Annotated in this window: 59 protein-coding genes and 1 pseudogene (2 of these 60 cut by a window edge); 30 read left to right on the forward strand and 30 right to left on the reverse strand. The window is 72.4% G+C overall.

The features are described 5' to 3' along the window. From ABZ385_RS03725 to ABZ385_RS03735, 3 genes are all read left to right on the forward strand, one after another. On the forward strand, positions 1–1,130 hold the 3' portion of the coding sequence (locus ABZ385_RS03725) for a helix-turn-helix transcriptional regulator (RefSeq protein WP_358909532.1). The gene continues 67 nt to the left of window position 1, outside the view; the window shows 1,130 of its 1,197 coding nt (coding positions 68–1,197); the start codon falls outside the window, past its left edge; the stop codon is at positions 1,128–1,130. Between the two features lie 191 nt (positions 1,131–1,321). Continuing rightward, complete coding sequence (locus ABZ385_RS03730) at positions 1,322–1,612, forward strand: hypothetical protein (protein ID WP_358582770.1); 291 nt, start codon at positions 1,322–1,324, stop codon at positions 1,610–1,612. Between the two features lie 416 nt (positions 1,613–2,028). Then, complete coding sequence (locus ABZ385_RS03735) at positions 2,029–4,044, forward strand: serine/threonine-protein kinase (RefSeq protein ID WP_358909534.1); 2,016 nt, start codon at positions 2,029–2,031, stop codon at positions 4,042–4,044. A gap of 50 nt (positions 4,045–4,094) precedes the next feature. Here ABZ385_RS03735 and ABZ385_RS03740 read toward each other — a convergent pair whose 3' ends face one another. The 4 genes from ABZ385_RS03740 to ABZ385_RS03755 all read right to left on the reverse strand — a co-directional run bounded on the left by ABZ385_RS03740 (position 4,095) and on the right by ABZ385_RS03755 (position 6,259). Next, positions 4,095–4,487 (reverse strand): hypothetical protein, encoded by a 393-nt coding sequence (locus ABZ385_RS03740; RefSeq protein ID WP_358697805.1) that lies wholly within the window; start codon positions 4,485–4,487, stop codon positions 4,095–4,097. Further along, positions 4,484–4,747, reverse strand: coding sequence for a hypothetical protein (locus ABZ385_RS03745; protein ID WP_358697803.1), 264 nt, complete (start codon positions 4,745–4,747; stop codon positions 4,484–4,486). The genes ABZ385_RS03740 and ABZ385_RS03745 overlap by 4 nt, the downstream gene beginning before the upstream one ends. A 119-nt stretch (positions 4,748–4,866) precedes the next feature. Next, entirely contained in the window at positions 4,867–5,697 is an 831-nt protein-coding gene (locus ABZ385_RS03750) for a hypothetical protein (RefSeq protein WP_358909536.1), read from the reverse strand. Positions 5,698–5,860: 163 nt separating this feature from the next. Further along, entirely contained in the window at positions 5,861–6,259 is a 399-nt protein-coding gene (locus tag ABZ385_RS03755; protein ID WP_358587626.1) for a hypothetical protein, read from the reverse strand. 145 nt (positions 6,260–6,404) lie between these two features. Here ABZ385_RS03755 and ABZ385_RS03760 point away from each other — a divergent pair, with 145 nt between their 5' ends. The 3 genes from ABZ385_RS03760 to ABZ385_RS03770 all read left to right on the forward strand — a co-directional run bounded on the left by ABZ385_RS03760 (position 6,405) and on the right by ABZ385_RS03770 (position 8,143). After that, on the forward strand, positions 6,405–7,244 hold the full coding sequence (locus tag ABZ385_RS03760; RefSeq protein WP_358909538.1) for a helix-turn-helix transcriptional regulator: 840 nt from the start codon (positions 6,405–6,407) through the stop codon (positions 7,242–7,244). Then, positions 7,241–7,549 (forward strand): DUF397 domain-containing protein, encoded by a 309-nt coding sequence (locus ABZ385_RS03765; protein WP_358909539.1) that lies wholly within the window; start codon positions 7,241–7,243, stop codon positions 7,547–7,549. The genes ABZ385_RS03760 and ABZ385_RS03765 overlap by 4 nt, the downstream gene beginning before the upstream one ends. Before the next feature lie 75 nt (positions 7,550–7,624). Continuing rightward, the gene (locus tag ABZ385_RS03770; RefSeq protein ID WP_358909541.1) at positions 7,625–8,143 is read left to right on the forward strand and encodes a hypothetical protein; all 519 of its coding nucleotides are present in this window, start codon (positions 7,625–7,627) and stop codon (positions 8,141–8,143) included. Between the two features lie 19 nt (positions 8,144–8,162). Here the strand turns inward: ABZ385_RS03770 and ABZ385_RS03775 are convergent, their stop codons facing one another. Continuing rightward, positions 8,163–8,774, reverse strand: coding sequence for a Uma2 family endonuclease (locus ABZ385_RS03775; protein WP_358909542.1), 612 nt, complete (start codon positions 8,772–8,774; stop codon positions 8,163–8,165). 159 nt (positions 8,775–8,933) lie between these two features. Next, entirely contained in the window at positions 8,934–10,217 is a 1,284-nt protein-coding gene (locus ABZ385_RS03780) for an adenylosuccinate synthase (protein ID WP_358587636.1), read from the reverse strand. A gap of 196 nt (positions 10,218–10,413) precedes the next feature. Here ABZ385_RS03780 and ABZ385_RS03785 point away from each other — a divergent pair, with 196 nt between their 5' ends. Continuing rightward, positions 10,414–11,304 (forward strand): diacylglycerol kinase family protein, encoded by an 891-nt coding sequence (locus tag ABZ385_RS03785; RefSeq protein ID WP_358697796.1) that lies wholly within the window; start codon positions 10,414–10,416, stop codon positions 11,302–11,304. Between the two features lie 257 nt (positions 11,305–11,561). Here the strand turns inward: ABZ385_RS03785 and ABZ385_RS03790 are convergent, their stop codons facing one another. After that, entirely contained in the window at positions 11,562–11,816 is a 255-nt protein-coding gene (locus ABZ385_RS03790) for a hypothetical protein (protein ID WP_358587641.1), read from the reverse strand. A 24-nt stretch (positions 11,817–11,840) separates the two neighbouring features. Continuing rightward, complete coding sequence (locus ABZ385_RS03795) at positions 11,841–12,197, reverse strand: helix-turn-helix domain-containing protein (protein WP_358587674.1); 357 nt, start codon at positions 12,195–12,197, stop codon at positions 11,841–11,843. 464 nt (positions 12,198–12,661) lie between these two features. Between ABZ385_RS03795 and ABZ385_RS03800 the strand changes: the two genes are divergently transcribed. The 7 genes and pseudogenes from ABZ385_RS03800 to ABZ385_RS03830 form a co-directional block, all read left to right on the forward strand. Then, positions 12,662–12,868, forward strand: a complete 207-nt coding sequence (locus tag ABZ385_RS03800) for a hypothetical protein (RefSeq protein ID WP_358909544.1) — start codon at positions 12,662–12,664, stop codon at positions 12,866–12,868. Continuing rightward, positions 12,868–13,392 (forward strand): hypothetical protein, encoded by a 525-nt coding sequence (locus tag ABZ385_RS03805; RefSeq protein ID WP_358909546.1) that lies wholly within the window; start codon positions 12,868–12,870, stop codon positions 13,390–13,392. Before ABZ385_RS03800 ends, ABZ385_RS03805 begins: the two co-directional genes overlap by 1 nt. Further along, positions 13,389–13,589 carry a helix-turn-helix domain-containing protein gene (locus ABZ385_RS03810; protein ID WP_358587646.1) on the forward strand — a complete coding sequence of 67 codons (201 nt, stop codon included), beginning with the start codon at positions 13,389–13,391 and terminating at the stop codon, positions 13,587–13,589. Before ABZ385_RS03805 ends, ABZ385_RS03810 begins: the two co-directional genes overlap by 4 nt. A gap of 255 nt (positions 13,590–13,844) precedes the next feature. Continuing rightward, on the forward strand, positions 13,845–14,264 hold the full coding sequence (locus ABZ385_RS03815) for a hypothetical protein (protein WP_358587647.1): 420 nt from the start codon (positions 13,845–13,847) through the stop codon (positions 14,262–14,264). A 127-nt stretch (positions 14,265–14,391) separates the two neighbouring features. Continuing rightward, entirely contained in the window at positions 14,392–14,991 is a 600-nt protein-coding gene (locus ABZ385_RS03820) for a phage tail protein (RefSeq protein ID WP_358587649.1), read from the forward strand. A 149-nt stretch (positions 14,992–15,140) separates the two neighbouring features. Next, the gene (locus ABZ385_RS03825) at positions 15,141–15,431 is read left to right on the forward strand and encodes a hypothetical protein (RefSeq protein WP_358587651.1); all 291 of its coding nucleotides are present in this window, start codon (positions 15,141–15,143) and stop codon (positions 15,429–15,431) included. 47 nt (positions 15,432–15,478) lie between these two features. Further along, positions 15,479–15,745, forward strand: a pseudogene (locus ABZ385_RS03830) (hypothetical protein); the annotation flags it as partial. 224 nt (positions 15,746–15,969) lie between these two features. On the opposite strand, the gene ABZ385_RS03835 reads toward ABZ385_RS03830, so the two are convergent. Then, entirely contained in the window at positions 15,970–16,548 is a 579-nt protein-coding gene (locus tag ABZ385_RS03835) for a hypothetical protein (protein ID WP_358587653.1), read from the reverse strand. 28 nt (positions 16,549–16,576) lie between these two features. Between ABZ385_RS03835 and ABZ385_RS03840 the strand changes: the two genes are divergently transcribed. The 9 genes from ABZ385_RS03840 (at position 16,577) to ABZ385_RS03880 (ending at position 23,943) form a co-directional block, all read left to right on the forward strand. Then, positions 16,577–17,131, forward strand: a complete 555-nt coding sequence (locus ABZ385_RS03840) for a hypothetical protein (protein ID WP_358587654.1) — start codon at positions 16,577–16,579, stop codon at positions 17,129–17,131. Positions 17,132–17,155: 24 nt separating this feature from the next. Continuing rightward, positions 17,156–18,268 (forward strand): hypothetical protein, encoded by a 1,113-nt coding sequence (locus ABZ385_RS03845; protein ID WP_358909547.1) that lies wholly within the window; start codon positions 17,156–17,158, stop codon positions 18,266–18,268. A gap of 118 nt (positions 18,269–18,386) precedes the next feature. Beyond that, positions 18,387–19,229, forward strand: a complete 843-nt coding sequence (locus ABZ385_RS03850) for a hypothetical protein (RefSeq protein WP_358909549.1) — start codon at positions 18,387–18,389, stop codon at positions 19,227–19,229. Next, on the forward strand, positions 19,216–21,597 hold the full coding sequence (locus tag ABZ385_RS03855; RefSeq protein WP_358909551.1) for a hypothetical protein: 2,382 nt from the start codon (positions 19,216–19,218) through the stop codon (positions 21,595–21,597). Before ABZ385_RS03850 ends, ABZ385_RS03855 begins: the two co-directional genes overlap by 14 nt. A gap of 56 nt (positions 21,598–21,653) precedes the next feature. After that, complete coding sequence (locus ABZ385_RS03860; protein ID WP_358909553.1) at positions 21,654–21,800, forward strand: hypothetical protein; 147 nt, start codon at positions 21,654–21,656, stop codon at positions 21,798–21,800. A gap of 72 nt (positions 21,801–21,872) precedes the next feature. Continuing rightward, a complete protein-coding gene (locus ABZ385_RS03865; RefSeq protein ID WP_358587664.1) occupies positions 21,873–22,508 on the forward strand; it encodes a hypothetical protein in 636 nt (211 codons plus the stop codon). A gap of 19 nt (positions 22,509–22,527) precedes the next feature. After that, entirely contained in the window at positions 22,528–23,388 is an 861-nt protein-coding gene (locus ABZ385_RS03870) for a peptidoglycan-binding protein (RefSeq protein WP_358909555.1), read from the forward strand. A gap of 77 nt (positions 23,389–23,465) precedes the next feature. Further along, the gene (locus tag ABZ385_RS03875) at positions 23,466–23,702 is read left to right on the forward strand and encodes a hypothetical protein (RefSeq protein ID WP_358587670.1); all 237 of its coding nucleotides are present in this window, start codon (positions 23,466–23,468) and stop codon (positions 23,700–23,702) included. Continuing rightward, positions 23,692–23,943, forward strand: coding sequence for a hypothetical protein (locus ABZ385_RS03880; RefSeq protein ID WP_358587672.1), 252 nt, complete (start codon positions 23,692–23,694; stop codon positions 23,941–23,943). Before ABZ385_RS03875 ends, ABZ385_RS03880 begins: the two co-directional genes overlap by 11 nt. Positions 23,944–24,022: 79 nt before the next feature. Here ABZ385_RS03880 and ABZ385_RS03885 read toward each other — a convergent pair whose 3' ends face one another. The 11 genes from ABZ385_RS03885 to ABZ385_RS03935 all read right to left on the reverse strand — a co-directional run bounded on the left by ABZ385_RS03885 (position 24,023) and on the right by ABZ385_RS03935 (position 35,744). Beyond that, the gene (locus ABZ385_RS03885) at positions 24,023–25,237 is read right to left on the reverse strand and encodes a cytochrome P450 (RefSeq protein WP_358909556.1); all 1,215 of its coding nucleotides are present in this window, start codon (positions 25,235–25,237) and stop codon (positions 24,023–24,025) included. Positions 25,238–25,451: 214 nt separating this feature from the next. Continuing rightward, positions 25,452–26,120 carry a response regulator transcription factor gene (locus ABZ385_RS03890; protein ID WP_358583651.1) on the reverse strand — a complete coding sequence of 223 codons (669 nt, stop codon included), beginning with the start codon at positions 26,118–26,120 and terminating at the stop codon, positions 25,452–25,454. Continuing rightward, the gene (locus ABZ385_RS03895; RefSeq protein ID WP_358909558.1) at positions 26,117–27,472 is read right to left on the reverse strand and encodes a histidine kinase; all 1,356 of its coding nucleotides are present in this window, start codon (positions 27,470–27,472) and stop codon (positions 26,117–26,119) included. Before ABZ385_RS03895 ends, ABZ385_RS03890 begins: the two co-directional genes overlap by 4 nt. A 122-nt stretch (positions 27,473–27,594) precedes the next feature. Continuing rightward, positions 27,595–28,269, reverse strand: coding sequence for a response regulator transcription factor (locus tag ABZ385_RS03900; RefSeq protein WP_358583647.1), 675 nt, complete (start codon positions 28,267–28,269; stop codon positions 27,595–27,597). Continuing rightward, positions 28,266–29,657 carry a sensor histidine kinase gene (locus tag ABZ385_RS03905; RefSeq protein WP_358909560.1) on the reverse strand — a complete coding sequence of 464 codons (1,392 nt, stop codon included), beginning with the start codon at positions 29,655–29,657 and terminating at the stop codon, positions 28,266–28,268. Before ABZ385_RS03905 ends, ABZ385_RS03900 begins: the two co-directional genes overlap by 4 nt. Next, positions 29,650–30,828, reverse strand: a complete 1,179-nt coding sequence (locus ABZ385_RS03910; protein ID WP_358909562.1) for an acyltransferase — start codon at positions 30,826–30,828, stop codon at positions 29,650–29,652. Before ABZ385_RS03910 ends, ABZ385_RS03905 begins: the two co-directional genes overlap by 8 nt. Further along, positions 30,821–31,774: an alpha/beta hydrolase gene (locus tag ABZ385_RS03915; RefSeq protein ID WP_358909564.1), complete on the reverse strand. Its 954-nt coding sequence runs from the start codon at positions 31,772–31,774 to the stop codon at positions 30,821–30,823. The genes ABZ385_RS03910 and ABZ385_RS03915 overlap by 8 nt, the downstream gene beginning before the upstream one ends. 158 nt (positions 31,775–31,932) lie before the next feature. Beyond that, positions 31,933–32,811: an alpha/beta hydrolase gene (locus tag ABZ385_RS03920; RefSeq protein ID WP_358909566.1), complete on the reverse strand. Its 879-nt coding sequence runs from the start codon at positions 32,809–32,811 to the stop codon at positions 31,933–31,935. A 109-nt stretch (positions 32,812–32,920) separates the two neighbouring features. Further along, entirely contained in the window at positions 32,921–34,153 is a 1,233-nt protein-coding gene (gene kynU, locus ABZ385_RS03925) for a kynureninase (protein ID WP_358909567.1), read from the reverse strand. Then, positions 34,146–34,991, reverse strand: a complete 846-nt coding sequence (locus tag ABZ385_RS03930) for a tryptophan 2,3-dioxygenase family protein (protein ID WP_358583635.1) — start codon at positions 34,989–34,991, stop codon at positions 34,146–34,148. The genes kynU and ABZ385_RS03930 overlap by 8 nt, the downstream gene beginning before the upstream one ends. A gap of 129 nt (positions 34,992–35,120) precedes the next feature. Continuing rightward, positions 35,121–35,744, reverse strand: coding sequence for a CGNR zinc finger domain-containing protein (locus tag ABZ385_RS03935; protein WP_358909568.1), 624 nt, complete (start codon positions 35,742–35,744; stop codon positions 35,121–35,123). 101 nt (positions 35,745–35,845) lie between these two features. Between ABZ385_RS03935 and ABZ385_RS03940 the strand changes: the two genes are divergently transcribed. Next, on the forward strand, positions 35,846–37,027 hold the full coding sequence (locus ABZ385_RS03940) for an NADH:flavin oxidoreductase (protein WP_358909570.1): 1,182 nt from the start codon (positions 35,846–35,848) through the stop codon (positions 37,025–37,027). 127 nt (positions 37,028–37,154) lie between these two features. Here ABZ385_RS03940 and ABZ385_RS03945 read toward each other — a convergent pair whose 3' ends face one another. The 7 genes from ABZ385_RS03945 to ABZ385_RS03975 all read right to left on the reverse strand — a co-directional run bounded on the left by ABZ385_RS03945 (position 37,155) and on the right by ABZ385_RS03975 (position 43,238). Beyond that, positions 37,155–37,568: a DUF3151 domain-containing protein gene (locus ABZ385_RS03945; RefSeq protein WP_358583629.1), complete on the reverse strand. Its 414-nt coding sequence runs from the start codon at positions 37,566–37,568 to the stop codon at positions 37,155–37,157. A gap of 80 nt (positions 37,569–37,648) precedes the next feature. Beyond that, positions 37,649–38,671, reverse strand: a complete 1,023-nt coding sequence (gene fbaA, locus ABZ385_RS03950) for a class II fructose-bisphosphate aldolase (RefSeq protein ID WP_358700716.1) — start codon at positions 38,669–38,671, stop codon at positions 37,649–37,651. Between the two features lie 99 nt (positions 38,672–38,770). Further along, positions 38,771–39,325: an orotate phosphoribosyltransferase gene (gene pyrE, locus ABZ385_RS03955; RefSeq protein ID WP_358583625.1), complete on the reverse strand. Its 555-nt coding sequence runs from the start codon at positions 39,323–39,325 to the stop codon at positions 38,771–38,773. Positions 39,326–39,335: 10 nt separating this feature from the next. Next, the gene (locus ABZ385_RS03960) at positions 39,336–40,130 is read right to left on the reverse strand and encodes an aldose 1-epimerase (RefSeq protein WP_358583623.1); all 795 of its coding nucleotides are present in this window, start codon (positions 40,128–40,130) and stop codon (positions 39,336–39,338) included. 25 nt (positions 40,131–40,155) lie between these two features. Continuing rightward, entirely contained in the window at positions 40,156–41,001 is an 846-nt protein-coding gene (locus tag ABZ385_RS03965; RefSeq protein ID WP_358583621.1) for an SRPBCC domain-containing protein, read from the reverse strand. A gap of 60 nt (positions 41,002–41,061) precedes the next feature. Next, a complete protein-coding gene (locus tag ABZ385_RS03970) occupies positions 41,062–42,630 on the reverse strand; it encodes a polyamine aminopropyltransferase (RefSeq protein WP_358909572.1) in 1,569 nt (522 codons plus the stop codon). A gap of 83 nt (positions 42,631–42,713) precedes the next feature. Further along, entirely contained in the window at positions 42,714–43,238 is a 525-nt protein-coding gene (locus tag ABZ385_RS03975) for a DUF2617 family protein (protein WP_358583617.1), read from the reverse strand. Between the two features lie 823 nt (positions 43,239–44,061). Here ABZ385_RS03975 and ABZ385_RS03980 point away from each other — a divergent pair. The 3 genes from ABZ385_RS03980 (at position 44,062) to ABZ385_RS03990 (ending at position 47,730) form a co-directional block, all read left to right on the forward strand. Beyond that, positions 44,062–45,261 (forward strand): pyridoxal phosphate-dependent aminotransferase, encoded by a 1,200-nt coding sequence (locus ABZ385_RS03980; protein ID WP_358583613.1) that lies wholly within the window; start codon positions 44,062–44,064, stop codon positions 45,259–45,261. Between the two features lie 152 nt (positions 45,262–45,413). Then, positions 45,414–46,622: a cytochrome P450 gene (locus tag ABZ385_RS03985; RefSeq protein ID WP_358583611.1), complete on the forward strand. Its 1,209-nt coding sequence runs from the start codon at positions 45,414–45,416 to the stop codon at positions 46,620–46,622. 10 nt (positions 46,623–46,632) lie between these two features. Then, a complete protein-coding gene (locus ABZ385_RS03990) occupies positions 46,633–47,730 on the forward strand; it encodes a type III polyketide synthase (protein WP_358909574.1) in 1,098 nt (365 codons plus the stop codon). Positions 47,731–47,817: 87 nt separating this feature from the next. Here the strand turns inward: ABZ385_RS03990 and ABZ385_RS03995 are convergent, their stop codons facing one another. Continuing rightward, the gene (locus ABZ385_RS03995; protein ID WP_358583607.1) at positions 47,818–48,363 is read right to left on the reverse strand and encodes a YbjN domain-containing protein; all 546 of its coding nucleotides are present in this window, start codon (positions 48,361–48,363) and stop codon (positions 47,818–47,820) included. A 148-nt stretch (positions 48,364–48,511) separates the two neighbouring features. Continuing rightward, a complete protein-coding gene (gene clpB, locus ABZ385_RS04000; protein ID WP_358583605.1) occupies positions 48,512–51,124 on the reverse strand; it encodes an ATP-dependent chaperone ClpB in 2,613 nt (870 codons plus the stop codon). 156 nt (positions 51,125–51,280) lie between these two features. On the opposite strand from clpB, the gene ABZ385_RS04005 reads away from it, so the two are divergent. Then, positions 51,281–51,715, forward strand: a complete 435-nt coding sequence (locus ABZ385_RS04005) for a TIGR03618 family F420-dependent PPOX class oxidoreductase (protein ID WP_358583603.1) — start codon at positions 51,281–51,283, stop codon at positions 51,713–51,715. Positions 51,716–51,863: 148 nt separating this feature from the next. On the opposite strand, the gene ABZ385_RS04010 is transcribed toward ABZ385_RS04005, so the two are convergent. After that, positions 51,864–52,223 (reverse strand): hypothetical protein, encoded by a 360-nt coding sequence (locus ABZ385_RS04010; protein ID WP_358583601.1) that lies wholly within the window; start codon positions 52,221–52,223, stop codon positions 51,864–51,866. A 360-nt stretch (positions 52,224–52,583) separates the two neighbouring features. Between ABZ385_RS04010 and ABZ385_RS04015 the strand changes: the two genes are divergently transcribed. After that, a complete protein-coding gene (locus ABZ385_RS04015) occupies positions 52,584–53,588 on the forward strand; it encodes a helix-turn-helix transcriptional regulator (RefSeq protein WP_358583599.1) in 1,005 nt (334 codons plus the stop codon). Positions 53,589–53,697: 109 nt separating this feature from the next. Continuing rightward, positions 53,698–54,112 carry the 5' portion of a helix-turn-helix transcriptional regulator gene (locus ABZ385_RS04020; RefSeq protein WP_358583597.1) on the forward strand. 368 nt of this gene lie beyond the right edge of the window, so 415 of the gene's 783 nt are visible here — the first part of the coding sequence; it begins with the start codon at positions 53,698–53,700; the stop codon falls past the right edge of the window.

Raw genomic sequence — 54,112 nt, forward strand, 5'->3', positions numbered from 1 at the left:
CGGAGGTCTCGGTCGACGTCGTGCGCAAGCTGGAGCAAGGGCGCCGGAAGACCGCCCGGCTCACCACCATCAACGCGCTGGCCCGAGCGCTCGACACCGAGCCCAGCCACCTGGTCGGTCAGCCCGCCACGTTCGAGACTCACGGGATGTCGGAAGAGGACTCACCCTCGGTCCTTGCTCTTCGGCAGGCGATCTCCCCGGTGGCCGACCTGCTCGGCGGGGAGAGCGACCCCGAGGACCCTCCCAGCATTCGAGAACTCCAGGAGTCGCTCCGGTCCACGGAGGCCATCCGGCGCGAGGGACGCATGGCCGAGATCGGCGTGTTGCTGCCCCCGCTCATCCGGGACGCCCGTGCCGTCGTGCATTCCTCCACGGGCAGCGACAAGGCGGCGGCCAACTCCGTGCTCGCCCTCGCCTATCAGGTGGCTTCGGTCACACTCACCGGCCTCGGCAAGGAAGATGCCGCGTTCACCGCGATGGAACGGTCGCTGCTCGCCGTCCGGAGCTGTGACGACCCGGGCCTGGAGACCATGGCGGCTTCCACCCTCTCCTACGTCCTCACCAAGCAGGGCCGTCTCGCCGACGCCGAACGCGTCGCGCTGACCCGGGCCGCAGCCATCGAGCCCGGATTCCGCAGCACGCAGGAGGACTTGGCGCTCTGGGGCATCCTGCTCCTGCGGGCGGCCACCGCCGCCGTACGCCAGAAGAAGCACGAGCAGGTGCTGAGCCTGCTGCGGATGGCGAAGGGTGCCGCCGAGACGATGGACGGCGATCTCCTGCTGTACGCGACCCCCTTCGGCCCGACCAACGCGGGCGTGGCTCGGGTGAACTTCCTTGTCGAGATGGAGCGTGCCGACGAGGCCGTCCAAGCCGCGCGCCGGGTACCCGACCTCAATTCCCTGCCCCCGACATGGCGGGCTCGCTTCCACGTCGATCGCGCTCTGGCCTTCAACGAGATGGACAAGGACCGCCAAGCCGTCGGCGCCCTGCTCGCCGCCGAGGAGAACGCCCCCGAGTGGATGCGCTACCACTCGACCTCGCGCCGCCTGGTCGAGGAACTCCGCGGGCGTGCCGCACGCCGCGACGCACCAGTGCACGGGCTCGCGGACCGGCTGGGCATGCTGAGGTAGGGCGCTGCGTCCCACCTGATCCCTGACCTGGGACGGCCCGTCACTGGGCTGGGGCCGCGCGGCTCCCTAGCGTGATCCACAAGATGCGGCGTCGGCTCACCCCCGCCAGGCGGAAGTCGGCGTCGCAGCCGTGCGGATGACGGGAGACGCCGATGGTTCAGATGCGCGAGACGAGGCATATCCCCGTTGGGTTGCCCGATCGGGCCGAGCTCGCCGAGGATCAGGTGTGCGGCCGGCGCTGCGTGTGGTGCGCGGCAGGCCTCAACACCGCCGTCGCCCTCGACCTCGGGGAACGGCGCGAGGTGAGCGCATACGGCAACGTCACCAGCTGGTTCCCCCGCAGCTGCCGTCCGTGTGCCCGCGCCCACGTCTACCGGACGCTCCTCGACCACACGCAGAGCTGTGAGCAGTGCGCCGACGACCTCACCCGCTGCCCCGGCGGCAAAGCACTGCGCGCGGCCATGAGGACGCTGCGCTCCTGAGCGAGGGCGTCCGGTTCGGCTGGCGGGACGGCCGTCTGGTGGCACGTCAGGTGGCCGCAGCCGTCCGCCTTCGTGCGGCGCACGGACCGGTAGGCCCCCGGTCATGGCCGGCGCGCCACGAGGGTTCAGGAAGCGTCACCGGTCCGTGATCGGTGGTGGGTGGGGGGACGGTACGGTCTGGCGTAGGTGCGGCTTTCGGTGAGGTGGGGGTCGGATTCAGGGCCCGTCCGGTGAGGGGAGTGACCACGGCGCGGGCGCCGGTCGTCTCACGGATGTGTCACAGATTCCGTCGACGGCTGCGGAGAAAGCGCCCATGATGTGGGCTCTACGTAGGTGGGACCTCGTCTGATGGACCGTATGGACGGCCCGTAGAGTTCTCACCCTGTTGCACACCAATGGGGGAGGTCGGTGCGGCGATGGAAAAGCTCGGTCCCGGAGATCCGCAGCGGATCGGCGCGTATCGGCTGCTGGCGCGGCTCGGCGCGGGCGGCATGGGGCAGGTGTACCTCGCGCGTTCGGGGCGGGGCCGCACGGTCGCGGTGAAGCTGGTGCGCCAAGAGCTCGCCGAGCAGGAGGAGTTCAGGAACCGCTTCCGGCAGGAGGTGCGGGCCGCGCGGCGCGTCGGCGGCGCGTGGACGGCGCCCGTCCTGGACGCGGACACCGAGGCCGCCATCCCGTGGGTCGCCACCGGGTACGTGGCCGGGCCCTCGCTGCAGACCGTCGTCTCGCGCGACCACGGCCCGCTGCCCGAACGGTCCGTCAATATCCTGGCGGCCGGGCTCGCGGGCGCCCTGAAGGACATCCACGCGGCGGGCATCGTCCACCGCGACCTCAAGCCGTCGAACGTGCTGGTCACCATCGACGGCCCGCGCGTCATCGACTTCGGCATCGCCCGCGCCCTGGAGACCGTCACCGACGGTGGCCTCACCCGCACCGGCGCGCTGGTCGGCTCGCCCGGTTTCATGGCGCCCGAGCAGGTGCGCGGGGACCGGATCACGCCGGCCTGCGACGTGTTCTGCCTCGGCTCCGTCCTCGCGTACGCCGCCTCGGGCGCGCTGCCCTTCGGCACGGCCAACAGCGGTGTCCACGCGCTGATGTTCCGCATCGCGCAGGAGGAGCCGGACCTCTCCGGGCTCCCGGAGAACCTGGCCGAGCTGATCGCGCTCTGCCTGCGCAAGGACCCGGCTTCCCGGCCCACTCTCGACGACGTCCTGGAGCGCACGGGCGCGCAGGACACCCTCGGCGCGGAGGGCCGCACGCGCGATCCCTGGCTGCCGGGCGCCCTCGTCGCCCAACTCGGGCGGCACGCAGTGCAGTTGCTGGACGCGGAGGACCCGGACGAGCCCCGGGTGGCGACCGTCGTGGCCGCGGAGGGGTCCCCACACGCCGCAGCGGACGGTACGGGCGGTGCGGACGGGTCCAGAGATAGAGCCGCCGGTTCGTCGGACAGTGCGGGATCGTCGGACGGGCCCCCGGCCGGCTCCCCCGAGGCGAGGGCCGACGGTGCGGGCGCGGCCGTGTCCGCGGCTGCCGCGGCGGCAGCCGCGGCGGCAGCGGCCTCCGGTGGGGCGGCGGCCGGTGGCGGGGCCACTCCCCCGCCCCCCGGAGCGCCCGGCGCCGCGCCGCTCGACCATCTGCCCACCATGGTCGGGGGCCAGGCCCCGCCGCACACGCCCACTCCGCCGCCCATGCCGCCGGCGGGCGCCCCGGCGTACGGCTATCCCCAGCAGGCACACCAGCACCCGCAGCCCGGCGCCTACGGCTACCCGCAGCAGCCCCCGGCCGGCTTCGGCCCGACGCCGCCCTACGGTCCGGGCATGTACACCCCGCTGCCCGTGCCGCAGAACGAACCGGCGCGCCGCAGCGGCCGTTCGAGCGCCGCGCTGATCGTCGTCGCGTTGATAGTGGCCATCGGGGCGGGCGGCACCGTCTACGCCGTCATGAACAACAAGGACGACGACACCAAGCGGGGCGACGACGCCAAGAACTCGGCGAGCAGCGGACCCCGGACCCCGGGACCCAGTTCCCCGGAGCCGGACCCGTCCACGTCGCCCACCCCCTCCCCCACCGAGGAGGAGGGCACCGTCCCGGACAAGTACGTCGGCACGTGGTCGGGCGGCCTGGACAACAAGTCCGGCCACCACACGCGCAGTCTCACCATCCAGCAGGGCGATACCGGGGACACGGCCCTGTCGCTGGTGGCCGAGGGGCCGACGGACGGCGGCGGCACCTACCGCTGCGTCTTCGAGGGCAAGCTGGAGTCCGCGTCCGGCGACCGCCTGCACATCGGGCCCACCGAGATCACGGAGGGGCAGCCGATGTCGGCGTGCACGCCCGGCAAGGCGAGCGTCGTGACGATCCTCGGCAACGGGAAGCTGCGGCGCGCCAACACGGACGGTACGGGGGAGCTGACGTACGACCGGTCCGGCTGAGCGCCCGCCGCGCCGGGGGCGAGACCCCGAGACCTCGCCCCCGTCGCCCTTTACGGCAGCCGGATCGTCCGTACCAGCGGCATGTCCGCGTACAGGCTCGGCTCGGTCGTCACCACGGGCCGGCCGTCCGGCCAGTCAGGCGTCGGCCGGGACAAGTGGACCGCCTGCCCCAGTCGCCACTCGACCCCGTCACGCAGGAGCGCGCCCAGGGCCGAGGCCCCGGCGAAGTCCAACTCGACGATTTCGGCGGCGGGCAACGCGCCCACGTGATCGGCTAGGCCCTTGCGCATCCCGTCGGCCGCCGCGAGGCACAGTGCCGGTACGTAGACGTGCCGGGTCGGCCCGTGTTCGGTGTTGGAGATGAACTGCGAGGCGAGCCGGTTGCCCGACCCCAGGGCGAGCAGGGCGGTCTGGTCGTAGATCACCGCCGTCGACCCGCTCACAGGCTGTCCACGGGCCGACCGGCCTCCAGGTCCTGCCAGACCTTCTCGGCCCTGTCGTGGTCCTCGTCCGTCAGCGTCACGCCGAAGTGCGTCTCGCAGTACGCCTTGGCCTCCTCGTACCGCTTCTGAAGCTCCTCCTTGGTGGGAGTGGCTCCCGCCAGCTCGGCGATCAGGTCGCGCATGGTCATGCCGCGCTCGCGGGCGAGCACCATGAGCCGGTCGCGGACAGCGGGGTCAACCTTGACGGTGGTGTCAGCCATGACGACAGTATACTGACGGTATACCGTCTCGGGCCGCTCCAGTAACGTGGTCATTTCGTTTCCTTTCGGATGGGGGACCCGGCCGCACGGTCGTGGGCCGGGAGTCTTATGGCCGCCGGTCAGGCCAGGAGCGGGGCCGACGCGCCCCGCAGCGCCGCTCTCGCCGCCGCCCCGCCGCGCAGCGCCGCCGCCACGAATCCCGGCTGGCCGGGCGCGCGCCGCTCCTCGCCCGCGTGGGGCGTACGCGGCGGAGGCGGCGGCGCGGGCAACTTGCGGCGCAGGCGGTCCTTGACCAGCGCGGCCGCCGAGTACACCCGGGACGGCAGCCCCTGCGTCAGCGCGGCCCGCACCACCGCGTCGCTCGCGCCGACCGCCCACCACTCCTCCACGAGCGGCGCGAGGCGGACCGCGTCGGCGGCGCCGAGCGCGAGCCGGGGGTCCCGCCTGCCGAGCGAGGCCAGTAGCTGGGCCGCGACGCCCAGCGGTTCGGCGGCGTTCGCGGGTTCGGCGCCGCGCTGCGCCGGCGGCTCCGGGGAGGGAGGTTTTTCTTCCCTGGTCTTTTCTCCCGAAGGGAGAGCGCCCGCCGCCCCGGACGCCGACTCGCCGGGAGCCAGGTTTTGAACTTTTTCCGCGTCACCCTCTGGGGGCTCCTCGTCGTACGGGGCGTCGAACACCTCGTAGACGGTGAAGAGTTGGCCCGTCTCGCGGTCCTTGTGGACGGCCCGCCGCAGATAGCGGGATTCCTCCAGCTCACGCAGGGCGGCGGCGACCCGCATCCGCCCTTCCTTGCGCTGTCCGGCGAGCGAACGGACCGTGGCACGGGCGTCGTTCGGGAGGCTGAGGAGGTACATCAGTACGCCTGCCGCGCACCAGGAGATGGACCTGTCGCGGAGAAGAGAGTTGGCGAAGCTGGAGAACGCGCGCGTGGGCGTCGTACGATGGATGCGCATTTGGAGGTCTTCGCTCCGGGTGTCGAGCCCCCAGGTGTTCCCGCACCGTGGGGGCAACTTCATGCGCCGCCGACCGGCCGCGCCATTGGCGGCGACTCTATGCCCACGCAAAGTGCCGGGCGCAAGTCTGAACTGGCCTTTGTGCAGGTCGCGTTCGTTATCTTCACTCGTGCGAGTTAAGCGCGGTGTGCAGCAGCAGGGTGTGTACGCGGCGGTCCGCGCCGCTGGGGCGGTAGCGCCAACTCAGGGGCCAGGTATGGCCGTCCAGCGCCGGTACCGGTACGTACGACACGTGTCCCGGCGCGGCGGTCAGGCGCGTGACGCCGTCCGGCCACGGCCGGTGCGACGTGCTGCCGACCGGGACGAGGAAGTACACCCCGCGACGCCCGTTCGCCTCCTCCACGATCGGCCCCGGGTCGCCGCCCGTCAGCCGCGCCAGCTCGTCGGCAAGGGCGCGGCCCCGGTCGCCGTCGACTCGTACGGCGTCGAACTGGACGCCCGCCTTGCGGAGTTGGAGGCCGGTCGCCGGAATCCAGTCGGCCTGCGCGTTGTGCGTGTTCATGGGTTCAGCCAAGCGGCGCGAGGATAGCTTTTCCATGACTCTGAGTCGACTGCCGCGCACGGTCGGAAACGGGCCGAGCGGGGTTGAGACCGGTTGAGATCGGTTGAGATCCGGTGAGTTCGGAATACTTTCGGAGGTGACCTCGATGGCGCGGTCCGCGAACAAGGACGAGGCGGGCGGCGTGACCCACCTCGTCGCCGCCCTGGCCAGGGCCCTGCGGGAGCAGCAGCGGCTCTCCCAGACCGAGGTGGGCGCGATGACCGGTTACACCGGATCGGCGATCAGCGCGATGGAGACGTGCGCGCAGCCGCCGAGTGACCAGATGCTGGTCAAATTGGGGGAGACGATCGGCGCGGGGCTCGGTGTCTTCGAGAAGGCGCGTGAGTACGTCCTGATGGACAAGTACCCCGCCCGGTTCCGGGGCTTCTCCGCGATGGAGGCGGCGGCGCTCACGCTCTTCTCGTACGAGACCCTCGTCGTCGACGGTCTCTTCCAGACGGAGGAGTACGCGCGGGCCCTGATCGCCGGCAGCTACCCGCCCGTTTCCGAGCAGAAGTGTGAGGAACTGGTCGAGGCGCGCCTGGCGCGCAGGGTGCTGCTCGACCGGCAGCCGGTCCCGATGATCGAGTTGATCCTGGAAGAGTCGGTGCTGCGCCGGCCGTTCGGGAGCTGGGAAATCCAGCGCGGGCAGCTCCGGTCGCTGGCAGAGGACGCCCAGCGGCCCAACGTCACCATCCAGGTGCTGCCCTTGGCACGCGGACTGCGTGGGACGTACGCGGGTGATCGTGGGCCCATGAAACTCATCGAGACCAAGGACCACGAGCACGTGGCGTTCATGGAGATCGAGGACCAGAGCATCCTGGTCAGCGATCCGGCGGAAGTCTCCCAACTGACTCACCGCTATGCGAAGATCCGCGCACAGGCCCTGAGTCCCGACGACTCGCTGAGCCTCATCGAGCAGTTGGCAGGAGAGAAACAGCGATGAGCAGCACCCTGCGATGGTTCAAGTCGAGCTACAGCGACGGCGGTGGCGGCAACTGCCTGGAAGTCGCCTACGACTGGTTCAAGTCGAGCTACAGCGATGACGGTGGCGGCAACTGCCTGGAAGTCGCGTACGAGTGGCACAAGTCGACTTACAGCGACAGCGGCGGGGGCAACTGCGTCGAGGTCGCCCCCTGCCCCCGCGCCCCCGGCGCGACCACGCATGTCCGGGATTCCAAGAATCCCGGGGGGCCCTCCCTCGCCGTCTCGGCGGGGGCCTGGGCCGCGTTCGTCTCCTGGGCCGAGTAGCGCTCCCCCGCGCGGGGGAGGAGGACCGGCCACGGAGGTGATCCGCCGCGCCGCGCTCGCCGCGAGGCTGGAGGCATGACCACCGCAGCCGCACATCAGCGCCCCGCCCGCACCGTCGCCGCCCCGGCGTCCGCCTGGACCGTCCGGGCCGCCCGCTCCCTCTCCCTGCTCGCCCTGCCCGTCTGCGTGTGGCGGCTGCCGTTCGCCTTCGGGTACGGGATGGGCGGGGCAGCCCCGGACCCGGCATGGTGGAACACGCCGTACGTGCTCGGGCTGAGCCTGCTCACCGAACTCGCCGCGCTGCTGAGCCTCGGCCTCGTACGCCCCTGGGGCGAGGTCTTCCCGGCCTGGCTCCCCCGGCTCGGCGGGCGCCGCGTCCCGTCCGCCGCCGTGATCGTCCCGGGGGCCCTCGCCGGGCTGCTCTTCAGTGCGCTGTGCGCCGACTGGCTCCGCCTGGCCTGCACCGAAGGTCCGGACGCCTGGCCCTACGCCGACGGCTGGAACGTCCTCGCCATGACGGTGAGCGGGCTGATGACGCTGTGGGGGCCCCTGCTGCTGATCCTCACGGTCGCCTACTACCGGCGCCGGCGGTAGCCGCCGGGGAGCGGTCCTGTCAGGTGCGGTAGCGGGGGAAGTCGCCGGTTTCTACCGACCAGGCGCCCATCTGTACGGTGTCGCCGAACTTGTAGTGACGGGGGTTGTCCACGTACCGGGGCTCCCCGGCGGAGGTGTCCGGCCCGGAGTGCACGGTGATCGTGCCGTCCCGGGGGTCGACGATCACGTAGACGGGAATGCCCATGCGGGGGTAGTCGCGGAGTTTGGTGACGTAGTCGCGGCCCGGGTCCGAGGGGGATACGACCTCGACGGCGATGGATACGTCGGGGGCGAACACGGCGAAGTCCTCGGGCTGCCCGTCGCGGGCCTCACGTGTCAGGACCAACAGGTCTGCCGTCCGGCAGAGACCGAGGTCGGGACGGTGCACTCGATTCTCGGCGAGGGCGACCGCGTCACGATCCTGGCTCCGGATCTGGAAGCCGATCTCCATCACGAGCTCGCCATGCGGGTTGGAGGGGGACATCATGTGGACGGTGATCTCCTGGTTCGTGATGTCTGCCCGCGCCACGCGGCCACGGTTCTCCGCCACGGCCTCGTACTCCTCGGCCAATTCCATGAGCTGCCGATACGTGACCGTCGGCTTGATCGACCCCACCGGCTGCGCGCTCATCGGGCTACTCCTCGCTCGGGCATGACGGAGATGCTCTCCCACCGTAGCGCCGCTCGCTGTCATGTCCGTCAGTCTTCCGGGCAAGGCAAAGGGGTGGGTCGCGTTGATGTGCGACCCACCCCTGAGAGTGAGCTGAGCCCCGTTCGCGGGGCGGGCGGATCAGACGAAGGAGTTGATCTCGATCGTCTCCGTGCGGCCCGGGCCCACGCCGATCGCGGAGATCGGGGCGCCGGACATCTCCTCCAGCGCCTTCACGTAGGCCTGCGCGTTCTTCGGCAGGTCCGAGAAGGTCTGGGCCTTGGTGATGTCCTCGGACCAGCCCGGCAGCATCTCGTAGATCGGCTTCGCGTGGTGGAAGTCGGTCTGCGAGTAGGGGAGTTCCTCCACGCGCTTGCCGTCGATCTCGTACGCCACGCAGACCGGGATCTGCTCCCAGCCGGTGAGGACGTCGAGCTTGGTCAGGAAGAAGTCCGTCAGGCCGTTCACGCGGGTCGCGTAGCGGGCGATCGGGGCGTCGAACCAGCCGCAGCGGCGGTCACGGCCGGTCGTCACACCGCGCTCGCCGCCGATGCGGCGCAGGTCCTCGCCGTCCTGGTCGAACAGCTCGGTCGGGAACGGGCCCGCGCCGACCCGCGTCGTGTACGCCTTGAGGATGCCGATGACCCGGCTGATCTTCGTCGGGCCCACGCCGGTGCCCGTGCAGGCGCCGCCGGCGGTCGGGTTCGACGAGGTGACGAAGGGGTACGTGCCGTGGTCCACGTCCAGGAGCGTGCCCTGGCCGCCCTCGAAGAGGACGACCTTGTCCTCGTCCAGCGCGTTGTTCAGGATCAGGGTGGTGTCGGCGACGTACCGCTTGATGTTCTCGCCGTGCTCCAGGAGCTGCTCCACGATCTGCTCCGCCTCGATCGCGCGGCGGTTGTAGAGCTTCGTGAGGAGCTGGTTCTTGATCTCCAGGGCCGCTTCGACCTTCTGCTGAAGGATCGACTCGTCGTAGAGGTCCTGCACGCGGATGCCGGTGCGGTTGATCTTGTCGGCGTACGTCGGGCCGATGCCGCGCCCGGTCGTGCCGATCTTGCGCTTGCCGAGGAAGCGTTCCGTCACCTTGTCGACCGTCACGTTGTACGGCGTGATGATGTGGGCGTTTCCGCTGATCAGAAGCTTCGACGTGTCGACGCCGCGCTCGTTCAGACCGCTCAGCTCGGAGAGCAGGACCGACGGGTCGACGACGACTCCGTTGCCGATGACCGGGACACAGTCCGGGGAGAGGATCCCGGAAGGGAGGAGATGCAGCGCGTACTTCTGGTCGCCGACGACGACCGTGTGGCCGGCGTTGTTGCCGCCCTGGTATCGCACTACATAGTCCACGGAGCCACCGAGCAGGTCAGTGGCCTTTCCCTTGCCTTCGTCACCCCACTGAGCACCGAGCAGCACAAGTGCGGGCACAGGCGTACACCCCTTCCGGGCGGGGCATGTCCAAGGTCAGGGGCCGTCGCCCCCGTATGGGTGTGGCGTGTACGGCCCGAGTGTGCCTCGGATGCTGCCCCGGAATAGACGAAGCCCCTGGCGCAATAGCGCAAGGGGCTCTTGCACAAAGATGCTACCCGAGGTCTCAAAGAACGGCTAAAAGAAAGGGAGCACGTTGTCGGCTCGCGACCAGCTCCTAGTCGTCATCGACCCGGTCGCCCGACGTGCGGACGGCGAGTCGGTACGCATCGCGAAGGACGTGCTCGGTGCGGGCGCGAACCTGCGGATCTGCCTGCCGGACAGTCCCGAGGACTTCACGAAAGCGCTGGCCAGGCGGGGTGCGCGGCGGCCGGTGGTGATCGGTGACGACCGTGCGCTGCTGCGGGCCGTCCAGGCCTTGCACCGGGAGCGGGGGCTGGCCCGCGCCACGCTCTCCCTCGTGCCCGTCGGGGCCGCGCAGACGCTCGCGCGGGCGCTCGGGGTGCCCGCCGGGGCGGTCGCCGCGGCGCGGGCCGTCCTGGAAGGGGCCGAGCGGCGGCTGGATCTGCTGGTGGACGAGAGCGATGGGGTGGTGTTGGGGGAGTTGCGGATTCCTCCTGTGGGGGTGGGGGCGGTGCCGGCCTCGGGGGCGGGGGCGGGTGCGCGGGTTGGGCTGTCTCGTCTTTCCGTGGGTGTGTCCCCGGCCGGTGCCGGTGAGGGGCACGCTTGGCTTCGGACCTGTCAGTCGTTCGTACGGACCCTGGCCGCGCGGCCCTCGCGGGTGGCGGCGGTGGCGGGGGCGGGGCCTTCGCGGTTGCGGGTCGAGGCGGATGGGGTCACGTTGATCGACCTGGACCAGCCTGTCGAGGGTGTGCGGATCAGTGCGGGGGAGGGTGGGCTGGCGCGGGTCGAGGTGCGGCCGGTCTCTGTGGGGGCGGAGGCGGGGGCCCTGGGGGTGTGGGCGCGGGCGGTCACCGTCTCTGGGGCGGATTTTCGGTTTTGTGCGGATGCGGTGGTTGGGGGGCCTGTGCGGACGCGGACCTGGACGGTTCGGGCGGGGGCGTGGGGGTTGACGTTGCCTCGGTGAGGGGTGGGGGTGCGGGGGGTTCTTTGGGGGGTTTGCGCAGTTCCCCGCGCCCCTGGGGGGGGTGGGGCTTGGGCTCGTTGGGTGGGAGCGGGTGCGTTGGGGTTTTGCGCAGTTCCCCGCGCCCCTGGGGAGTGGGTGGCTGGGGTGCTTGGGTGGGTGCGGGTTCGTTGGGGTTTTGCGCAGTTCCCCGCGCCCCTGGGGTGGGTGGGTGCGGGGTCGTTGGGGGGTTTTGCGCAGTTCCCCGCGCCCCCGGAGGGCTAGGGGGTGGGGTTTGTGGATTGGGCGTGTTGGGTCCAGCCTTCGCGGAACCAGTGCAGGTGGGTCTGCTGGGCCTCGGCCTCTGTGATGATCCGTACACCCTCCACGCCGGCCTCCTGGATCTTCGTACCCAGTTCGACGAGCAGTCCGCCGAGGAGGAACGCCAGCTCCTCCGGCGTGCGGGCGTGGCCCTCGCCGCGTTCGCCGTCGCGGCGCGGGTGGCCCGACGGTCCCTCCGATTCGTCAGTCGGCATGTTCGCGCTCCTTCTGGGCCCCTGCTATTCGTCCTGCGGCAGGAACGCCTTCGTGACGCGCACGAAGACCGCCTGCAGTTCCGTCGGCACCCCCATCCGCCGAGCCGCCTCCTCGGGGCTCAGCCGTCGGGGGGCGCCGGTGTCCCCGCCCCGCGGGGCCGTGATCGGCAGGTCGCTCTCGGAGAGGCGGCCCGAGCGGATCAGCATGTCCCGCAGCGGCACGCCCAGCACCGTCGCCAGCCGCCGCATCGTCTCCAGGTCCGGCATGCTCTGCCGCTGCACGAGCCGGCTGACCGCCGCCCGGTGCACACCCGCGTCGTCCGCCAGCTTCGACTTGCCGCCGCCGCGCGGGCTGTCGATGTCGTAGCCGCGCTCGCGCATCACACCCTCGATCCACTCGGCGAACTCCTCCAGTTCATCCGCTCGATTCCGGCCACTGTCCCGGATCTGTCCGTCCTGGTCGCTGCGGGCGCTGGCCCGCGGGCTGGACACCATGTCGTCGCTCTCCCCTCGTCGCAGGGGGAGCGTATCGATCGCGCGCGCACGGACATACGTGCGCGCCAGCGCGTTGCCGGGAAGTTCCGACGGGGTCCCGCCGGACGTTTCTTTCTGGCCATCCCTCTCGTCACTCCGCTCACTCACCTCGCCATTTTTAGTTGCGCCTGCGCACACAGCGTGGAACTCTGATCACGCATCGCCCTTTCGAACATACGTTCGCATACCCTGCGGAGGGATTGCGCATGCCTCAACGGACAGCTGTCCCCGCACTTGCTCTGAACAGCGCGTTTCCTCGTACGGAAGCCCCCCTGGACGAAGCTCTCGATTGGCGCAGAGACGCCGCCTGCGTGGACCTCCCCCAGCAGTACGTCTTCACCCGCACCCTCGCCGAGGCCGCGCCGGTATTGCGCGCCTGCAATCAGTGCCCGATCCGGCGCGAGTGCGAGGCCGTCGTCGATCCGTCGCACAGCTGGTTCGACGGCGTCAGCGGCGGGCGGCTCTGGCGCAACGGCCGCGCGGTCAAGCCCCACAAGCCGGCCGCCGGGAGGCCGTGATGAGCGACGCGAACAGCGCGGTCGACCGCGCCGCCCTCTGGCTCGACTCCCTGCGCCGCCGCTACCCCCTGCTCCTCGCGGAGCTGGTACCCGGCACCGGACGCACCCTGCGCGAGGTGCGCGGTGGCGGACCCGCCGCCTCCGCCCTCGCGCCCGTCCGCCTGTACGTCAGCGACGCCCTGCGCGACATCGGTGACGGCGTGATCGAGCTGGAGGAGGCCGTACGCGACCGGCTCGGCCTGCGCCGCATCTCCGCCGCCCCGGTGCCGGTCCGGCTGCGCCGGCTCGGCGAACTCCTCGACTCCGTGGCGGAGTTGCCCGACCTCGCGGCGCACGTCGAGGAGGAGGCGCGCCGGATGGCCCACCGCTGTGCCCGCGCCCTCGGGGATCCCGAGCAGCTGGTGCGGCTCCCCGGACGCTGCCCGGCCTGCGACTGCGTCTCGCTGCGGGCGTTTCCGGAGCGGGGGATCGCGATGTGCGTGAACCCCCCGTGCCGGCACGTGCTCGACGAGGAGACGCCTTGAACACCCCGCTGATCTCGGGTGACCTCGCCGCCGACGAGGCCGACGTCTCGCCCGCCACCATCCGCAAGTGGGTGCAGCTCGGTCATCTGAAGGCCGCCGGGCGGCAGGGGCGGCGGTCCCTGTACCGCCTGGAGGACGTCTTCGCCGCCGAGCGTGCCGTCCGCCGCGCACGGGCGGCGGACCGGCCGCCCACGTAAGCCGCGTCAGCCGCCTAAGCCGCGTGGAGAAACGTAGGAGCGAGGGGCCCCGCACCCGGGAGGTGCGGGGCCCCTCGTGCGTATCGGCAGCGAGCCCCTCGCGTGCTTTCCACCCGGGTCAACCCGGGCCCCGTACAAGCCGGTTGCGGGAATCGGGACCCTGGATCACACTTGGAGCAGCGGCAGAGCTGCGCCCCCGGCGAGGGGCGGCGGACCTGCCGCTTTGTGTTGCCCGCACTCGTCCCATCCCCTCCGATGACAGGGAGTGTCCATGTGGCCATCCTGACCTTTCCCGACGCGGAACGGCTCGTCGTCGACTTCCTCAAGAACCGGGCGGAGCTAGCCGGTTCGGACGTCGACAACCGGCCGCCCCCGGGGTTCGACGGCACCCAGAAGGCCGTCCTCGTCTCCCGCGTCGGTGGCGCGTGGGTCGACGACCGGCATCTCGACCAGCCCCTCCTGGACCTGGAGGTCTACGGTCCGGACAAGACCACCGCGCACGGCGTCTCCCTCGCCGCCCGCGCCTGTGTGCTCGAACTGGCCGGCACCTCGTACGGCGGGGCCGTCGTCACCGACGTCACCGAGACGGACGGGCCGCGCTGGCTGCCCGACCACAACCGCCCGGCGGGAAGCCGGTACCTGTCGACGGTCCGGGTGTCGATCCGGCCCCAGTGAGCCCCGGCTTCCCCCTGAGCACCACACGCACCGCACGCAGTTCCAGGCCCTGCCCCATCACGGCGGGGCCTTCGTCGTGTCCGGGACCGTCGTCCCGCGACCAACCGCACCCACCTGAGGAGTACGCATGGCAGGCAACAACGGCAAGGAGATCCGCGTCGCCGGTACGGGACGCGTCCTGATCGCCCCCGCCGGCACCGACGCCCCGGCCAACGCCACCGTCGACTGGGACACCACCAAGTGGACGGACCTCGGTTACACCACGACCGACGGCATCAAGTTCAACAAGAAGGACAAGATCGACCCGGTGGACACCTGGCAGTCGGTGAGCCCGGCGCGGTTCATCTACTCCGACCGCGACCTCACCGTGAAGTTCCAGCTGCTCCAGCTGAACAAGGCGACCCTCGCCTTCTTCATGGGCGGCGGCGAGGTGAAGGCGGTGACCACCGCGCCGGGGACCGTGGTGGAGAACGAGCTCAAGGAGTTCTCGTACGACCTGGCCAACACGCCGACCCCGGACGAGCGGGCGCTCGGCATCGAGTTCGTCGACGGCGCGTCGAAGTACCGCTTCGTGGTGCCGCGCGGCCAGGTCACCGAGACCGAGGAGATCGGCCTGACCCGGACCGGCGCGGTGAAGCTGGGCGTGACCTTCACGGCCCTCGCCAAGGACGACCGGGCTCCGCTGGCCAGCTTCCGCATCAAGGAACTCGCCACGTCCTACGCGTGAGCCGGCCGGGGCACATGTGGCCCGCTCATAACGCCCGCTGACGGCGCGCAATCGGCGGTCGTGTTCGTAGGCGACCGCATAGGATCCCCGCGACGCCCGGCCCGTGCCCCCCAGCACGGCCGGGCGTCGCCCTGCCCAAGGAGACAACCGTGGCCGGCTTCAACGTCAACGCCGCCCGCGCCCAGCGCCTCGAAGCGCTCGGCCGGGCCTGGACCTTCGAGCTCGACGCCGAGACCTTCGAGCTGCCGACCGAACTGACCCGCGCCACCGCGCGCGAGCTGCGGGACCTGGACGACAACGACGTGGACGGTCTGCTCGAACTGCTCCTGGGTGAGCAGCAGTTCGCCCGCTTCGAGCGTCATGACGTCACGATGCAGGACATCGCGGCGATCCTGGAGGCGTACGGCAAGGAGACCGGGCTCGGCCTGGGGGAAGGCTGAGCCTCGGCGCGTTCGTCGACGAACACGCCGAGGCCCTTGAGGCGGACCTGCTGCGCCACTACGGCCTCGACCTGCTGGACTGGCACCGGGGCCGGCTCTCCTCGCGCCGCCTCGCGCTCCTTATCCGGCACCTGCCCCGGGACAGCGCGGTGGCCCGCGAGACGGAGGGGGAGGCGGCGGAGTGGGCGGTGGGGGACTATCTCCTCGCCCATGTGGTGGACCAACTGGCGGACGCCAACTGGATGTTCGCCACGGTCAACCGGGACGAGGACGCGGATCCCCTGGAGCCGCCGAAGCCGGTGCCGCGGCCGGGTACGGCCGACGCGGCGGCCACCCGGGACACCCCTGAGCCCGCCACCGCCCCCGGCGCAGGTCCCGGCGCAGGTCCCGCCGCCGCCCCCGGCACAGGTTCCGTCACCACCCCGGACCCCGCCCCCGGGCCAGCGCCCCCGCCCGTCGCGAGGCCGAGCGCCGATCAGCTGGCCGCCTTCTTCTCCTGACGAGCGGAAGCCCGCCCGGCCGTACCGGTCGTCCCCCGTCACCTACGGCGCAGGGTCACCTTCCACGGGGGCAGGGAGCCCCACCGCAGCGCGCCCCCGTGACCGCCGCCCACGGCGACGAGTCCCGGGCCCGGGATGACGATCGTGCCGCGGAACTTGCCCGTGTGCTCGATCAGCTTCCTTTCCCCGCGCCCTTGGAAGTCGTAGAGCCAGACGGAACCGTGGCCCTCGAAATCGACGTCCGCCTCCGTCTTTTCCCCGTGGTGGGCGTAGACGCGGGACGTGTTCCCCGCGTTCTCCGGCGCCAGCGGGGGCGCGTCCGACAGTTCGCCGAGGGATATGTGCCAGCGCCCCGGCCTGTGCACGCCGTCGGATATGGCGAGCCGGTGGTATTTCGCCGGAATCACCAGGTGGGCCCGGTCCTTTCCCCACCCGGACTCCCCGACGCGTTCCCGGAGGGTGATGCCGCCCTCCGTGCAATCGCCGTCGATCGAGAAGCCCCGCCCGAACGCTCTGCCCCAGGCCTCCGCGAGCAGGACCTTTCCGGAGCGAGAAGCCGGTATGTCGAACTCGTCCCTTCCGCGTCCGGAGAAATACCCCGACGAACTATCGGACATTCAGGAACCTTTCGAGAGGAAATGCCAGATGAGCGAAGGTGACGTGAAGCCGATCAAGGACAGGGTGGCAGACCTTGAGAAGCAGATCCAGGAGTTCACGACCAAGTTCGAACACGGCTGGGCCAAGGGCGAAACCGTCGGCGCGGCGGGTGCCGCCACGGGTGCGGCCGCGTCCCTGACCGGTGTCTCGGGCGAGGCCACCCTGCTGTCCGGCGGCTTCAAGCTGGCGAACTTCGAATACGACTTCATGGCCGAGAGGGAGAAGAAGAAGCTCAGGAGTCTGCGCCAGCTGCCGGATCAGCTGGCCGAGGACATCGGTGCCGCCAAACGCCTGGCCAACGAAGGAAAAGAGGCGGCCGGCCGCGTCGACCGACGGGTGAGCGACCTCTCCCGCGACGTCGACCAGAAGCTCCGCCGCAAGGCCGACCTCTCCGAGGTACGGCAGACCAACAGCCGCCAGAACAGTCAGCTCGAAGGGCTGCGGAGCAGTCAGGTCAGCGCGCTGCGCCGCGAGGCCACCCAGGCGAACGCCGCCGTGCAGCACCTGAACGACGAGATCACCCGGCTCAATTCCCGCTTCTGACGCGGCGAGCGAGGAGAAGACACCATGGGACTGAACCAGTCCATAGGAACCGCGGCCACCCAACTGGGGCGGCTGCGCGGGGCGGCCCGTCAAGCCGCGTCCGAGATCGGCACGTTGGGCAAGTCGACCGGGACCGCCGCGAGGTCGGTCGGCAGCCTCGGCCGGCCGGCCGGCACCACCGCCACCGCCGTCGGCAAGCTCGGCACGTCCTCCGGGACCGCCGCCACCGCCGTGGGACGGCTGCGCACCTCCGCCAACAACAGCGGCGGCGCCGTACGCCAACTGAACACCGGCCTGCGGACCGCCGACGGATCCCTCTCCAAGGCCCGCAAGGGAAGCGACGGCTTCAAGAAGGCCCTGGACGGGCTGCGCGGCGCCGCCAACCGCACCAAGACCGCCCTGCGCGACGTGCAGCGCCAGGCCGACGCCGTGGAGAAGTCCGTCGGCAAGGCCGGCAAGAACGCCGACAAGGGCGGCAAGTCCATGGGCGGGCTCGGCAAGGGCCTCAAGGGCGCGAGCGTGGCCCAGAAGGGGCTGAACCTCGCCATGGCGGCCAGCCCGTTCGGGCTGATCATGACCCTGGCCGCCCCGCTGATCGCCCAGTTCGTCAACATGGACAAGGTCACCGCCGCCCTCAAGCGGGGCATGACCGCCGCCTGGAGCGGCATCAAGTCCGGCACCCGTTCGGCCGTCGACTTCATCAAGCCGCTGGTCAAGGGCCTCGGCAATCTCATCCTGGCGCCCATCCAAGGGCTGGCGGGCGCCCTGAACGGGGTGTTCGGCGTCCTCGCCGGGATCAAGATCTCCATCCCCAGCTGGGTGCCGAAGTGGGGCGGCAAGTCCTTCGGGTTCCCGCGCCTGCACGTGCCCGTCCCGCACCTCGCCCAGGGCGGCGTCGTGCGGGCGCGGAGCGGCGGCACCCTCGCCCTCGTCGGTGAGGCCGGCGAGTCCGAGGCCGTCATCCCGCTCTCCCGCCTGGAGAGCATGATCGGCCGCGGCGGCGGCAACACCGCCGCCCTGCGCCGCCTCGCCGACGTCATGGAGCGGCTCGCCGAGCGGCCCGTGCACGTCGACGTCGACTCGCAGACCATCGCCCGCGCCGTCTTCGCCGGGCAGCGCGCCCTCGCCCGCAGGTAACCGCGCGGCACGCCGCCGACCCGTACGCCGTATGCGGCACGCCGTAGGCCGCCCGTACGCCGTATGCGCTGGTTCGTGCGCGCCGTACGCCGCGCATCACATAGAACAGGAGGAGTTCATGGCCAGGAACCTGTGGATCGGAGCCCCCGGCCGGCTCCGGGAAATACGTCAGGCGGCGAAGAGCTGGGAGCGCACCGCCGAGCTGAACGTCACCGAGTTCAAGGCGCTCGAAGGGCGCGTCACCACCTTCGCCCCCACCCGCACCACCCGCCGCCTGAAGTTCTCCTTCGACTGGCTGGAGCCCGGCGACGCCCGGCACCTGGACCGCCTCGCCCGCCGCGTCGGCACCGGCCGGGGCCCGCTCGTCGTGCTCGACCCCGCCGCCGTCAACCTCCTCGACCCCCATCAGGCGGCCGGCCAGTCGGACAGCCCCGGCGGCCGGGACCACTGGTTCACCATGAACGGCGCCGTCGCGCTCGCCCGCGACGCCGAGGACCTCACCACCGCCGACTGCCAGGACCCGGCCGCCGCCATCGGCTGGGTGCACGGCACCTGGGCGGGCTGGCCGGTGGTGCCCGGCATGCGGGTGTCCTGGCTCCTGCCGGCCGGCTGGGACCCGGCCACCGCGACCGCCCAGCTGGACTGGAAGGCGGCGGACGGGACGTATCTGAGCACCGCCCACGCCTCCGGGACCTCCGTCACCGGCACCGCCCCGGCGGGCGCCGCCTTCGCGACCCCGGTCGGGCGCCCCGGCGCCACCGGTCTGTTCGGGCTCGCGGGCGCCTGCCTCACCCTCGACGAGGAGCCGGGCACCGACCCGGGCACGGGGCCCGGCGCCCACCTCCTCGGCGACGGCTGCCCGGCCATGTCCGTCACCGCGTACAGCGACGTCCCGGCGGCCCGCCTGCCGTACCGCAACGTCAGCGTCGACCTCGTGGAGGTGCGCCGTGCAGCCTTCTGACGAGGCCCTCGACCACGCCCTGTCCGCCCCCGAGCGCGTCCCCGCCCACTCCACCCGCCTCGGCGGCGAGGAGCTGGGCGGCCAGGTCCAGTCGTGGAAGGTCGAGCGCGCCTACGCCACCGACCTCCCCGAAGCGATGCGGGCCTTCTCCGGCAGCGCGTCCGCCCAGCTCGAAGTGCAGCTGGGCGGCGCCGACGGCGTCCCCGCGCCACGGCTGTACTCGGCCTGGGCGAACCGGGCCACGGGCGACGTCGTACGCCCCGGCCAGTCGGTCGTCCACCGGGCGGGGGCCGCCGGGCGCACCCTGCCCGCCTTCCGCGGCACGGTCCGCTCGCGCGGCGCGGCCTCCGGCAGCGACACCGTCACCGTGCAGGCCCTGGACGGGGCCGAGCGGCTGCGCGGTCCCGCCTCGCTGCCCCGGCCCTACCACGGCTACCTCTACGGCCGCCCGGTGGCCACCGCCACCTGGTGCGTGGACGAACTCCTGCGCCAGGGCGGCATCCACACCTGCCCGCCCCCGCGCGCCCCGCTGGTCGACAAGGACGACACGGCGGACGAGAAGCCGTTCACCGTGCTCTACGCCTCGCTCCACGGCGGCTTCAACTCCACCTACGGCCAGCCGGAGGAGGTGCCGAGCCCGTCCGCGTACGACTGGATCCAGGAGGGCGCGCCCTTCGAGCTCGCGCTGATGCCGAAGGCCACCGGGCTCACCGCCTCCTGGATGCCGCGCTCGCGGTTCGTCATGCCCGGCAAGGTCTTCCTGGTGGAGTGCTGGGTCAACACGGCCCTCACGCGCGGCAATCTGATCGAGATGTCGGCGGTGTTCGACCAGAGCGGCACCAAGACCGGTTACATCAAGGCGTCGTTCGACATCGCCACGGGCGTCGTCGGCATCACCTCGGGCACCACGGGCGTCGCCGCCCCCACGGTCACCTGGGGCATCGACAAGCTGGCCTCGCTGCGCGGGAACTGGCACCTCGGTTTCCTGGTCGACACCTCCTCGACCGGCACGGTCGTCGCCCCGACCGTGCAGCCGCGCCTCACCGCCCCCGACGGCTCGCTGCGCGTGGGCGGCAAGTACACGTTCACCCAGGAGTCGGCGTTCCAGCCCACCTCGGAGCTGAACCGGATCGACCTGACCACCGACATGGCCGTCGAGTGCCTCCAGGTCACCGACCGGGTGTGGACGGACACGGCGAGCTATCCGGACCAGGAGTGGGAGCCGAAGGGGTGGTGGGTGAAGGGCGGGGTCCTCGACCTGCCCGAACTGCCGCTGTACGACATCCCCAAGGTGTCCGGCTCGCAGTGGGACGTGATCACCGAGATCGCCCGGGCCAGCATGTCCACCGCCGAATTCGACGAACAGGGCGTCTTCCGCTGGCGCGGCCCCTCCCGGTTCACCACGGTGCCGACCGTCCCCGACCTCACCGTCACCACGAACCGGGACATCGCCTCGCTCACGGTCACCGAGGAGATCGACGCCTGCCGCAACCACTGCGAACAGCCCTACCAGGACTGGACCGGCATCAAGGCGCTGCGCGGCGAGGCGGTGGACGACACGGTGGTGCGGGAGATCAAGCCGAACACCGCCGTCGTCGTGCAGTACGCCATGGCCGAGGACGAGAACGACGTCGGACCGCTCCTGGTCGTGGACGACTCCGTCAGCTACGACGGCCACGGCGTGCGGTTCGGCACGGCGAAGACCGGTGGCACCGCCGTCAAGGGCAAGGTGTCGGTGAGCTGCTGGCGGGAGGGGCCGACCTACTTCGTACGGTTCTCCAACCGCGGTACGACCAGCGTGTGGACGGTCACCAAGGACGGCAAGCCGTCCGTGCGCGTCCTGCCCCTGAAGCGGTCGGCCGATCCCAGGCAGCGGTCCTACGCCCGCTGGAACACCACCAGCCAGGAGCACTACGGCAAGCAGCAGTACACGGCGCCCGCCACCGACTGGGTGCAGACGTCCACGGGCGCCGCCGCCCTGTCGAACGCCATGCTCGCCGCCGGCCGCTACCCCGTGCCGCTCCTCGGCGAGGTGGAGATCCTGCACGACCCGCGCGTCCAGCTCGGCGACGTGGTGCGGGTGCGCGACTTCGCGGGCGCCGAACTGGACACCCTCGCCTGGGTGGTGGGCATCCGCACCACGTGCGCCGCGGGCAGCGCCCCGCAGCAGACCCTCACCCTGCGCGGCACCGCGTACAACGGCGCGCCCGCCGACGACGGGCTCACCCCCGACGGTCCGGTGGACCCCGCCCACGGCACGCAGCGGACGTACCAGCGGCTCACCGCCCAGTACGCGACGCTCGACGCCCTCACCACGGCGGCGCTCAGCTACCGGACGCTCCTGACGACGACGGGGGCCACGACATGAACGGGAGCCTCGCCATGAACGGGAGCCTCGCCATGAATGAGGAGGGGAGCCTCCGCATGAACGAGGACGGCCCCGACGAGGCCGGGACGGCCGGCACGTACGTGCCGCCGCCCGGGCCCGTGCAGATCGACGACCCCCTCGTGGCGGCCGACGACGAGGGCATGGACCCGAACGAGACGCTGCCGCCGCCGCTCGACGGCTGAGCCCGCCGCGCCACCCCCGCCCCCCGGGCCCGTGCCCGCACCCGTGCCCCGCCCCAAGGAGAAATCGAACTCATGGTCGCTCTCACCCCGCTCGGCAGCCTGCCCTACCCGCAGCCCGCCGACAACGCCAACATCCCCGTCCACCTCCAGTCCCTCGCCGAGGCCGTCGACGGCCGCACCGTGCTGCGCTTCGCCGACGCCGCGGCCCGCGACGCGAAGGTGAGCGACCCGATCCCCGGCATGCTCACCTGGCTCAACAACCCGGGCCGCTACTACCACTTCACCGCCGCCCGGCAGTGGGCGCCGCTCGTGCCCGGCCCGGTGCACTGGTTCAGCAACCTCAGCGGTACGACGACCTCGACCGCGTACGTCGAGACCCTCACCGGCGTCACCGAGCCGTTCGCCGTCACCTTCCTCGCCCCGCCGTCCGGCATCGCGCTCCTGACGGTCGGCGCCCGCATCAACAACAGCGCGGCGGGCCTGGCGCACTTCTCGGCCTCCGTGAAGCAGGGCACCAGGGTCGTCTTCGCCGCGGCCGACAACCGCGCGGCCGTCGTCGGCGGCACCAACCCGGTCTCGGCGAGCAGCCAGTTCCCGCTCTCCGGCCTCACCGCGGGCGCCGCCTACACCGTGACCGGCGCCTACCGCACCACCGCCGCCACCGCCACCTTCACCAACCGCTTCCTGACCCTCACCGGCCTGAACTGACACACCCGAGGAGGCCCCCATGGCCACACCTCTGACCCCCGACGCCCTCGTCCGCGCCCTGCGCGGCGAGGGCGTCCGCGTGAGAGAACACGGCGACTGGAGGACGCACAACCGCAACCACAAGGGCCCCTGGGGGCCGGTGCACGGCGTCATGCTGCACCACACCGCCGGCCGCGACAGCCTCGCCGTCTGCCGGCACGGCCTGCCCGACCTGCCCGGCCCGCTGTGCGTCGGCCTGATCACCAAGGACGGCACGCTCCACCTGGTCGGATACGGCCGCACCAACCACGCCGGCAACGGCTCCAGCGCGGTGCTCGACGCGGTCCGCACCTCGAAGGCACCACCGTCCCGGCCCGGCCCCGACGCGGTGGACGGCAACGCCCGCTTCTACGGCTTCGAGATCGAGAACCTCGGCACCGGCCGCGACCCCTACCCCGCCGCCCAGCTCGACGCGGTGGAGCGCCTGTCGGCGGCCGTGTGCCGGGCGCACGGCTGGACCGGGGCGAGCGTGATCGCCCACAAGGAGTGGACCCGCAGGAAGATCGACCCGTCCTTCTCCATGCCGGTGATGCGCGGCCGGGTCGCCGCCCGGCTCGGCTCCGGGCCGCCGGGCGACCACACCCCCTCCCCCACGTACGCGCCGTTCCCCGGCGCGGCGTTCTTCACGGTCGGCCGGCGCGACGCGCTGTGCGCGGCGGTCGGCCGCCGCCTGGTCGAGGAGGGCTGCGGACGGTACGAGATCGGGCCCGGGCCCGTGTGGACCGAGGCCGACCGGGCCTCGTACGCCGCCTGGCAGCACAAGCTCGGCTACCGGGGCGGCGCGGCCGACGGGGTGCCGGGGCGGGCCAGCTGGGACCGCCTGCGCGTACCGCGGCCCTGACGGCGGCCGACTCCTGCAAGAAGCACTGCGGAGCACTGAGGAGCACCGAGGAGAACCCAGGAGAACCGAGGAGAACCATGGAGAAAGACACCACGCGCAGAGCGCTGCGCACCGCCGTACAGGCGCTGTTCACGCTGCTCGCCGCCCTGCCGCTGCTCGCGGCGGACCCGGGCATCGCCGACGTACCGGTGCTCGCGGCCCTCGTCGCCTTCGCCACCGGGCTGAGCCGGCTGATGTCGGTACCGGCCGTCGAGGCGCTGCTGCCCCCGTGGCTGCGCGGGCAGGCGGGCGAGGGGGCGGACGATGGCGGTTGAGACGGGCAGCGTCCCCCTGGAGCTGGAGCGGCTGAGGCGCTCCGTGGACGTGGGGTTCGCGACCACGCGCGGGGATCTGGCGCTCCTGTTGCAGCGGGCCGACCAGACCGACAAGACCCTCTCGGAACACGAGGACCGCCTCGGCGCCCTGGAACGCAGCCGCTGGCCGCTGCCGTCCCTGGCCGCCATCACGTCGTGCACGGCGCTTGCGGTCACGCTCTGGCAGACCGGCGGCAGATAGCACACCGCCCTCCCGGCGGACCGGACCGCTCGCACGGTCCGGTCCGCCGGTCGACGTGTGGTGCGTGCAAGGTACGCGGTCACACCTCCACGAGCAGTTCCTGGAAGCCGCGGATCACGAAGTTCGGTCTGCGGACCGGTTCCGCGGCGAGGCGCAGGGTGGGGGCCCGGCGCAGCAGGGCCCGGGCCGAGGCGGTGAGTTCCAGGCGGGCCAGGGGGGCGCCGAGGCAGTAGTGGACGCCCGCGCCGAAGGAGATGTGGGGGTTGTCGCGGCGGGCCAGGTCCAGTTCGGCGGGGCGGGTGAAGACGGCCGGGTCGCGGTTGGCGGAGCCGAAGAGGAGCGCCAGCTCGCTGCCGCGCGGGATGCGCACCCCGCCGATCTCGATGTCGTCCAGGACCCAGCGCTCGAACAGCTGGAGCGGGGTGTCGTGGCGCAGCAGCTCCTCGATGGCCGTGGGCAGCAGGCCGTCCGGGTCGGCGCGCAGCTCGGCGAGCCGGTCGGGGTGGCGCAGCAGCGCGTGCCAGCCGTTGACCGTGGCGTTGACGGTCGCCTCGTGGCCCGCGTTCAGGAGCAGCACGCAGGTGGAGATCATCTCCTGTTCGCCGAGCGACCGGCCGTCCTCGTGGGCCGCGATCAGCCCCGAGATCAGGTCGTCCCCCGGGTTCTCGCGGCGGGCGGCGATCAACTCCCGCAGGTAGGCGGAGAATTCGAGGGAGGCGGCGACCGCCTTGGCCGCCGTCTCCTCGGAGGGGCGCAGCTCGTACATCCCGCAGATCGCGGCCGACCAGGGCCGCAGCAGATGCCGGTCGCTCTCCGGGACGCCCAGCAGCTGGGCGATGACCGCGACCGGCAGCGGCTCGGCGACCTTCGCGGCGAGGTCGCCGCCCCCCTCGGCCACCAGCTCGCGCACCAGCTCGTCGGCCAGCTCCTCGATGTAGGGGCGCAGCCGCTCGACCGTGCGGGGCGTGAAGGCCTTGGCGACCAGGCGGCGGATGCGGGGGTGCGCGGGCGCCTCCAGGTCGAGGATGCCGTTGTCGTTCAGGACGTGGAACGGCTCGTGCTCGGGCGGCGGGGCGGCGCGGCCGAACTCCTCGTGGGTGAAGCGGTGCAGGTACGTCCGGCCCAGGCGCCGGTCGCGCAGCAGGGCCGAGACGTCCGCGTGGTGCGGGATCAGCCATTGGTCGGTCGGCGCGCAGTAGAGGGCCCGGCCGGCCGCGCGCAGTTCGGCGTAGGCCGGCCAGGGGTCCGCGATGAACTCCGGCGAGGAGGGCGCGAAGACGGCGGTGACGTCCATGGCCCGACGCTACGGCCTGCGGCCCGCACGCGAAACACCGCGTGCGCCTGGGCGGCGGGCCTGGGCGGCGGCGTCTGTGCAGCGGTGCTCGCGAAGCCGGCGCGGCCGGACCGGGGAGAGGCGACCTGCGGGTCGCGTCGTGGCTGGTCGCGCAGTTCCCCGCGCCCCTTACGGGGCCCGGCCGACGACGCCCCGCCCCGTTGCCGGGGCGGTCTCAGCCCGGGGTGACCAGCCGCGCCTCGTACGCGAAGACCGCCGCCTGCGTCCGGTCCCGCAGCCCCAGCTTCACCAGGACCCGGCTGACGTGCGTCTTGATCGTGGACTCCGCGACCACCAGGCGCGAGGCGATCTCCGCGTTCGACAACCCCTGCGCGATCAGCACCAGGACCTCCGTCTCGCGCTCGGTCAGCTCGCCGTACTGCTGCGCCTGGACCGCCGCCGAAAGGCGCGGCGTCTGCGCCATCTTGGAGAACTCGGTGATCAGGCGGCGCGTGACGGTCGGCGCCAGGAGCGCCTCACCGGAGGCCACCACCCGTACGCCGTCGGCCAGTTGGCGCGCCGAGGCGTCCTTGAGGAGGAAACCGGAGGCTCCCGCGCGCAGCGCCTGGTACACGTACTCGTCCAGGTCGAACGTCGTCAGGACGAGCACCTTCGACGTGCCCTCGGCCGCGACGATCTCCCGGGTCGCGTCGATGCCGTTCAGCTCGGGCATGCGGATGTCCATCAGGACGACGTCGGGGGCCAGTTCGCGCACCCGCTCGACCGCCTCGCGGCCGTTGACCGCCTCCCCGACGACCTCGATGTCGGGCATGGCGCCCAGCAGGACGGAGAAACCCTCGCGGACCATCATCTGGTCGTCCGCGATGAGCACGCGGATCGTCATGCGCTCCCCTCCTTCGCCGCCTCGGGCCGGTCGGCCAAGGGCACCGGCAGGAAGACGGTGACCTCGTACCCGCCCTCGGCCGTCGCCTCCGCCGTCATCTCGCCGTTCAGCATGGTGACGCGCTCGCGCATGCCGGTGATGCCGTGGCCGGCCCCCGGGGACGGCTTGACCAGGCCGGTCGCCGGGCCGTTGACGACGCGCAGACCGAGGCCGCCGAGGACGTAGCCGACCTCGACGCGGGCCGGGGCGCCGGGCGCGTGGCGCAGGCTGTTGCTCAGGGCCTCCTGCACGATGCGGTACGCCGAGAGCTCCACGCCCTGCGGCAGTTCCCGCACCGCCCCGGTGATCACCTTGTCGACGCTCAGGCCCGCGTCCCGGACGTTGTCCAGGAGGCGGTCGAGGTCGGCGAGGGTGGGCTGCGGGGCGTCCGGCGCCTCGTAGTCCTCCGCCCGTACGACACCGAGGAGGCGGCGCAGCTCGGTCAGCGCCGCCACCGCGTTCTCCCGGATCGTCGCGAACGCCTGCTCCAGCTCGGGCGGCGGGTCCTGCACGCGGTAGGGGGCGGCCTCCGCCTGGATGGCGACCACCGACATGTGGTGCGCGACCACGTCGTGCAGCTCGCGGGCGATGGTGGTGCGCTCCTCCAGGAGCGTGCGCTTGCCGCGCTCGATGGCGGTGACGGTGCGCTGCACCGTGACCTCGCGCTGGGCCTCGCTGCGCACATGGGCGAGGGTGGTGACGAGCAGCGCGAGCGCCGAGCAGAACAGCATCGCCGGGGCGTCGGACCCGGCGTAGCCGTTGGCGCCGAAGTCCAGCAGGGCCTCGGCGGCCAGGGCGTACGCCGCCGTGGCGAGCCACATCCACAGGGCGGTGCGCGGGCGGGTGCGGGCGGCGACCACGACCATCACCACGATGTGCGCGAAGAAGGCCTCGGGCGTCCACGGCCAGCCGTCCCAGGTGTTCCCGAACGCCGCGGTGACCAGCGTCGACGCCAGCGACACCCAGAACGCGCCGACCGGCCTGACCAGCGTCATCAGGACGGCTGCCGCGGGGATCAGGCTGACGGCCACATAGGGGGCACCACCGCCGCCGAGGGCCATCCGGTAGGAGATGAACATGGTGATCAGGGCCGCGCCCACCACCAGGGCGTGACGGCTCCAGACGGCGTACGGGCGTATCCGCTCCGGGAGCAGGCGGGCCGCCCCGCCGCCCACCGGCCTCGGGGGCAGCAGCCGGTAGGCGAAGGCGTCACGGCACAGTGCCTCGCGCAGGCCGCCGAGGACCTCCCGCGCGAAATGGAACTCCGGGCTCTTGGGGCCCTGGCCCCTGAGCTGCTCAGTCGTATCGGTCACGGTGACGACGGTACGGGGGCGCCGGGCCCGGGTCGTCCACAGCGAGAGGGGTTCCGCGGGGTCCGTCGCAGGTACTACACGCGGGCCCTGCGCGCCGCCCCGAGGCCCCCGAGGCCCCGCTCTCACCGGTGCCCGGAAGGCCGCACCACCCCGGACTCGTAGGCGAAGACCGCCGCCTGGGTGCGGTCCCGCAGGCCCAGCTTCACCAGGATGCGGCCCACGTGCGTCTTCACCGTCTGCTCGGCGACCACCAGCTCCGCCGCTATCTCCGCGTTCGACAGGCCCCGCGCGATCAGGGCGAGGACCTCCGTCTCGCGCCCGGTCAGCTCGCCGACGCGGGACCTGAGGGGCCCGCGCCCGCCGCCGTCCAGACGGGAGAACTCCGCGATCAGGCGCCGGGTGATGCCGGGCGCGAGCAGCGCGTCCCCGGCGGCCACCACCCGCACGGCCTCGGCGAGCTGGTCCGCGGAGGCGTCCTTCAGCAGGAAACCGGACGCGCCCGCGCGCAGCGCCTCGTACACGTACTCGTCCAGGTCGAACGTCGTCAGGACCAGGACGCGCACCTCGGGCAGCGCGGCCGTGATGCGGCGGGTGGCCTCGATGCCGCTCAGCTCGGGCATGCGGATGTCCATCAGGACCACGTCGGGCGTCAGCTCGCCGACCTGGGCGACCGCGTCCCGCCCGTCGACCGCCTGGCCGATCACCTCGATGTCCGGCTCCGCGTTCAGCAGGACCGTGAAGCCCTGTCTGACCATGATCTGGTCGTCGGCGATCAGTACCCGGATCGTGTCCCTCACTGGCTCTCCCCGTTCGTCGGCGAAACGTTCGTCGGCAAGAAGGCGGACACCTCGTAGCCGCCGTCCGGCAGGGGGCCGGCGGCGAGGTCACCGCCCAGCATCGCGGCCCGCTCCCGCATGCCGAGCAGCCCGTGCCCGGCGCCCGGCGAGGGCGGGACCCGCTCCCGCGCGGCGGTGTTGGTGACGCGCACGCGCAGGCCGGCCCCGCCGTGCGCGAGGGCTATGCGCACCGTCGACCCCGGCGCGTGCCGGATGGCGTTGCTCAGCGCCTCCTGCACGATGCGGTACGCCGACAGGTCCACGCCGGGCGGCAGCGGCCGCCGCTCCCCGCCGGCCGGAAAGCCGCCGTGGACGGTCAGTCCGGCCATCCGGGCGTTGTCGAGGAGGCCGTCGAGCCGGTCCAGGGTGGGCAGGGGGGCCTGCGGGGCGCCGTCGGGGTCCTCGGGGTCCTCCGAGCGCAGCACTCCGAGGACCCTACGCAGCTCGGTGAGGGCCTCCAGGGCGTTCTCCCGGATGCCTTGGAGGTTCTCCCGCAGCTCGTCGGGCGGGTCCTTGACCAGGTGCGGGGCGACCTGCGCCTGGATGGAGATCACGGACATGTGGTGGGCGACCACGTCGTGCAGCTCGCGGGCGATGCGGCTGCGCTCCTCCAGCAGCGTGCGCCGGGCGCGCTCCTCGGCGGTGAGCGTCGTCTGCCGGACGAGCTGGCTGCGGGTCTCGCGGCGGCCGCGCAGCAGCGTGCCGATCAGCGTGACGGCCCCGAAGACGAGCGCCGAGAGCGGCACCGTCGTGTCGTACGGCCCCGGCCTGATCGTCTGTTGCAGCAGGAACGGCACCCCGACACCGAGGACGTACGCCGCCCAGGCGGCCCTGGCCGGCAGCCGCAGCGCGAGCAGCAGGGTCACGGCGGCGTGCGCGATGAACGAGGGCGGCGACCACGGCCAGGGTTCACCGCCCTGATCGGGCGGGACGGTCCCGGCGGCGGTGAACACCCCATGCCCGGAGGGGATGCGCGCCGCCGCGGCGACGAACACGTTCACCCCGAGCGACAGCCACCACGCGGCGGCCGGCCGCGACAGGGCCAGCAGCAGGGCCGCGGCCTGCGCCAGGCTCAGGAACCAGCCGAGCACGTAGCCGAGTCGGTAGACCTGCGCCAGCTGGTCGACGTTGTTGACGGTCGTGGCGAGGGTGATCCCGAGGACCACGAGGTGCGGGGCCCAGCGCAGCCGCCGGGGCCTGCCGAGCGGCGGCAGCGGCAGGAGGGCCGCGTTCCACAGCTCCCCGCGCAGCCCACGCAGCCCGCGCAGACCGCCGGTCAGGAACCGGTCGGCCCGCTCTCCGTCGCCACCCCCGCGGCCCGCACCGTCCACAAGATCAACCCTAGTCATGCCGCACCCCCTCGCCCCGCGCCGCCCCCGCCCCGCGGCGCACGCGCACCACCCGGGAGCCTCCCCCGCCGCGCCGCGGACCCCCGCGCTCCTGCGTGCGGAACGCCGCCCAGCAGACCCCGAGGGCCAGCGCGAACACCGGCAGCCAGGCCAGGCGGGCGAGCACCCAGCCGAGCCCGTCCGGCACCGTGTGCAGTCCCGGCAGCGGTCGGCCGGCGAGCAGGCCGAGCGCGGTCACCGCCATCAGGGCCGTCTGGTGCCAGAGGAACACCGTCATCGCCGAGAGGTTGGCGAGGGCCACCGCCGCCCAGGCGAGGGGCGCGCGCGTCCACCGCCGCAACGGCTCCCGCAGCAGCAGCGCGAGCCCGCACTGGGCGAGGCCGAAGGTGACGACGGCCAGGGTGGGCGGATCGAGGTTCGACACCGCCGCCCCGGGGACGCCGACCATCGAGGCGGGATAGCCGCCCCACAGGACCAGTACGGCGGTGGCCGCCGCGCCGCCCACGAGCAGCACCCGCCCGCAGACGCGCGTCAGCCCGCCCCGCGCCCAGGCCGTGCCGAGGGTGTAGGGCACGAGCCAGCCCGCCGCCACGTTGATCCAGCCGAGCCAGGCCGGGCCCCCGAAACCGAACCGCAGCAGATCCACGTGGAGGACGACGGCCAGCGGCCACAGCGGGTTGAGCCGCGCCACCAGCGGGGTCACCGCGGTGAGCGCGGCGAGGACCAGCAGGAACCACAGCGGGGAGAGCGCCAGTTTCAGCAGGGTGTGCACCGTGTCCGGGTCCGTGCCCGTCAGGAGGAGGGCGCACGCGGTGGCGGCCCAGACCGCGAGCACGGCGGCGACGGGCCGGAAGAGACGGCCGAGCCGGGCCGCGAGCCACGGGAGGTGGCCGATGCCCCGCGCCCGCGCCGACGCGTGGCTCTTCGCCGCCACCTGGCCGCCCACCAGGAAGAACACGGCCAGCGTCTGGAAGGCCCAGGAGATCGGGGCGAGCCACGGCAGGTGCCGCAGCGGGCTCTCCCCGTGCAGGGCTCCGCCGTCCCACACCAGCGCCGTGACCAGCCAGTGGCCGCCCACCACACCGAGGATGGCCAGGGCCCGCAGGGCGTCGACGGCGCGGTCCCGCCCGGGAGGCGTACCGGCCTCGATCCGCCGCACCAGGTCACGCATGGCCGGCCTCCGGGGCGTCCCCGCGCACTATCCGGGCGAGGTTGCGCAGCGACACGGAGCCCGGTCTGAGGTAGTCGCTGTGGCCGCCGTCCCCGGCCGGGAAGACGCGGGCCCCGAAGTCGGCGGAGAGCGGGTCGGTGCCGAAGCCGACCGTGGTGCCGAACAGGTCGGCGCTGGTGTGCGGCACCTCGGCGATCCAGTCGTCCGCGCCGCGGCCGGCCCAGATCCGGGCCCTCGTGTTCAGGTCGGCGGCCCGGTCGACGCCGGTGCCGGGGCTGCCGTAGAGCGCGATGTCGGCGACGTCCAGGGGGCGCGACCCCGAGGCGGCGCTCGCGCACACCACCGAGCCGTAGGAGTGGCAGAGCAGGGACACCCGCGCACGGGCGTTGACGCCGCGCAGGTCGGCGACGAAGGAGCGCAGCGCGGGCGCCGCGCCGTCCGCGCGGCCCGTGGTCAGCACGGCGGGGCTGACCGTGCCCGGCGTCTCGTAGCCGAGCCAGGCCACCACCGCCGTGCCCGCGCCCAGTTCGCGGTGCAGGGCGAGCGCGCCGGCGCGCAGCCTGCCGTAGGTGTCGAGGGAGGTGTCGGAGCCCGGCACCAGGACGGCGACGCGCCCGGCGTCCGCCAGGTCGCCGAAGACCTCGGCGGTGCGGCCCGCGCCCCGCCCGTCGAAGGCGAGGAAGTGCCGGCCGGGCGCGGCCATGGCGCGCAGTCCGGCGGCCCGCTCCCGCGCGCCGTACCGCTCGGCCATGCGGGCGGCCTCGGCGGCGTTCGCCCTGTTCGCCTCGTATGCGGCGGGCAGTTCCCGGGCCGTGACGTGGCCGAGGGCGGCGGGCGCGGGGGCCGGGATCTCGGGGCGGGCGGCGCCCGACAGCGGGAACACCACCGCCGCGGTGACCCCGGCCGCCAGCAGAGTGCGGCGCAGCCGCCCGGCACTGATCCTCATCGCGCTTCCCTTCCACCGCGCGGGCCGGTGCTCCGACTCGCGTCCATGGAAGGGAAGTTAGGGACCGGGCTCTGTCACCCGCATCACACCGGGGTACGCACCCGCCGCGTAGCTCTCAGGTATGACGGGTATTCCCCGGGCCGCCGCGCGGGGCCCGTTCAGAACGCCAGCTGCGCGATCTCCTCCGCGACCACCGCGCACGCGTCCGCCGCCGGATCGATCAGCGGGAAGTGGCCCACGTCCGCGAGGAGGGTGAGGCCCACGACCTCGCCCGCCGCGGCCGCCGCGTCCGCGTACGCCTCGGCCACGGCCTGCGGCACCACGATGTCGTCGCGGCCCTGCACGAGGGCGGTGGCGATGCCCGTCGGGAGCAGCGAGGCGGGATCGGCGTAGGGCAACCGGTCCGCGAACCTGGCGCTGCCGCCCAGGAGTTGGGCGCAGGCGCCGCCGCACACGTCCAGTTCCTCGGCGGCCGTGAAGTCCGCGATGGGCGCGAGCGCGACGACGCCACGCAGCGGGGCGGGCCGCTCGGTGCGCCAGGGCGCGTCGGCGGGCAGCAGGTGCCGGGCGGCCGCCCACAGCGCGAGGTGGCCGCCGGCGGAGTGCCCGGTGACGACCGTGCGGCGCGGGTCGGCCGACGGCAGGGCCTCGCGTACGAGCGGGAAGAGGGCGTCGAAGGCGGCGGCCACGTCGTCGAAGGTCTCCGGCCAGCGCCCGGCCACCGGGGCCGTGCCGCCCTGGGCCGGGATGGGGCTGCCCCTGCGGTACTCGACGTTGGCCACCGCGAAGCCCCGGCGCGCCAGGAAGTCCGCGAACGGCGTCAGATGCCACCGGTCGTACGGCGCGCGCCAGGCGCCGCCGTGCAGGGTGACGACCAGCGGCGCGGGCCGGGGGGTGGCGCCCCGGGGCGCGTAGAAGTCGATGACCTGGTCGGGGTGCGCGCCGTAGGCGGCGGTGGCGTCCGGCTCCACGGCGGGGTGCGAGAAGGCGGCTTCGGCCTCGGCGGCATCGCGGGCCACGGCGGCGTCGTCCGGCATGCGGCAACCTCTCAACGGCAGTGCGGCTGGCGGGCGTCCCGTCCCCCCGGGCGCGGGGGAACGGGACCAAGATCCGCCGGACGCTACCAGCCCGGCGCGCGCCCCGGCATCACACCGCCAGCGTCCGCGCGAGGACGCGGGCGGCCCGCTCGGCGTCGGCGAAGGAGACGTACAGCGGGGTGAAGCCGAAGCGCAGCACGTCCGGCGCCCGGAAGTCGCCCACCACGCCCTGGTCGATCAGGCGCTTCATGACGTCGCCGGCGTCCGCGCAGCGCAGCGCGACCTGGCTGCCGCGCTCGGCGTGCGCGGCCGGGGTGAGCGACTCGACCAGGCCGGGCGGTACGTACGTCTCGACGCACCGCAGGAAGAAGTCCGTCAGGGCGAGCGACTTGGCCCGTACCGCGTCGACCGAGACGCCGTCCCAGACGTCGAGGGCCGCTTCCAGGGCGAGCATGGACAGGATGTCGGGCGTGCCGACGCGCCCGCGCACCGCGCCCTGGGCGGGCTCGAAGTCGGGGCGCATCCCGAAGGGCTCGGCGTGCGCGTTCCAGCCGGGCAGCGGCGAGTCGAACCGCTCCTGGTGCTCCTCGCGCACGTAGAGGTAGGCCGGTGAACCGGGGCCGCCGTTCAGGTACTTGTAGGTGCAGCCCACCGCGAGGTCCACGCCGTGCTCGTCCAGGCCGACGGGCAGGGCGCCCGCCGTGTGGCACAGGTCCCAGACGGCGAGGGCGCCCGCCGCGTGCGCGGCCGCCGTCAGACCGGGCAGGTCGTGCAGGCGGCCGGTGCGGTAGTCGGCGTGGTTCAGCAGGACGGCGGCCGTGCGCGGACCGAGCGCGGCCGGCACCTCGGCGGGCGCGAGCGGGATCAGCCGGCAGCCGGTGAGGCGGGCCGCGGACTGCGCGATGTACCCGTCCGTGGGGAAGGTCGTGGCGTCAACGATGATCTCGTCGCGCCCCCCGTCCGAGTGGCGGTCGCCCCCGTCCGGGCGGTCGCCGCCCTCGCCGCGGGCCAGTCGCACGGCGCCGACCAGCGCCTTGAAGACGTTCACGCTGGTCGAGTCGCCGACCACGATCTGGCCGGGGGCGGCGCCGACCAGCGGGGCGACGCGGTCGCCGATGCGCTCGGGCGCGGTCCACCAGCCGCTCTCGCCCCAGGAGCGGATGCGCAGCTCGCCCCACTGGCGGGCGATGACGTCCGCGACACGGCCCGGCACGTTCGCGGGCAGGGCGCCCAGGGAGTTGCCGTCCAGATAGACGGTGTCGTCCAGGACGAACTCGGCGCGCTTGGCGGCCAGTTCGTCCTTCGCGTCCCAGACCTCGGCCTCGCTGCGCAGGTCAGACATGGCTCCTCGCCGTCCACAGCTCGGGGAAGACGTTCTTCGTCGCCCGCTTCTCCAGCCAGGCCACGCCGGCCGAGCCGCCCGTGCCCGTCTTGGAGCCCATCGCGCGGCGGGTGGCGACCAGGTGGTCGTTGCGCCAGCGCCAGACCAGCTCGGCCACGTCCGTCAACGTCTCGCCGAGCCGCGCCAGTTCGGCGCTCTCGTCGCCGGAGTACAGCGCCGTCCAGACCGCCTCGACCTCGGGCGACGGCTCGTACTTCTTCGTCAGGTCGCGCTCCAGGACGGCGTCCGGGATCGCGTGCCCCCGCCGGGCGAGGAGCCTGAGCACCTCGTCGTACAGGCTCGGCTCGTGCAGGGCCTTCTCCAGCTCCGCGTGGACGCGCGGGGCGCCCCGGTGCGGGACCAGCATGGACGCCGACTTGTCGCCCAGCAGGAACTCCATGCGCCGGTACATCGCGGACTGGAACCCGGAGCCCTCGCCGAGCGAGCTCCGGTAGGAGTTGAACTGCGCGGGGGTCAGCCCGGCCAGCGGGGTCCAGGAGTGGTTCAGGGCCTCCAGCTCGCGGATGCTGCGCTTGAGCGCGGCCACGGCGACCGGGACGTCGTCGCGGCGCAGGGCGCTCGCGGCGGTCTCCCACTCGTGGACGATCACCGTGAACCACAGCTCCATGACCTGGGTGGTGACCAGGAAGACCATCTCGCCGGGGTCGTCCGACCGCAGGTGCTGGAGGTGGGTGAGGACGTCCGCCTGGACGTAGTCCTCGTACGGGGTGGTGCCGGCGAAGTCGAGGTTCGGGGCCTCGTGCGTCTCGGCGGGCGTCTCATGCGCCTCTGGGGACATCGCTGTCTCCTCGTACGTACTCCGGGTAGCGGTCCGCCCCTGCCGGTACCGGCACGGGGGCCCCGGTCCCCACCGGCATCCTCCGCAACTTTCCCCGAATCGGCAAGGCACACCCGTTCGGGACTCGGGCTAAAGCCGTACGCTGCTGTCGCCGACACCGTCCTGTACGCGGCGCCGCTCCCGGCAGGCCCGCAGATGGGCGGCGTTCCCGCAGCCCCGCACCGAGTGCCAGACGCCGCTGTTGTTGCGGGAGCGGTCGTAGAACGCGGCGGCGCAGGAGGCGTTGCGGCAGATCTTCAGGCGGCGCCAGAGGCCCGAGGTCTGGGCCAGCAGCGACTCGGCGAGCACGGCGGAGGCCAGCCAGCGCGCCCCCGCGCCCTCCGGTTCCACGGTCAGCGTGCCGTCGCCCGCGAGCCCGACGACCACGGGCGCGGAGGTGAAGCGCACCGCCGCCCCGCCCCGGTCGCCGGCGGCCAGCGCGCGCCGCACCTGGTCCCGCAGGCACCGGAGCTTCGGCAGGTCGTCGGCGGTCAGGACGAGCTGGACGTCGGCCCGGCCCGTCTCGCGGGCCCAGCCGCGCACCGCCCCGTCGGCCCACTCCTGGGCGGCGCCGAGCGCCCCGTCGGCCAGCAGGTCGGGCAGGTCGGCGGGGGCGGGCCGGGCGGCCGGCGCGGTGTTCAGGAGCTCCTGGACGAGGGCGAGGCCGCCCGGCGCGGGACTCAGACAGTGGCGCTCGGTCGCTGGCCAGTTCATGCCTCTCACGGTACCCGCCCCCAAGGCGACACCAGCAAAAGGCATACAGTGCTGTCAGCAGCGTAGGACGCCACGCCGGACCGAGAGCCCAGGAGGGCCGCATGGAAGCCACGGAAGCGACGCCGGACACCGCGCCGGAAGCGACGCCGGAAGCCAACGCCACGGCGGGAACGGGCGACACACGCGCCGCACGCGTTCTCGGCCGCCCCTTCGACATCAACGGCCTCACCCTGCCCAACCGCATCGCCATGGCCCCCATGACCCGCGAGTTCTCGCCCGACGGCGTGCCGGGCACGGACGTCGCCGAGTACTACGCCCGCCGCGCGGCCGGCGGCGTCGGCCTCATCGTCACCGAGGGCACCTACGTCGACCACCCCTCGGCCGGCAGCAGCCACCGCGTCCCCCACTTCCACGGCGAGGCCGCGCTCGCGGGCTGGCAGCGGGTCGCCGAGGCCGTCCACGCGGCGGGCGGCAGAATCGTCCCGCAGCTCTGGCACGTGGGCGTGACCCGCGACGAGGGCCAGGGCCCGATCCCCTCGGCGCCCTCGGTGGGCCCCTCCGGCATCGGCCTGGACGGCGCGGCCAAGGGCCACACGATGAGCGGCGCGGACATCGACGCGGTCATCGCCGCCTTCGCCGACAGCGCGGCGGCCGCCGAGCGGATCGGCTTCGACGGGGTCGAACTGCACGGCGCGCACGGCTACTTGATCGACCAGTTCCTCTGGGGGACCACCAACCGCCGCACCGACGGCTACGGCGGCGACCTCGCGTCCCGCACCCGCTTCGCGCGGGAGGTCGTGGCAGCGGTGCGGGCGGCGGTCTCGCCGGCGTTCCCGGTGATATTCCGCCTCTCCCAGTGGAAGGCGTACGCCTTCGACGCTCAGCTCGCCACCGACCCGGCCGAGCTGGAGGCGCTGCTCGCGCCGCTGGCGGACGCGGGCGTCGACGCCTTCCACGCCTCCACACGGCGCTACTGGCTGCCCGAGTTCGACGGCAGCGACCTGAACCTCGCGGGCTGGGTCAAGAAGCTCACCGGCAGGGCCACGCTGTCCGTGGGCTCGGTCGGCCTCGACAAGGAGTTCGTCGGCCCGCAGGGCTGGGCCAAGGAGACCGCGTCCACCGGCATCGACCTGCTTCTCGACCGCATGGAGCGGGACGAGTTCGACGTCATCGCGGTGGGCCGCTCCCTGATCGGTGACCCCGAGTGGGCGAACAAGGCGGTGACGGGACGCCTGGCGGAAGCGGTGCCGTACGACGTGGCGCAGCTGGGCCGGCTGCGCTAGTTCTTCGCCCGCGGGCGCGTGGTTGGCTGGTCGCGCAGTTCCCCGCGCCCCTGAAGGGGCGCTCCAGTGCCCGCCTGCCCAAGAGCCGCGCGGGCCCGCGACGCAAGCGACGCGGGCCCGCTCAAGGTCAGCCCAGCGTCGTCGCCGCGGTCTGCGAGGAGTCCCGCAGGAAGCCCGCGCAGCGCTCGTACTCCTCCTGCTCGCCGATCGCCTGCGCCGCCCGCGCCAGGGCGTGCAGCGCGCGCAGGAAGCCGCGGTTGGGCTCGTGCTCCCACGGGACGGGCCCGTGGCCCTTCCAGCCGCTGCGGCGCAGCGCGTCCAGGCCGCGGTGGTAGCCGGTGCGGGCGTACGCGTACGACTCCACGACGCTGCCGCGCTCGAACGCCTCGTCGGCGAGCTGCGCCCAGGCGAGCGAGGACGTGGGGTACTTGGCGGCGACGTCGGCGGGCGCCGTGCCGTTCGCCAGCAGCTCGCGCGGCTCCGGGTCGTCGGGCAGGTGGGTCGGGGGCGGTCCCCCGAGCAGATCCTTGTGAATGGCCATGGGTTCAGTGTGCTGCATGGCGGTACGGCGAAGGCCCCGGGTCACCGACCCGGGGCCTTCGTCACGTGGAGCGCGGGGCGCTACTTCAGCTTCGTGCCGGTGGAGCGCAGGTTCGCGCACGCCTCGGTGACCCGCTTGGCCATGCCGGCCTCGGCGAGCTTGCCCCAGGTGCGCGGGTCGTACGTCTTCTTCGAGCCGACCTCGCCGTCGACCTTCAGGACGCCGTCGTAGTTCTTGAACATGTGGTCCGCGACGGGCCGCGTGAACGCGTACTGGGTGTCGGTGTCCAGGTTCATCTTCACGACGCCGTTCTCCAGCGCGGTGGCGATCTCCTCGGCCGTGGAGCCCGAGCCGCCGTGGAAGACGAAGTCGAACGGCGACTGCTTGCCGTACTTGGCGGCGACGCCCTCCTGGAGGTCCGCGAGCAGCTCGGGACGGAGGACGACGTTGCCCGGCTTGTAGACGCCGTGGACGTTGCCGAAGGACGCGGCCAGGAGGTAGCGGCCCTTCTCGCCGAGGCCCAGCGCCTCGGCGGTGCGCAGCGCGTCGTCGACGGTGGTGTACAGCTCGTCGTTGATCTCGTGCGTGACACCGTCCTCCTCGCCGCCGGTCGGGGTGATCTCGACCTCAAGGATGATCTTGGCGGCGGCGGCCTTCGCGAGCAGCTCCTGGCCGATGGCCAGGTTGTCGGCGAGGGTCTCGGCGGAGCCGTCCCACATGTGGGACTGGAAGAGCGGGTTCCGGCCGGCCTTGACGCGCTCGGCGGAGACGTCGAGCAGCGGGCGGACGTAGCCGTCCAGCTTGTCCTTCGGGCAGTGGTCGGTGTGCAGCGCGATGGTGACGTCGTACTTGGCGGCGACGATGTGCGCGAACTCGGCGAGCGCGACCGCGCCGGTCACCATGTCCTTGCTGTACTGGCCGCCCAGGAACTCCGCGCCACCGGTGGAGATCTGGATGATGCCGTCGCTCTCGGCCTCCGCGAAGCCGCGCAGCGCGGCGTGCAGGGTCTGCGAGGAGGTGACGTTGATGGCCGGGTAGGCGAACTTGCCTGCCTTCGCCCGGTCGAGCATCTCGTTGTAGACCTCGGGAGTTGCGATGGGCATGTGTCCGCTCCTTGTGATGTGCGGGTGGGATGCTGTGCTGCTTGACCCTGACCTGGGGGCGACGACATCGTCGCCCCCATCTTTCCAGACGTGCCGGAGTCAGTCGGCCAGACCGAGGTCGTCCTTGGAGTACGCGAAGAGGTACGGCACGCCGGCGCCCTCGGTGATCTTCTCGCCGGCGCCGGTGGCCCGGTCCACGATCGTGGCGACGCCGACGACCTCGGCGCCCGCCTCGCGGACGGCCTCGACGGCGGTGAGCGGGGAGCCGCCGGTGGTGGAGGTGTCCTCGACGACGAGCACGCGGCGCCCCTTGATGTCCGGGCCCTCGACGCGGCGCTGCATGCCGTGCGCCTTGGCGGCCTTGCGGACCACGAAGGCGTCCAGGCGCCTGCCGCGCGCGGCGGAGGCGTGCAGCATCGCGCCGGCGACGGGGTCGGCGCCCATGGTCAGGCCGCCCACGGCGTCGAAGTCGAGGTCGGCGGTGAGGTCGAGCAGCACCTGGCCCACCAGCGGGGCGGCCTCGCCGTCGAGGGTGATGCGGCGCAGGTCGATGTAGTAATCGGCTTCGAGACCCGAGGAGAGGGTCACCTTGCCGTGCACCACGGCCTTGTCCTTGATCTGCTGGAGCAGCGCGCCACGTACGTCGTCAGTCATGCCTGTCAGCTTAAAGCCGCGTCCAGGTCCAGGTCGTCGCCGTCTCCAGCGGTTCGATGGGGGTGACCAGGCGGGGCGCGGTGCTGAGCCCGTTGGGCGGGCCGGTCTGCGGCTCCACGCACACGGCCGCCTCCTGCTCGTCGTAGACGACGACCCACTGCTCGCGGCTCGTGACGTGCAGCGCGAGCCGCCCCGGCCAGGTCAGCGTCACGTCGACGCCGTCGGGCATGCCGAAGCAGTCGTCCCAGGGGCCGGGGCGCGGCTCGACGCGGCGGCCGGTGGGGAGGTGGTCGTCGCCGCGCTCCTCCTGCCAGGCGGGGGCGAAGTCGATCCGCGCGGGCTCGCCGCCGCCGTCCAGGGAGCGGTTGAACCAGGGGTGCCAGCCCGCCTGCGCGGGGAAGGAGTCGCCGTACGTCTCGATGCCGAGGCGCAGCGTCAACGCGTCCTCGGTCAGTTCCACGATCTGGGTGACGCGGCCCGGGTAGGGCCAGGGCTCGGTGAGGTCGTACGTGAAGACGGCCTCGGTCGGGGAGGTGCGCGCCGTGCGCCACGCGGCGTCGCGGGCGAAGCCGTGGATGGCGTGCGGCGGGGAGTTCAGCGGCATCTGGTGGACGCTCGCGCCGTCGCGGAACCGGCCCCGGTCGATCCGGCCGCACCAGGGCACCATCGGGAAGGAGCCGTACCGCTCCCCCTGGCGCAGCAGCTCGACGCCGCCGATGCGCAGACTTCCGATGCGGCAGCCGCTGCCCGGCCGCACGGTCACTTCCGCGTCGCCCGCGGTCAAAGTCACGTCTTGGGTACTCATCCGGCCGACCCTACGGTGTACGCGGTCACCGGCGGCGGCGCAGGGCGCGGCCGACCACGACGGCCGAGGCCAGCGCGAGGGCGGCGGCGGGCGCGGCCCAGCGGAGCGTGGCACCGGCGGAGAGCGTCTCGGGGACGGGCGCCGGCGCGTACCGGCCGCGCGGCGGGGCGTGGTCGACCTCCTCGGCGCTGCGGCCGATCATCGTGCGGCGGGCGTGGGCGGCCTCGGCGGGCGGTACGTCGATGTCGCTCACGTCGTCGTCGATGTCGATGTCGATGTCGCCCAGACCCTCAAGATCATCTTCGTCGTCGAGGTCGTCGGCGCTGTCGAGGTCGTCCATGCCCTCGACGTCGTCGTCATCGTCGTCGTCATCCTCCGCCCCGGGGGCTCGCGGGGCGGGCTGCGGGGTCGTGGCGTGTGCCCCGGCCGGGCCGGAGTCCGCGGGCGCCGCCGCCGCGAGGGCCTCCGCGAACCGTTCGAGGAGTCTGCGCACAGCGGTCTCCACAGCCTGTGGAGAACTTTCCGTGATCCGGCCGTCGGCCGTGGCCGCGCCCTCGAAGGCGATGTTCGTTCCCGCGGAGACGGGCAGCAGCCGCACGGTCAGCGTGAGCCGCACGGAACCGGAACCGCGCGCCTCCGTCCCCTCGCCCGCGATCACGTACGCCCCGTCGGCACGACCCTCGGTCCGCGCCGCGCCCCGGTAGGTGATGGTGTGCCCCGCGACCCGCACCTTGAGGCGGCCGGAGATCGGCCCCGCCGTCTCCCGCGCGTCGCGCTGGAGCGCGGGCACCGCCCCGGCGACCCGCTCGGGGTCGGCCAGGACCTGCCGGAGACGCTCTGCGGCGACCGGGACGAAGACCTCATGCTCCATGGCAGTGGAGCCTACCCACGCACTCGCGACTATGTGCGCCGGTTCACCGGACCGTGTACGTCAGTCCGCGTAACGCGGACGCACCAGGGTGGACGCCACCAGGCCGGGCACCCGGGTGGGCGCGGCCGAGCGCACCCCGGCGCGCACCGTCCGCGACCCGGCCGCGCGCAGCAGCACGGGACGCGCCCGTGAGGCCAGCACGAACCCCCAGTCGCGCGGCGCCCGCGCCCCCGCCGATGCGCGGTCGGGCCCGGCGGCGAACCCCGAGCGCCGGCCGCCCACGCGGTAGGGCACGGTCCGCAGGCCCGCCGCCCGCACCGTCGCCTCCACCGTCCAGAAGACCCGCGGCCGCACCGACACGGGGCCCGCGTGCACGGCGAGGCGCCCTCGGGGGGCCAGGACGCGGGTGGCCAGGCCGTAGAACTCCTGGGAGTACAGCTTCGCGCTCGCGGTGACGCCCGGGTCCGGCAGGTCGCAGATCACCACGTCGTACGCGGCCCGCTCCGCGCGCAGCCAGCGGAACGCCTCGGCGCGCACCACCCGCATCCGCGGGTCGCGCAGGGCGTGGCCGTTCAGCTCGCCGAGGGCCGGGTCGTGCCGGGCGAGGGCGAGGACGCCCGCGTCCAGCTCCACGAGGTCGACGCGGCGCACCCCCGGATGGCGCAGCACCTCGCGCGCCGCGAGGCCGTCGCCGCCGCCGAGGATGAGCACGCGCGCGTGGGGGCCGCGCATCGCGGGCCGGACCAGCCCTTCGTGGTAGTGGCGCTCGTCGCGGCCGCTGATGCGCAGGCGCCCGTCGAGGTAGAGGTCCAGGGAGCGCCGCCGCCCTCCGGTGAGGACGATCTCCTGCACCTCGGTCTGGACGGCGACGCGCACGTCCGCGCCGTACACCGCCCGCCGCGCGGCCCGCTCGAAGTCGCCGACGAAGACGGCGGCCGTGGCCAGCACCGACAGGACGAGCACGTTCGCGGCGATCAGCGCGGCCCGCTCGCGCACGCCGAGGTCCCGCCCGAACAGGCCGAGGACGAGCGCGCCGCCCGCGACCGCGTTGACCGCGCCGGTGAACAGGGCGCCCGTGAGCTGCCCGAAGACCGGCAGCAGCAGGAAGGGGAAGGCGAGGCCGCCGACCAGCGCGCCCACGTAGTCGGCGGCGAACAGGTCGGCGACGGCGCCCCCGGCGTCCTGCCGCCGGATGCGCTGGATGAGGACCATCAGGAGCGGCACCTCGGCGCCGATGAGGACGCCGATGGCCAGCGAGAACGCGACGACGAGAGGGCGAGAGCCGCCCGCCCAGACCTCGCCCCGGTCGCCGGTCCACGCGAACGCCGCGTACAGCGCCATGGCGCTGCACCCGCCGACCAGCGCGAGCGCGGCCTCGATCAGGCCGAACCCGAGGGCGGCGCGGCGCCGCAGCCGCTTGGCGAGCAGCGACCCGATGCCCATGGCGAAGACCATCACGGAGAGCACGACGGAGGCCTGGGTGACCGAGTCGCCGATCAGATAGGCGGCGAGGGCGACGAGTTCGAGTTCGTAGACGAGCCCGCAGGCAGCGCAGACGAACACGCCGACCAGAACGAGGAACCGTCCTGCCCGGGGTGAGACCGGCAACCGGACCGTCGAGTCGAGCACCGACAGCACGCTACGTCACTGCGGTCTCACTCCGGGTCACCCGCAAGGGTGCAAAAGGGGCCCGTCGGGCGTGGCGGCCCCGCTCACAGCGGCGCGGGCAGCGGCATCCGCACCCCCACCCGCGACCGCGTGGCGACCAACTGGCCGTCCTGCGGATACGCGTGCCAGGTGCGCCACATCACCGAGCCTTCGTGCCGCTGGGCCAGCAGGGCGGTGAAGGCGTGCGGGCTGCCGGGGAAGACCCCCGCGAGGCCGTGCGGGTGTTCGGTCACCAGAGCCAGCAACTCCTGGGCGCGGCCCGCGAACTGGCCGCGCGAGAGGGTCTCGACGCGCGCCGCGAACTCGTACTCCCAGTCGCCCACCCGCTTGGAGACGCCCAGCGGGAGCGGTGTGCTGCTGCCGGGGATGCAGGCCACGGTCTCGGAGCAGCTGCCCTGCTCGTCCTCCAGGAGCACCTGGTGGGAGGCCCCGAGGAGTCTCAACTGCATTCTCGCGTCGGACAGTTCCACGTCGAGGGTGGCGAGCGCGGGCAGCGGCTCGCGCCCCAGGGCCCAGGCGAGGTCCGCGGCGCGCGTGTCGGTGTAGACAGTCTTCAGGGTCGTGAGCATGGGTCGGCTCCGCTAACACGCAATGGAGGTGGGGCCGGCGCACCCGGGTCGTGGCCCGGAAGGGTCGTGACCGGGAGGTCGGAATACCGGCTCGTGCCCACGTGAACGGCACCGGTCGGGTCTCCGGGCTTGCGTCCGGGAAACCCGTGAGGGACGTCCGAGGGCGGTACGGGCGGTTAAGAGGGAATCATGGTCGGCGACAGTGCCACAGCGTTTTTACCCAACTTCGTGCGCTTTCCATCCCCCTGGGGGTTGCACAGTTCAACTGTTCAATGATTCACAACCGTCCGTCCGCCGGAGCACGCCCCCTCGCCTCGCACGCCCGAACGCAACACCAGTGCGCCCGGCGGGAGTTGCCTCCCGCCGGGCGCCCCGGCGAATCGGTGGACCAGCTGCCCCGTGTCAGCTGCCTCCGCCGCATCCGCCCCCGCCCCCGCACGACGAGCCGCCCCCGCACGAGGAACTGCCCCCGCACGAGGAGCCGCCGCCGCAGGAGTGCCCCCCGTGGTGGTGGCCGCCCCCGGAGTCACCGCCCCCGGCCCACCAACTGCCGCCACCCGCCGTGCTCGACGCCGTGCCCGAGCTCCACCGCGAACCGGTGCGGCGCTTGGCGCTCCCCCGGGAACCGGCCACCATGGCCACGACGAACATGATCACTCCTGCGAAGACGAAGGCCACGATCACGACCACCACGCTCCTTCCGTTCCCCCGCGACGCGGTCCCCCCATGGGCCTCGCTCCTCGCGTGACAGGGGGATGCCCTTCGCCGTCGCGGCCCAAAGCAGAGTTGAGGAAGTCCAGAGGTTCGGCGCAGGATGGCGGCCATGACTTCCACCACCGGGAGCGGGCGCCCGCTGCTCAACCGCCGCCTCGCCGAGTTCGGTACGACGATTTTCGCCGAGATGTCCGCGCTCGCGGTGTCGACGGGCGCGATCAACCTGGGTCAGGGCTTCCCGGACACCGACGGACCCGAGTCCGTGCGCGAGGCCGCGGTGCGCGCGCTGCGCGACGGTCGCGGCAACCAGTACCCGCCGGGCCCCGGCGTCCCCGAGCTGCGCACGGCGATCGCCGCGCACCAGCTCTCCCGCTATGCCCTCACCTACGACCCCGACCGCGAGGTCCTGGTGACGGCCGGCGCCACCGAGGCGATCGCGGCCTCGCTGCTCGCCCTGGTCGAACCGGGCGACGAGGTCGTCGCGCTGGAGCCCTACTACGACTCGTACGCCGCCTCGATCGCGCTCGCGGGCGGCACGCGGGTGCCGGTCACGCTGCGGCCCGGCGACGGCCGCTTCCGCCTGGACCTGGACGAGCTGCGCGACGCGATCACGCCCCGCACCCGGCTGCTGCTGCTCAACACCCCGCACAACCCGACCGGCACGGTCCTCACCCGCGCCGAACTGGCCCGGATCGCGGAACTGGCGGTCGAGCACGACCTGCTCGTCATCACCGACGAGGTCTACGAGCACCTGGTCTTCGACGACGCCGAGCACATCCCGCTCGCCTCCTTCCCCGGCATGCGCGAGCGCACGGTCACCATCGGTTCGGCGGGCAAGACGTTCTCGTTCACCGGCTGGAAGGTCGGCTGGCTGACGTCCACCCCGGAACTGGTCACGGCGGTCCGCTCGGTGAAGCAGTACCTCACCTTCGTCTCCTCGGGCCCCTTCCAGTACGCCGTCGCGGAGGCGCTCGCGCTGCCGGACTCCTTCTTCGACGGCTTCCGCGCCGACATGCGGGCCCGGCGCGACCTGCTCGCCGAGGGCCTCGCCGCCGCCGGCTTCGACGTCTACCGCCCGGCCGGCACGTACTTCGTCACCACCGACATCCGCCCCCTCGGCGAGAGCGACGGCTTCGCCTTCTGCCGCTCGCTGCCCGAGCGGGCCGGCGTCGTCGCCATCCCGAACGCCGTCTTCTACGACCACCGCGAGGCGGGCGCGCCCTTCGTCCGCTTCGCCTTCTGCAAGAAGGTCTCCGTCCTGGAGGAGGCCGTCACCCGCCTCAAGCGGCTGACGGTCCGCGGGAGGTAACCCCGGGACGGCCCGCGTGGGTGATGACCCTAAGTGTGATAGTCGGGTTATTACTCCATAAAGGTGGCAATGAGATGCTTTCCTGCTGAACGTGGGCAGGAATATGCCAAGGACACGCGTGGGCCGGGTCCAGCCACAAGGGGAGTGCCAGGATGACTGCTGCCGACGCCGTGCCGACGTGTCCCTTCCGACACGACGACGCCCTCGAACCGGATCCGGTCATGGCCCGTTTGCGCGACGAGTCGCCCGTCGCCCGGGTCCGCATGCCCTACGGGGAGGGCGACTGCTGGCTGGTGACGCGCTACGAGGACGTGCGGACGGTGACCTCCGACCGGCGCTTCAGCCGTGCCGCGCTCGTCGACCGCGACTTCCCCCGGATCACCCCGGCCCCCATCGCCCAGCGCGAGGCGATCAACCTGATGGATCCGCCCGCGCTCAATCGCGTGCGCCGGCTGGTCATCAAGGCCTTCACCACACCCCAGGTCGAGGCACTGCGGCCCTGGACGCAGCGCACCGTGGACACGTTGCTGGACAAGATGGAGGCGGGTGGCGCGCCCGCCGACATCGTCGCTCATCTCGCGGACCGGCTGCCGCTGATGACGATCTGCCAGCTCATGGACGTGCCGGAGGAGGACCGGCCGCAGCTGCGCAGCTGGGCGATGGCCATGATGTCCATGAGGGCCGCCGACCGTTCGTCGGCGGCCGAGGCGAAGGCGGGGTTGCGCGCCTATTTCGACGCGCTGACGGCCGCGCGGCGCCGTGACCCGGGCGACGACCTGATCAGCGCACTGGCGACCGCACGCATCGGCTCGGAAATGCTGGACGAAGGGGAGCTGTCCGTTCTGGCCATGCTCCTGGTCGTCACCGGACACGACACCACCACCTACGACATCAGCAACGTCGTCTACACGCTGCTGACCCGCCCCACACATCTGCGCCGGCTGCGGGACAGCCCCGAACTGCTGCACCAGGCCCTGGAGGAACTGCTGCGCCACATCCCCTTCCGCCAGGGCGTCGGCATCCCACGGGTGGCGCTGGAGGACGTCGAACTGTCGGGCGTCCTCATCAAGGCGGGGGAGATCGTGCACGTGTCCTATCTGACCGCCAACCGCGACGGCACGGTCTACGAACAGCCCGACGCCCTCGACTTCGAGCGCAAGGACCCGGCCCCGCACATGACCTTCGGGTACGGCAGCCACCACTGCCTGGGCTCCCACCTCGCCCGTATGGTCCTCCAGGTCTCCATCGGCACCCTGATCGCCCGGTTCCCGAAACTGCGGCTGGCCGTACCGGCGCAGGACGTGCGGTGGAACACCGTGTCGATCTGGCGCTATCCACTGACCCTGCCGGTCGTCTGGTGAGGAGCTGACCATGGCCACTTTGTGCAGACCCGCCATCGCCGTGCCCGAACACGTCATCACCCGGGAGCAGACCCTCAGCCTGGCCCGCGAGCTCCACGCCGGCCACCCGCAGCTGGAGCTCGCGCTGCGCCTCATCGCCAACACCGGTGTCCAGACCCGCCACCTGGTGCAACCCATCGAGGACACCCTGCGCCACCCGGGCCTCACCCGACGCAACGCCCTGTACGAGGCGGAGGCGAAGGCACGGGTCCCCGAAGCCGTGCACCGGGCGCTGGAGCACGCCCAGCTGACGCCCGAAGACATCGACATGATCGTCTACGTGTCCTGCACGGGCTTCATGATGCCCTCGCTGACCGCCTGGCTCATCAACACCCTGGGCTTTCGACCGCAGACCCGGCAACTGCCGATCGCGCAGCTCGGCTGCGCCGCCGGAGGGGCGGCCATCAACCGCGCCCACGACTTCTGCACCGCCTACCCGCGGGCGAACGTGCTGATCGTCTCCTGCGAGTTCTGCTCACTGTGCTACCAGCCCACGGACCTGCTCGTGGGAAACCTGCTCTCCAACGGCCTGTTCGGAGACGCCATCGCCGCCGCCGTGGTCCGCGGCCAGGGAGGCACCGGCGTACAGCTGCACCACAACGGCTCCCACCTGGTACCGCGCACCGAGGAATGGATCTCCTACGCGGTCCGCGAGACCGGCTTCCACTTCCTGCTGGACAAGCGCGTACCGGGCACCATGGCCGACCTCGCGCCCGCCCTGCGCGACATGGCCGCGCTGCGCGGCTGGGACATCTCGGACCTGGGCTTCTACATCATCCACGCCGGGGGGCCCAGGATCCTGGACGACCTGAGCACCCACCTGGGACTGCCGCCGACGATGTTCCGCTACAGCAGAGCCACCCTCACCGAACGCGGCAACATCGCCAGCGCGGTCATCTTCGACGCCCTGGAACGCCTCTTCCAGGACGGCGGCGCCGACCACGCCGCCTCGGGCGTCATCGCGGGATTCGGCCCCGGCATCACCGCCGAGATCACCCTGGGCGCCTGGGACGCGACCGGAACGAGCGACCCGTCGGCCGTGCAGGCCCTGGCCCAGGCACCCGTCTGAGCACGCGCCTCACGGGCCATGGCGAAGAGCCCGGCCGGGGCGACCTCTCGGGTCGTCCCGGCCGGGCTCTCGTGGGTGTACGGGCCCTCAGGCCTCGTCGCCCGGCTGCTCGCCGGTGTCGCCCTCGGCGGAGTCCACCTCGGACTCCAGACCGAGCTGCTCGACCAGCCAGCGGTCGAACTCGATCGCGGCGCGCACCCAGCTGACCGTCGACGACACGAAGTGCTCCAGGGAGACACCCGTGCCGATCAGCATCTGGGCCTCGCCGATGAGGCGGACCGTGCCGTCGTCGTGCGTGTGGCTGTAGACCTTCGGCCACAGCGTGCGGCGGTTCCAGTCGTCGATCGACTCCAGGAGCTGCTGCTTCTGCTCGATCTGGTGCGGGCGGTCGTAGAACGTCCGCACCGAGAAGACCTGCTGGTCGTCCTCGCCACGGAACATGAAGTACGTACGGAACTCCTCCCACGGCGCCGCGAGGTCACCCTCGTCGTCGACGACGTGCTTGAGCTCCATCTGGTCCAGGAGCTGCTTCACCAGGTCCTGGTCGGGGACGACGGGGCCCGCCGGTCCTGCGCCCTGCTGCGGTTCGGGCTGTCCCCCGAAATTCGGAATCGAGGACGGGTCGATGCTCACGTGCTTTGTCCCTTCGTATGGATGGGCCCATCCTCTCCCAGGAGGGGCCCTCGGGGGCAAGCCCGGCACCTCGTCTGCCGGGTTTCCGCCGTTCGCCGTCTGCGGACACGCGGTGGCCGCTCGCGCAGTTCCCGGCGCCCCTTGGGGGCTACAGCTGCTTGCCCGGCGCGGCCGGTGAGGGGCCGACCAGCAGGCCGTCCTCGGAGCGGTCCACGCGGACCACGTCGCCGTCCTTGACCTCGCCCGCGAGGATCTCCTTGGCGAGGCGGTCGCCGATGGACGTCTGGATCAGGCGCCGCAGGGGACGCGCGCCGTACGCCGGGTCGTTGCCCTCCAGGGCCAGCCAGGCCAGCGCCTCGGGCGTGACCTCCAGGGTCAGGCGCCGCTCGGCGAGCCGCTTGGCGAGCCGGCCGATCTGGAGCTCCGCGATGTGCGCCAGCTCGTCCTTGGTGAGCGCGGAGAAGACCACCAGGTCATCGAGCCGGTTGAGGAACTCGGGCTTGAACGAGGACCGCACGACCTCCAGGACCTGCTGCTTCTTCTCCTCCTCGGAGGTCAGCGGCTCGACCAGGTACTGGCTGCCGAGGTTGGACGTCAGCACCAGGATGGTGTTGCGGAAGTCCACCGTCCGGCCCTGCCCGTCGGTCAGGCGCCCGTCGTCGAGGACCTGGAGCAGGACGTCGAAGACCTCCGGGTGCGCCTTCTCGACCTCGTCCAGGAGCACCACGCTGTACGGACGCCGCCGCACCGCCTCGGTGAGCTGGCCGCCCTCCTCGTAGCCGACGTAGCCCGGCGGGGCGCCGACGAGCCGCGCGACGCTGTGCTTCTCGCCGTACTCGCTCATGTCGATGCGGACCATGGCCCGCTCGTCGTCGAAGAGGAAGTCCGCGAGGGCCTTGGCCAGCTCCGTCTTGCCGACACCGGTGGGGCCGAGGAAGAGGAACGAGCCGGTGGGCCGGTCGGGGTCGGCGATCCCGGCGCGGGTGCGGCGCACCGCGTCGGAGACGGCGCGCACCGCCTCGTGCTGGCCGATCAGCCGCTTGCCCAGCTCGTCCTCCATGCGCAGCAGCTTCTGCGTCTCGCCCTCCAGGAGGCGCCCGGCGGGGATGCCGGTCCACGAGCCGACCACGTCGGCGATGTCGTCGGGGCCGACCTCCTCCTTGACCATGGTGTCCTTGGCCTGGACGGCCTCCTCCTCGGCCTCGGAGGCGGCTTCGAGGTCGCGCTCCAGGGTCGGGATCTCGCCGTAGAGCAGCTTGGAGGCGGTGTCGAAGTCGCCGTCGCGCTGGGCGCGCTCGGCCTGGCCGCGCAGGTCGTCCAGCTTCTCCTTCAGGGCGCCGACGCGGTTGAGGGACTCCTTCTCCTTCTCCCAGCGCGCGGTGAGCCCGCGCAGCTCCTCCTCCTTGTCGGCGAGGTCGCGCCGCAGCTTCTCCAGGCGCTGCTTGCTCGCCGGGTCGGTCTCCTTGCTGAGCGCCAGCTCCTCCATCTTCAGCCGGTCCACGGCGCGCTGGAGCTCGTCGATCTCGACGGGCGAGGAGTCGATCTCCATGCGCAGCCGGGATGCGGCCTCGTCCACGAGGTCGATGGCCTTGTCCGGCAGGAAGCGGGAGGTGATGTACCGGTCGGAGAGCGTCGCGGCGGCCACCAGGGCGCTGTCGGCGATCTGCACCTTGTGGTGCGCCTCGTAGCGCCCCTTGAGGCCGCGCAGGATCGCGATGGAGTCCTCCACGGACGGCTCGGCGACCAGGACCTGCTGGAAGCGCCGCTCCAGGGCGGGGTCCTTCTCGATCCGCTCGCGGTACTCGTCCAGGGTGGTGGCGCCGACCATGCGCAGCTCGCCGCGGGCCAGCATCGGCTTGAGCATGTTGCCCGCGTCCATGGCGGAGTCGCCGCCGGCGCCGGCGCCCACGACGGTGTGCAGCTCGTCGATGAACGTGATGATCTGGCCGTCGCTCTCCTTGATCTCGGACAGGACGGTCTTCAGGCGCTCCTCGAACTCGCCGCGGTACTTGGCGCCCGCGACCATCGCGCCGAGGTCCAGGGAGACCAGCCGCTTGTTCTTCAGCGACTCCGGCACGTCGCCCTTGACGATGCGCTGGGCGAGGCCCTCGACGACGGCGGTCTTGCCGACGCCGGGCTCACCGATGAGCACGGGATTGTTCTTGGTGCGGCGCGAGAGCACCTGCACGACCCGCCGGATCTCCTGGTCCCGCCCGATGACGGGGTCCAGGCGCCCTTCCCGGGCCGCGGCGGTGAAATCGGTGCCGAACTTCTCCAGCGCCTTGTACTGACCCTCGGGGTCGGGTGTGGTCACCCGGCGCCCTCCCCTTGTCGTCTCGAATGCTTCCAGCAGCTTCTTGTCGGTGGCCCCGTGCTGGGCGAGGGCCTGTCCGGCCCGGCCGCCCTTGGCGGCGATGCCGATGAGCAGGTGCTCGGTGGAGAGGTACTCGTCGCCCAGCTCCTTCGCCCGCTGCGCGGCGTCGGCGATGACGGCGAGCAGTTCGCGGTTGGGCTGCGGCGGCGCGACGGTGGACCCGGTCACGCTCGGCAGCGCGGCCAGGGCCCGCTCGGTGTCCGCGCGCACGGCCGCCTGGTCCGCGTCGACCGCCGCGAGCAGGTCGGTGATGTTCTCGTTGTCCTGGCCCTCCAGGAGGGCGAGCAACAAATGTCCCGGCGTCAGGTCGGGGTGGCCGTCCTGTACGGCCCGGTCACCGGCCGCGTTGATGGCGGCGCGGCTCCTGTTGGTCAGCTCTGCGTCCACGTGCGCTTGTCCTCCTTACGGACCGAACGGGGTACGGGTCCTGAACTCGGCCGACGGCCGGGTTTCCCTCTCACGCTGACTTAATCAACGTACACAAAGTTGAGTCTATTCCACTCAAGGCAGCGGTCGGAAGGCGGGGCGGCTATGTTCCGGTCCATGAGCAGCCACGCATCCGCGCCGATAGATCCGCGGCATCCGCCCGAGCCCTACCTCAGCTTCTGGCGCGAACGGCACCTGTGCACCTTGACCACCCTGCGCCCGGACGGCACCCCGCACGTGGTGCCGGTCGGCGTGACCTACGACCCCGAGACCGGCACCGCCCGTGTCCTCGCGCGCAGGACGAGCAGGAAGGTCGCGCACATCCTGGCGGCGACGGGCGCGCCGGACGGGCCGGGGGCGCGGGTGGCGGTCTGCCAGTTCGCGGGCCGGCGCTGGGCGACGCTGGAGGGCCGCGCGACGATCAGGACGGAACCGGAGCGGATCGAGGACGCGGAGACGCGCTACGAGGCGCGCTACGAGCGGCGCCCCTCGCCCAACCCCGACCGCGTCCTGATCGAGATCGAGGTCACCCGCGCCCTGGGCAAGGCCTGAGCCGGCGCGGACCCGGCGCCGGCGGCCGCGCACGCGACGTACGCGCCACCGGCCGCGCACGCCACAGCGGCGCCACCGTGTTCAGGTCCACGGTGACGCCGCTGCTGGGGGAAGCACCTGCGCGATCTACAACGACGGGGGAATCGCGTCAGGCGCTGCGGGGGGTGGCTGTGATGCTGTCCGGGGCGCTCGTCATGGCCCCCGGGTCCTGCTGTTCGCCCTCTCCGACCACCTGGTGGTCGCGGCGGTCGAGATTGACGAAGACCATCCCGTACCGGATGGCGCACCGCACGGGCTGCGGCGCTCCTCGCGGCCGCCGCAGGCACCGGTAGGCGCGGATCTCCTCCTCGTCGTCGCGGGTGACGACGATCGGCTCGCCGAGCAGGGTGACCATCAGCGAGTCGCCGCGATGCGGGATCGCGGTCACGAGATCGATGAAGTGCCATCCGGAGCGATAGGCGGTGGCCATCTCGCGGCGGAAGGTGCGGTCGTCAGGAGGAGTGCTCATGTGTGCGCACCCTTCGGGCCCACGGTCCAGCCCGTGTCCCCCGCCGGGAGCGCGTCCACGCTGGTCCAACCGGTGTCCACCGGAAGCGCCTGCACGCTGGTCCAACCGGTGTCCGCCGGGTTCGCCACCGCGGAATTTCCGCTGCCAAGGCCCGAGCCGCTCTGGGCACCGAGGGCCACAGCGGCAGAGAAGACCGCGGCAAGCACTGAGCCAAGTATTCTCACGCGCATAGTCGGCTTCGTCCTCACTTGATGGATTCCTCTCCCCCGGCCATGAAGACGATGGCTCATTCAGGCATGTCAACGCCACAGGAGCGATGCATCATGTTCTTGCACGTTCAGGACCCTGGGGGGTGGAGATATGACCACAAGCAACACAAAACCGACACATCCCCATGCTGTCACTGACCTGTGCGACGAGGGGGCACGGCTTTACGCCAACGCGCTGCGTTCCGGACGCATCAATCGTGTCGAAGCGGAACTGGCCCCTTGCCTCGTGGAATTCGCACTGCTGCACCCGGATCCGGATGACGCCAACTGGCTCCGTCCGGTTCCTCCCTCCGTCGCCCTCGCCCAGCGTCTGCACCCGCTGGAACGCGAGATCCAGGACCGCAGGCGGCTCGCCATCGAACTGACGGACTCCTTCGAACAGTTCGTCACGATCAGCGCCCAGAGCCCCGCGAACATCCACGCGATCACCGTCCTCGAGGGCTTCGACCGCATCAACGCCGCGCTGAATTCGGCCACCGCCGAGTGCAACACCTCCGTGCTGACCATCCAGCCCGGCGGCGGCCGCCCGGTGGACGCCCTGACCCAGGCCCTGGAGCGGGACCGGCCCCTGACCGACCGCGGCGTCAGCATCCGCACCCTCTACCAGCACACCGCCCGCCACAGCCAGGGAACGCTGGCCTACGTGGACCGCATCTCGGGCGGCAAGGTGCAGGTCCGCACCCTGGAAGAGCTGATCGAGCGGCTGATCATATTCGACCGGACCGTGGCCTTCATCCCGGCGAGCGACGACCGGCGCGTGGCCCTCGAACTGCGCCACCCCGGCCTGGTCGAGTACCTCAGCAAGGTCTTCGAGCAGCTCTGGGAGCGCGCGGTCCCGCTGACCGAGGAAGTCCCCTACGACATCGCGCCCAACGGCATCACGGGCGTCCAGCGCTCCATCGCCAAGCTGTTGATCGAGGGGCACGTCGACGAGGCGATCGCCCGCCGGCTCGGCATGAACGTCCGCACCTGCCGCGCCCACATCGCCAAGATCGCCGCGGCCCTCGGCAGCGGCAGCCGCGCCCAGCTCGGCTACCTCATCGCCCAGTCGGGAATCCTCGACCAGGCGAAGCTCAGCCCGGAGCGCCCGAAGTAGCCGCCCGAACCAGCCGCCAGAAGTGGACACTTCAATCACGGCGGGACGGTCCGCGCCCGCACCCTCTGCATAGAATCGCCGCGCTTCAACCGAGCGGGAGGGAGCACACATGGCCAGGGAACTCACGACGCACGCAGTGACGGATCTCTGCGAGGCGGGCTCGGCCGTATACCTGCGCCGGGCCCTCCGCGCCGGTCGTATCCGCGGCGAGGACGTCACGGGCGCCTCCTTCCCGGAGGCGCACATCACCGTCCTGGACGGCGTCGGCCGCATCAACGCGGCCATCGACCGCGCGATGAACGACGTCAGGGAGGAGTTTTTGGCCATTCAGCCCGGCGGTACCCGGCCGCCGGAGACGCTGGCCGAGGCCTTCCCGCGCGACCAGGCGATCCTCAGCCGCGGCTGCCGGATGCGGACCCTCTACCAGCACACGACGCGCCACTCCCTGCCCGTGCTCGGCTATCTGGAGCAGCTGCACGGCGACGCCGAGGCCCGCACCCTGGACGAGGTGACCGACCGCCTCT

It is taken from the genome of Streptomyces sp. NPDC005898, assembly GCF_040629635.1.
In the GTDB taxonomy this organism is placed as follows: Bacteria; Actinomycetota; Actinomycetes; order Streptomycetales; family Streptomycetaceae; genus Streptomyces.

Coding starts and splice junctions, on each gene's coding strand:
- ABZ385_RS03745 (WP_358697803.1), bottom strand. CDS start 4,747: ATGGCTGACACCACCGTCAAGGTTGACCCCGCTGTCCGCGACCGGCTC.
- ABZ385_RS03770 (WP_358909541.1), top strand. CDS start 7,625: ATGACCACCGCAGCCGCACATCAGCGCCCCGCCCGCACCGTCGCCGCC.
- ABZ385_RS03965 (WP_358583621.1), bottom strand. CDS start 41,001: ATGGAGCATGAGGTCTTCGTCCCGGTCGCCGCAGAGCGTCTCCGGCAG.
- ABZ385_RS04015 (WP_358583599.1), top strand. CDS start 52,584: ATGACCACAAGCAACACAAAACCGACACATCCCCATGCTGTCACTGAC.
- ABZ385_RS03930 (WP_358583635.1), bottom strand. CDS start 34,991: ATGTCCCCAGAGGCGCATGAGACGCCCGCCGAGACGCACGAGGCCCCG.
- ABZ385_RS04005 (WP_358583603.1), top strand. CDS start 51,281: ATGAGCAGCCACGCATCCGCGCCGATAGATCCGCGGCATCCGCCCGAG.
- ABZ385_RS03915 (WP_358909564.1), bottom strand. CDS start 31,774: ATGAGGATCAGTGCCGGGCGGCTGCGCCGCACTCTGCTGGCGGCCGGG.
- ABZ385_RS03860 (WP_358909553.1), top strand. CDS start 21,654: ATGAACGAGGACGGCCCCGACGAGGCCGGGACGGCCGGCACGTACGTG.
- ABZ385_RS03790 (WP_358587641.1), bottom strand. CDS start 11,816: ATGCCGACTGACGAATCGGAGGGACCGTCGGGCCACCCGCGCCGCGAC.
- ABZ385_RS03815 (WP_358587647.1), top strand. CDS start 13,845: ATGACAGGGAGTGTCCATGTGGCCATCCTGACCTTTCCCGACGCGGAA.
- ABZ385_RS03750 (WP_358909536.1), bottom strand. CDS start 5,697: ATGCGCATCCATCGTACGACGCCCACGCGCGCGTTCTCCAGCTTCGCC.
- ABZ385_RS03755 (WP_358587626.1), bottom strand. CDS start 6,259: ATGAACACGCACAACGCGCAGGCCGACTGGATTCCGGCGACCGGCCTC.
- ABZ385_RS03820 (WP_358587649.1), top strand. CDS start 14,392: ATGGCAGGCAACAACGGCAAGGAGATCCGCGTCGCCGGTACGGGACGC.
- ABZ385_RS03835 (WP_358587653.1), bottom strand. CDS start 16,548: ATGTCCGATAGTTCGTCGGGGTATTTCTCCGGACGCGGAAGGGACGAG.
- kynU (WP_358909567.1), bottom strand. CDS start 34,153: ATGTCTGACCTGCGCAGCGAGGCCGAGGTCTGGGACGCGAAGGACGAA.
- ABZ385_RS03850 (WP_358909549.1), top strand. CDS start 18,387: ATGGCCAGGAACCTGTGGATCGGAGCCCCCGGCCGGCTCCGGGAAATA.
- ABZ385_RS03890 (WP_358583651.1), bottom strand. CDS start 26,120: ATGACGATCCGCGTGCTCATCGCGGACGACCAGATGATGGTCCGCGAG.
- ABZ385_RS03870 (WP_358909555.1), top strand. CDS start 22,528: ATGGCCACACCTCTGACCCCCGACGCCCTCGTCCGCGCCCTGCGCGGC.
- ABZ385_RS03760 (WP_358909538.1), top strand. CDS start 6,405: ATGGCGCGGTCCGCGAACAAGGACGAGGCGGGCGGCGTGACCCACCTC.
- ABZ385_RS03735 (WP_358909534.1), top strand. CDS start 2,029: ATGGAAAAGCTCGGTCCCGGAGATCCGCAGCGGATCGGCGCGTATCGG.
- ABZ385_RS03910 (WP_358909562.1), bottom strand. CDS start 30,828: ATGCGTGACCTGGTGCGGCGGATCGAGGCCGGTACGCCTCCCGGGCGG.
- ABZ385_RS04010 (WP_358583601.1), bottom strand. CDS start 52,223: ATGAGCACTCCTCCTGACGACCGCACCTTCCGCCGCGAGATGGCCACC.
- ABZ385_RS03865 (WP_358587664.1), top strand. CDS start 21,873: ATGGTCGCTCTCACCCCGCTCGGCAGCCTGCCCTACCCGCAGCCCGCC.
- fbaA (WP_358700716.1), bottom strand. CDS start 38,671: ATGCCCATCGCAACTCCCGAGGTCTACAACGAGATGCTCGACCGGGCG.
- ABZ385_RS03885 (WP_358909556.1), bottom strand. CDS start 25,237: ATGGACGTCACCGCCGTCTTCGCGCCCTCCTCGCCGGAGTTCATCGCG.
- ABZ385_RS03980 (WP_358583613.1), top strand. CDS start 44,062: ATGACTTCCACCACCGGGAGCGGGCGCCCGCTGCTCAACCGCCGCCTC.
- ABZ385_RS03920 (WP_358909566.1), bottom strand. CDS start 32,811: ATGCCGGACGACGCCGCCGTGGCCCGCGATGCCGCCGAGGCCGAAGCC.
- ABZ385_RS03775 (WP_358909542.1), bottom strand. CDS start 8,774: ATGAGCGCGCAGCCGGTGGGGTCGATCAAGCCGACGGTCACGTATCGG.
- ABZ385_RS03795 (WP_358587674.1), bottom strand. CDS start 12,197: ATGCGCGAGCGCGGCTACGACATCGACAGCCCGCGCGGCGGCGGCAAG.
- ABZ385_RS03940 (WP_358909570.1), top strand. CDS start 35,846: ATGGAAGCCACGGAAGCGACGCCGGACACCGCGCCGGAAGCGACGCCG.
- ABZ385_RS03985 (WP_358583611.1), top strand. CDS start 45,414: ATGACTGCTGCCGACGCCGTGCCGACGTGTCCCTTCCGACACGACGAC.
- ABZ385_RS03905 (WP_358909560.1), bottom strand. CDS start 29,657: ATGACTAGGGTTGATCTTGTGGACGGTGCGGGCCGCGGGGGTGGCGAC.
- ABZ385_RS03875 (WP_358587670.1), top strand. CDS start 23,466: ATGGAGAAAGACACCACGCGCAGAGCGCTGCGCACCGCCGTACAGGCG.
- ABZ385_RS03765 (WP_358909539.1), top strand. CDS start 7,241: ATGAGCAGCACCCTGCGATGGTTCAAGTCGAGCTACAGCGACGGCGGT.
- ABZ385_RS03975 (WP_358583617.1), bottom strand. CDS start 43,238: ATGCTCACGACCCTGAAGACTGTCTACACCGACACGCGCGCCGCGGAC.
- ABZ385_RS03880 (WP_358587672.1), top strand. CDS start 23,692: ATGGCGGTTGAGACGGGCAGCGTCCCCCTGGAGCTGGAGCGGCTGAGG.
- ABZ385_RS03990 (WP_358909574.1), top strand. CDS start 46,633: ATGGCCACTTTGTGCAGACCCGCCATCGCCGTGCCCGAACACGTCATC.
- ABZ385_RS03960 (WP_358583623.1), bottom strand. CDS start 40,130: ATGAGTACCCAAGACGTGACTTTGACCGCGGGCGACGCGGAAGTGACC.
- ABZ385_RS03840 (WP_358587654.1), top strand. CDS start 16,577: ATGAGCGAAGGTGACGTGAAGCCGATCAAGGACAGGGTGGCAGACCTT.
- ABZ385_RS03935 (WP_358909568.1), bottom strand. CDS start 35,744: ATGAACTGGCCAGCGACCGAGCGCCACTGTCTGAGTCCCGCGCCGGGC.
- ABZ385_RS03805 (WP_358909546.1), top strand. CDS start 12,868: ATGAGCGACGCGAACAGCGCGGTCGACCGCGCCGCCCTCTGGCTCGAC.
- ABZ385_RS03945 (WP_358583629.1), bottom strand. CDS start 37,568: ATGGCCATTCACAAGGATCTGCTCGGGGGACCGCCCCCGACCCACCTG.
- ABZ385_RS03845 (WP_358909547.1), top strand. CDS start 17,156: ATGGGACTGAACCAGTCCATAGGAACCGCGGCCACCCAACTGGGGCGG.
- pyrE (WP_358583625.1), bottom strand. CDS start 39,325: ATGACTGACGACGTACGTGGCGCGCTGCTCCAGCAGATCAAGGACAAG.